Origin of the sequence: Burkholderia pseudomultivorans, from assembly GCF_001718415.1 — a bacterium.
Taxonomy (GTDB): domain Bacteria; phylum Pseudomonadota; class Gammaproteobacteria; order Burkholderiales; family Burkholderiaceae; genus Burkholderia; species Burkholderia pseudomultivorans_A.
Genome location: NZ_CP013378.1, coordinates 401,322 through 458,992, shown reverse-complemented (window position 1 = coordinate 458,992; position 57,671 = coordinate 401,322). Strand labels below are relative to the sequence as shown.

At 61.8% G+C, this 57,671-nt stretch carries 45 protein-coding genes (2 of these 45 cut by a window edge); 7 read left to right on the top strand and 38 right to left on the bottom strand.

Translation table 11 applies throughout. The features are described 5' to 3' along the window. The 14 genes from WS57_RS14910 to WS57_RS14845 form a co-directional block, all read right to left on the bottom strand. On the bottom strand, positions 1–514 hold the start of the coding sequence (locus WS57_RS14910; protein WP_059604581.1) for a fimbrial protein. It extends 551 nt beyond the left edge of the window; the window shows 514 of its 1,065 coding nt (coding positions 1–514); its start codon is at positions 512–514; its stop codon lies beyond the left edge, outside the window. A 100-nt stretch (positions 515–614) separates the two neighbouring features. Beyond that, positions 615–3,248, bottom strand: a complete 2,634-nt coding sequence (locus WS57_RS14905) for a fimbria/pilus outer membrane usher protein (RefSeq protein ID WP_059514851.1) — start codon at positions 3,246–3,248, stop codon at positions 615–617. Positions 3,249–3,337: 89 nt separating this feature from the next. Continuing rightward, positions 3,338–4,078 (bottom strand): fimbria/pilus periplasmic chaperone, encoded by a 741-nt coding sequence (locus WS57_RS14900; protein ID WP_059514853.1) that lies wholly within the window; start codon positions 4,076–4,078, stop codon positions 3,338–3,340. Positions 4,079–4,191: 113 nt separating this feature from the next. Continuing rightward, positions 4,192–4,779 carry a fimbrial protein gene (locus WS57_RS14895; RefSeq protein WP_059514881.1) on the bottom strand — a complete coding sequence of 196 codons (588 nt, stop codon included), beginning with the start codon at positions 4,777–4,779 and terminating at the stop codon, positions 4,192–4,194. A gap of 1,346 nt (positions 4,780–6,125) precedes the next feature. Further along, complete coding sequence (locus WS57_RS14890; protein WP_069244471.1) at positions 6,126–6,878, bottom strand: FadR/GntR family transcriptional regulator; 753 nt, start codon at positions 6,876–6,878, stop codon at positions 6,126–6,128. Between the two features lie 91 nt (positions 6,879–6,969). Then, on the bottom strand, positions 6,970–7,842 hold the full coding sequence (locus WS57_RS14885) for an amidohydrolase family protein (RefSeq protein ID WP_009692016.1): 873 nt from the start codon (positions 7,840–7,842) through the stop codon (positions 6,970–6,972). Between the two features lie 61 nt (positions 7,843–7,903). Beyond that, a complete protein-coding gene (locus WS57_RS14880; RefSeq protein ID WP_069244470.1) occupies positions 7,904–8,845 on the bottom strand; it encodes an ABC transporter substrate-binding protein in 942 nt (313 codons plus the stop codon). Positions 8,846–8,915: 70 nt separating this feature from the next. Beyond that, positions 8,916–9,953 (bottom strand): ABC transporter permease, encoded by a 1,038-nt coding sequence (locus WS57_RS14875; RefSeq protein WP_009692014.1) that lies wholly within the window; start codon positions 9,951–9,953, stop codon positions 8,916–8,918. 18 nt (positions 9,954–9,971) lie between these two features. Next, positions 9,972–11,522 carry a sugar ABC transporter ATP-binding protein gene (locus WS57_RS14870; protein WP_038455556.1) on the bottom strand — a complete coding sequence of 517 codons (1,551 nt, stop codon included), beginning with the start codon at positions 11,520–11,522 and terminating at the stop codon, positions 9,972–9,974. 19 nt (positions 11,523–11,541) lie between these two features. After that, positions 11,542–12,318 (bottom strand): SDR family oxidoreductase, encoded by a 777-nt coding sequence (locus WS57_RS14865; protein ID WP_009692012.1) that lies wholly within the window; start codon positions 12,316–12,318, stop codon positions 11,542–11,544. A 43-nt stretch (positions 12,319–12,361) separates the two neighbouring features. Continuing rightward, a complete protein-coding gene (locus WS57_RS14860; RefSeq protein ID WP_069244469.1) occupies positions 12,362–13,639 on the bottom strand; it encodes an L-fuconate dehydratase in 1,278 nt (425 codons plus the stop codon). Positions 13,640–13,662: 23 nt separating this feature from the next. Further along, positions 13,663–14,505 (bottom strand): ureidoglycolate lyase, encoded by an 843-nt coding sequence (locus WS57_RS14855; RefSeq protein WP_059604568.1) that lies wholly within the window; start codon positions 14,503–14,505, stop codon positions 13,663–13,665. Positions 14,506–14,562: 57 nt separating this feature from the next. Beyond that, positions 14,563–15,327, bottom strand: coding sequence for an SDR family oxidoreductase (locus WS57_RS14850; RefSeq protein WP_069244468.1), 765 nt, complete (start codon positions 15,325–15,327; stop codon positions 14,563–14,565). A gap of 314 nt (positions 15,328–15,641) precedes the next feature. Further along, entirely contained in the window at positions 15,642–16,403 is a 762-nt protein-coding gene (locus WS57_RS14845) for a FadR/GntR family transcriptional regulator (RefSeq protein ID WP_009692008.1), read from the bottom strand. A 373-nt stretch (positions 16,404–16,776) separates the two neighbouring features. On the opposite strand from WS57_RS14845, the gene WS57_RS14840 reads away from it, so the two are divergent. From WS57_RS14840 to WS57_RS14830, 3 genes are all read left to right on the top strand, one after another. Then, positions 16,777–17,610: an EAL domain-containing protein gene (locus WS57_RS14840; RefSeq protein ID WP_059514869.1), complete on the top strand. Its 834-nt coding sequence runs from the start codon at positions 16,777–16,779 to the stop codon at positions 17,608–17,610. 500 nt (positions 17,611–18,110) lie between these two features. After that, entirely contained in the window at positions 18,111–18,929 is an 819-nt protein-coding gene (locus WS57_RS14835; RefSeq protein WP_167361729.1) for a peptidylprolyl isomerase, read from the top strand. A 348-nt stretch (positions 18,930–19,277) separates the two neighbouring features. Further along, positions 19,278–19,796 (top strand): DUF2968 domain-containing protein, encoded by a 519-nt coding sequence (locus WS57_RS14830; protein WP_009692005.1) that lies wholly within the window; start codon positions 19,278–19,280, stop codon positions 19,794–19,796. 993 nt (positions 19,797–20,789) lie between these two features. Here the strand turns inward: WS57_RS14830 and WS57_RS37080 are convergent. The 3 genes from WS57_RS37080 to WS57_RS37075 all read right to left on the bottom strand — a co-directional run bounded on the left by WS57_RS37080 (position 20,790) and on the right by WS57_RS37075 (position 22,445). Further along, a complete protein-coding gene (locus WS57_RS37080; protein ID WP_009692004.1) occupies positions 20,790–20,936 on the bottom strand; it encodes a hypothetical protein in 147 nt (48 codons plus the stop codon). Between the two features lie 304 nt (positions 20,937–21,240). Beyond that, positions 21,241–21,558 carry a hypothetical protein gene (locus WS57_RS14825; RefSeq protein WP_009692003.1) on the bottom strand — a complete coding sequence of 106 codons (318 nt, stop codon included), beginning with the start codon at positions 21,556–21,558 and terminating at the stop codon, positions 21,241–21,243. A gap of 92 nt (positions 21,559–21,650) precedes the next feature. Next, complete coding sequence (locus WS57_RS37075) at positions 21,651–22,445, bottom strand: hypothetical protein (protein WP_155755081.1); 795 nt, start codon at positions 22,443–22,445, stop codon at positions 21,651–21,653. A 652-nt stretch (positions 22,446–23,097) separates the two neighbouring features. Between WS57_RS37075 and WS57_RS14820 the strand changes: the two genes are divergently transcribed. After that, positions 23,098–25,131, top strand: coding sequence for a tetratricopeptide repeat protein (locus WS57_RS14820; protein ID WP_059604565.1), 2,034 nt, complete (start codon positions 23,098–23,100; stop codon positions 25,129–25,131). A 10-nt stretch (positions 25,132–25,141) separates the two neighbouring features. Here the strand turns inward: WS57_RS14820 and WS57_RS37070 are convergent, their stop codons facing one another. The 5 genes from WS57_RS37070 to WS57_RS14800 all read right to left on the bottom strand — a co-directional run bounded on the left by WS57_RS37070 (position 25,142) and on the right by WS57_RS14800 (position 31,223). After that, positions 25,142–25,381: a hypothetical protein gene (locus WS57_RS37070; RefSeq protein WP_155741138.1), complete on the bottom strand. Its 240-nt coding sequence runs from the start codon at positions 25,379–25,381 to the stop codon at positions 25,142–25,144. Positions 25,382–25,524: 143 nt separating this feature from the next. After that, positions 25,525–26,382 carry an EAL domain-containing protein gene (locus WS57_RS14815; protein ID WP_009692001.1) on the bottom strand — a complete coding sequence of 286 codons (858 nt, stop codon included), beginning with the start codon at positions 26,380–26,382 and terminating at the stop codon, positions 25,525–25,527. Between the two features lie 184 nt (positions 26,383–26,566). Beyond that, positions 26,567–29,806, bottom strand: coding sequence for a hybrid sensor histidine kinase/response regulator (locus WS57_RS14810; protein ID WP_069244466.1), 3,240 nt, complete (start codon positions 29,804–29,806; stop codon positions 26,567–26,569). After that, positions 29,806–30,468: a response regulator transcription factor gene (locus tag WS57_RS14805; RefSeq protein WP_009691998.1), complete on the bottom strand. Its 663-nt coding sequence runs from the start codon at positions 30,466–30,468 to the stop codon at positions 29,806–29,808. The genes WS57_RS14810 and WS57_RS14805 overlap by 1 nt, the downstream gene beginning before the upstream one ends. A gap of 323 nt (positions 30,469–30,791) precedes the next feature. Beyond that, positions 30,792–31,223, bottom strand: coding sequence for a hypothetical protein (locus WS57_RS14800; protein WP_155755080.1), 432 nt, complete (start codon positions 31,221–31,223; stop codon positions 30,792–30,794). A gap of 401 nt (positions 31,224–31,624) precedes the next feature. Between WS57_RS14800 and WS57_RS38375 the strand changes: the two genes are divergently transcribed. Next, positions 31,625–32,023, top strand: a complete 399-nt coding sequence (locus WS57_RS38375; protein ID WP_081074466.1) for a transposase — start codon at positions 31,625–31,627, stop codon at positions 32,021–32,023. 1,248 nt (positions 32,024–33,271) lie between these two features. Here the strand turns inward: WS57_RS38375 and tssJ (WS57_RS14795) are convergent. From tssJ (WS57_RS14795) to tssB, 16 genes are all read right to left on the bottom strand, one after another. Next, positions 33,272–33,781, bottom strand: coding sequence for a type VI secretion system lipoprotein TssJ (tssJ, locus tag WS57_RS14795; protein WP_009691995.1), 510 nt, complete (start codon positions 33,779–33,781; stop codon positions 33,272–33,274). Positions 33,782–33,798: 17 nt separating this feature from the next. Next, a complete protein-coding gene (tssF, locus tag WS57_RS14790; protein ID WP_069245422.1) occupies positions 33,799–35,550 on the bottom strand; it encodes a type VI secretion system baseplate subunit TssF in 1,752 nt (583 codons plus the stop codon). A gap of 152 nt (positions 35,551–35,702) precedes the next feature. Continuing rightward, on the bottom strand, positions 35,703–39,257 hold the full coding sequence (locus WS57_RS14785) for an ImcF-related family protein (protein WP_069244465.1): 3,555 nt from the start codon (positions 39,255–39,257) through the stop codon (positions 35,703–35,705). Further along, positions 39,254–40,567, bottom strand: a complete 1,314-nt coding sequence (locus tag WS57_RS14780; RefSeq protein WP_009691992.1) for a hypothetical protein — start codon at positions 40,565–40,567, stop codon at positions 39,254–39,256. Before WS57_RS14780 ends, WS57_RS14785 begins: the two co-directional genes overlap by 4 nt. Continuing rightward, positions 40,567–40,827 carry a PAAR domain-containing protein gene (locus WS57_RS14775; RefSeq protein WP_059601118.1) on the bottom strand — a complete coding sequence of 87 codons (261 nt, stop codon included), beginning with the start codon at positions 40,825–40,827 and terminating at the stop codon, positions 40,567–40,569. The genes WS57_RS14780 and WS57_RS14775 overlap by 1 nt, the downstream gene beginning before the upstream one ends. Positions 40,828–40,843: 16 nt before the next feature. Continuing rightward, entirely contained in the window at positions 40,844–41,380 is a 537-nt protein-coding gene (locus WS57_RS37065; RefSeq protein WP_155755002.1) for a hypothetical protein, read from the bottom strand. A gap of 214 nt (positions 41,381–41,594) precedes the next feature. Continuing rightward, positions 41,595–42,068 carry a hypothetical protein gene (locus WS57_RS37060; protein WP_155755001.1) on the bottom strand — a complete coding sequence of 158 codons (474 nt, stop codon included), beginning with the start codon at positions 42,066–42,068 and terminating at the stop codon, positions 41,595–41,597. Positions 42,069–42,575: 507 nt separating this feature from the next. Then, the gene (locus WS57_RS35835) at positions 42,576–43,184 is read right to left on the bottom strand and encodes a hypothetical protein (protein ID WP_236871937.1); all 609 of its coding nucleotides are present in this window, start codon (positions 43,182–43,184) and stop codon (positions 42,576–42,578) included. Positions 43,185–43,319: 135 nt separating this feature from the next. Next, entirely contained in the window at positions 43,320–45,632 is a 2,313-nt protein-coding gene (locus WS57_RS38025; protein ID WP_236871936.1) for a M23 family metallopeptidase, read from the bottom strand. Between the two features lie 6 nt (positions 45,633–45,638). Then, positions 45,639–47,987: a type VI secretion system Vgr family protein gene (locus tag WS57_RS14765; RefSeq protein ID WP_069244464.1), complete on the bottom strand. Its 2,349-nt coding sequence runs from the start codon at positions 47,985–47,987 to the stop codon at positions 45,639–45,641. A gap of 199 nt (positions 47,988–48,186) precedes the next feature. Continuing rightward, positions 48,187–48,729 (bottom strand): type VI secretion system lipoprotein TssJ, encoded by a 543-nt coding sequence (tssJ, locus tag WS57_RS14760; protein ID WP_069244463.1) that lies wholly within the window; start codon positions 48,727–48,729, stop codon positions 48,187–48,189. After that, positions 48,726–49,880 carry a type VI secretion system baseplate subunit TssG gene (gene tssG, locus WS57_RS14755; RefSeq protein WP_069244462.1) on the bottom strand — a complete coding sequence of 385 codons (1,155 nt, stop codon included), beginning with the start codon at positions 49,878–49,880 and terminating at the stop codon, positions 48,726–48,728. Before tssG ends, tssJ (WS57_RS14760) begins: the two co-directional genes overlap by 4 nt. Beyond that, positions 49,847–51,652, bottom strand: coding sequence for a type VI secretion system baseplate subunit TssF (gene tssF / locus WS57_RS14750; protein WP_069244461.1), 1,806 nt, complete (start codon positions 51,650–51,652; stop codon positions 49,847–49,849). Before tssF (WS57_RS14750) ends, tssG begins: the two co-directional genes overlap by 34 nt. 11 nt (positions 51,653–51,663) lie before the next feature. Beyond that, positions 51,664–53,238, bottom strand: coding sequence for a type VI secretion system protein TssA (gene tssA, locus WS57_RS14745; RefSeq protein WP_059601124.1), 1,575 nt, complete (start codon positions 53,236–53,238; stop codon positions 51,664–51,666). 161 nt (positions 53,239–53,399) lie between these two features. Next, positions 53,400–54,932: a type VI secretion system contractile sheath large subunit gene (gene tssC, locus WS57_RS14740; RefSeq protein WP_069244460.1), complete on the bottom strand. Its 1,533-nt coding sequence runs from the start codon at positions 54,930–54,932 to the stop codon at positions 53,400–53,402. 73 nt (positions 54,933–55,005) lie between these two features. Continuing rightward, positions 55,006–55,518: a type VI secretion system contractile sheath small subunit gene (gene tssB, locus WS57_RS14735; protein WP_038455520.1), complete on the bottom strand. Its 513-nt coding sequence runs from the start codon at positions 55,516–55,518 to the stop codon at positions 55,006–55,008. A gap of 573 nt (positions 55,519–56,091) precedes the next feature. Between tssB and tssK the strand changes: the two genes are divergently transcribed. After that, the gene (tssK, locus tag WS57_RS14730) at positions 56,092–57,456 is read left to right on the top strand and encodes a type VI secretion system baseplate subunit TssK (RefSeq protein ID WP_069244459.1); all 1,365 of its coding nucleotides are present in this window, start codon (positions 56,092–56,094) and stop codon (positions 57,454–57,456) included. After that, positions 57,453–57,671: the beginning of a DotU family type IV/VI secretion system protein gene (locus WS57_RS14725; protein WP_059601109.1), read on the top strand. Its footprint extends 513 nt past the window's final position; 219 of the gene's 732 nt are visible here — the first part of the coding sequence; its start codon is at positions 57,453–57,455; its stop codon lies beyond the right edge, outside the window. Before tssK ends, WS57_RS14725 begins: the two co-directional genes overlap by 4 nt.

The window sequence follows — 57,671 nt, the reverse complement described above, 5'->3', positions numbered from 1 at the left end:
TTCCGCTGGCCAGACGCCCCGTTGCCACCAGCGCGACCACCACGGCGATCGACGTGCTGGACGATCTCACGGGCTCCTTGTCGTAGATGACGTCGATTCCGCCCTCCTTCACGCCGATCTCCGGACCGAATTCGCTTCTCATCACGAGTGCATAGCCGATGCCCGGTACGCCGGACTCCCATACGTCCGATACCTGCCCATTCGACACGTACCGGATGCCCGGCACGACGGTCCCGAGCGACTCGAACCGGCCTTTCAATTTCAGGCAGTCCGCCATTTGCGTCGGTTCACTGAAGAAGTAACGCCATCCACTCACCCTTGCCGTGGCACCCGGCTTGATCAACGTTCCATGCTGGACCGCATCCGCCGGACCGGCCAGCGTAATCGGCGAAAAGCCGACGACACCGGACGCCGCGGTCCAGTCTCCCTGACACGCGGCCACCGCCGGCCGGAACCCGGCCAGCACGACAACCAGCGACAGATATCCCAGCGTCTGTACCAAATTTTTTCGCATATCGCCCCTCGGCTTATCCAGATTGAGACCATGCGACTGCCTTGCGTCGCAACGGACCGGTGCCTGCCGTCCACTCACGGCCGACACGCACCGGCGCACCTCATACACGCGGTGCCGCGCGGCTCGACAGCTTCGGCGCATAGTCGACACCCGGTGCAGCGACGCATGGCAGGTCGAGACTCTGCGGCGGCTGATAGCCGGCGGAACGCTTGCGCACCGGCAACGCATACGACAGATGGCAGGCCGACGCCGCATCGGCGGCGCCCCACGTGACACTGAGTTCGCCGTGGTCGGCAAGGCCGCGAGCGAAGATCTTCCCGCCCTGCCCCACCATGCCGACGTCCGCGCCGTTACGATCCTTGACCATCGCACCGAACGGCAACGGTGACCCGTCCGGCTGACGCGCGCGAATCACTGCCGAGCGGCCATATACGGTCCTGAATCTGAGCATCGGCACGGCACCCGCCAGTGGCGCAACACGTTGACGGGTCTCCAGCAACTCGATGTCCGTCGACAGGCCCTTCGGGTCGAGCGTGATGTCGTTGAGCGCGAACGGCGACAGATAGGGCACCACCGCGTAACCGTTGCGATCGAGCCGCACGCCGGTCGCGTTGGTCACGTGCGCGCCTGCCGCGTGTGGTGCTGCGACGATCGCAAACGTCTCGCCGACCGGCTGCGACAGCGTGACACCGCCCGGATGCGCGACGACCGCGCCGCGCAACGCGACCGAATACTGTTGATACTCGTTGCTCACCCCGACGCTGCCACTCAGCTCGGTCCGGGCACCGCGATACGTGAGGTTCGCGCTGCCGCTCGTCTGCGCACTGCCCGAACCCGTGCCGCGCATAAGGTTGACGCCATACGCGAGATTGCCGTCGGCGCCGACCGAGCCGGACAGGTTGGTCTGCCATTGCGTCGAACCGCGCGAATCGTGATTGACGTTGGTCGACAACAGCGCGGGTCGCGCACGGCCGAGCGGAATCGACAGCCCGGCGTAGACGGTCGTGCTCGATCCCGCCAACGCGTTGCGCTGCCGTGCCGCCGAGATCCCGTACGAGACTGTCCGAAACGTATTGTTGTAGCCGACCGTGTAATCGAGGTCCGACCCGCCCCTGTTCCAGTACGTTGCCGCCGACGCGGTCGCGCTCACGCTGCCCCATTTGTTGCCGAACTGCTGGCTCAGCGTCAGCGACGCACGGTTGCGCTGGCGATACAGACGCGCCGAATCGATGTGCACCGCCGCCTGGTCGCGAGCGCGCATCGCGTCGGTCAGGCCGAAGAAGCCGTTCGTCGAATAACGGTATGCCGCGATCGCGATATTGGTACCGGTCGCCGCGATGGTCTTCGCGTAGCTCACCCGAAAGCTTTGCCCCGAGTAACGTCGCTCGCCCGGAACCTGCGTCGTCGCCTGCGTAACGTCCGCGCCGAACGCGCCCAGCGACGTGTTGAGCACGCCACCCAGCATCGCGGACAGATAGCCCTGCGCAACCGTCACGCCGCCGTAGCCGGTCAGCGTATTCGTGAAGCCGTGCTGCCACGTCGCCTGCATGAACGGCGGCGACGTGTTGTCGAGGTTGCGCACCACCCCGGCCGTGAAGCTGTAGCGGTTCTGCCCCGGACGCAGCGACAGCGGGATCGCCGCGAACGGCACCGAGAACGAGTGAACGGAACCGTCCGCCTCCGTCACGGTGACGTGCAGATCGCCGCCATATCCGGTTGGATACAGATCGTCGATGATGAAGGCACCGGGCGCGACGGTGGTTTCGTACAGCCTCATGCCGTTCTGCGTGATCGTGACCTTCGCGTTCGAATTCGCGACACCGCGCACCACCGGCGCATAGCCGCGCTGCGATTCCGGCAGCATCCGGTCGTCGGTATAGAGTCGCACACCGCGGAACGACGTCGAATCGAACAGATCGCCGGACGTATACGTATCGCCGACCACGAGCTGCGACGACCACGCGGCGACATCCCGCTGCACGTATGTCGCAGTGTTCTGATAGCGTCGCTCGCCGCGATCGTCCCAGCCGAACGAACCGCTGTGACGAAAGTGCCAGCGCTGCACGTTGAAGCCGGCGTCGAGACCGACGTAGCCTTGCGTCGAGCCATATCCGCCACGCGCCTGCGAGTGGTACGTGTTGACGTTGTAGCCGAGCATCGCAACCGGTACGCCCGCCGTCCATTGGTCCGGGCTCACGTAGCCGCGCGGGCTGCGCAGCATCGCGATCTGCGGAATGCTCAGGTCGAGCCGCTGGTCGCCGAATTCGAAACTGACCGATGCTTCCGGGATGATCTGCCCGATCCGCATGCACGCGCCTTCCGGCTCCAGGCTCGCGCGAATGTCTTGCGGCAGGCGTACACGATCGACGCCGATCCGGTCCAGCAGCGTACGGTCGAAACATGGCTGCGCATCCGGCGTACCGGGCGCCGCCTCGAATGTGACCTCGACGCGCCCGACCCAGCGGCCGTCCACGTAGATGTCGGGCGTATAGGTGCCCGGACGGACGACGTTGCCTCGCTCGTAGCGCGATACATCGATCGCAGCGCCGCCGCTCAGAAATCCGCTCTCGAATTCGACTTGTGCAAATTCCGTTTGCGCGACCTGGAACACCTCATCTGACCTGCCGGCACGCGCCTCCGCCTGCCACCCCGCGATAATGGTGAGAAGCAGTGCGCAGATAGGCTTCAGACGCGGCTGATGACGCAACCCCCAATCCCTCACTTGCCTCTCCATTATTCAACACGCCTTCATTTCGATCCGGTTATATCGACCGGGCAGACCTGTTCAGGCCGGATCGCTCAATAACGAATGCCATTGCGATGTCACTTCGCGACGTCCGACTGATGGGCGTGGCTGGCTCCCCAGTCGTCCATGCTGCTGTAGACGACCTTGCCGCCCACGACATCGGTATTCAACGAACCCTTGACCGGAAACGACGCAGTCTCGCCCGGCCGCACGAAGCCGACGCCAGCGTCGAACGTCTTGCCGTTCGCGACCAGCGCGATTCCGGACAGGTTGACGACATAAGGCGTCGGGTTGATTGCCTCGAGCACTGCTTGCTGATCGGCCCGCGCCAACAGCCGCCACTTCAGTTGCGAGGGCGCATCGAGCGCTTCGCCAGGAAGACCGCTCGGCCGATACATCAGCTTCACGCGGGTCCGAAATGCGAGCTGAAGCCGATTGGCATCCGGATCGACGGTCGCTTTCGGCGGTACGTCCAGCACGTTCAACCAGAAAAGCGACTCCTTGTCGGTCGGCAACGGTTCTCCCGTATGCATGATCCGCAACGTCTGGCCCTTGCCGGCCTCGATCCGGAAGATGGACGGCGCGATCACGAACGGAACGTCGAGGCTTTCCGGCGAAGCACGCTCGTCGCCGGTATCGATCCACGTCTGAACCAGTGCCGGCCGCTTCCCGTCATTGCTCATCTGGAGCGTGACTTCCTTCTCGCGCGCATCGAATACGATGCGTGTACCGGACAACGTCACGCTCGCATGAGCGAATGAAGCGCCGAGCGCGAATGCCATCAGAACCAGCCAGCGACGCGTGAAACGTGCCATCATCTTTTCTCTCCTTTTGATTTGCATTGCGAATTAAATGACGATCGCGTATTTCAACAATCGAGAGATCGCCGACCGTCCGAGACGGTCGGCAACGTCAGTTAACGTGTCGCTTTTTAGGGGTAAGTCAGCGAGTAAGTGACGAACGAATTGGCCGGGCCTGCCGTCACGGGCCCAACCGCCACGTACTGCGCCGAGAACTGCAGCGTCGCGGTGCCGGATCCGTCGAGCGCCGTATCGATATCGGCGACCTGCACGCCCTGGGTGGAGCTTTCCGCACCGATCTTGACCGGCTGGTACTTGTCATTCAGGATGCCGATTTCGACGCCGGTCGCGGCGTCGGCGCCGGTCAGCTTGAGCCGGCCGCTCTCGAGATTGACGTTCGGCCCCGGCTCGAAGGCGACGGACACCTTCTTCACCGGTGCCGGAATGACGGTGGTACCGTCATCGTCCTTCTTGTCGGTCGTACAACCCGACAACGCGAGCGTGAACGGCGTCCTCCCGGACGTTGCGCCGACCGACGACAGCTGATTGGTTGCCGCACGCGGAAGCGGCACGGTCAGGTCGTTCGTACCGCCATTGATCTTGCAGGTCGATGCGACCACGGACCCGGTGAAGGTAATCGTGCCGTCCGACGCGTGCGCGGCATTCATCGCGAAAAATGCGAGACCGGCTGCCGACATCAAAAGTGAATATTTATTCATTTCCATTTTCCACTTATCATGGATTAAGATAAAACGACGAAATAAATCGCCGACCAAATGTAGCAATGCGCATTTCCCCAACACCAAGCCCAGCCAATGATTACGCCATTTCTCGCCCTCCTGCACCAATCACGATACCAACCGAACTCCATTGAATTAAATTTTTTTACTGACGCACCCAGGCCACTCAAAAACCTTGCCTGGCCACAGACCAAATAATCAGCAAGCCGAATGAAATACACCGACAATTCAAAAGGCTTCGAACATAGGTTATCCGTGCACCGGCAGGTTTGCTTCTCTTCTTCAACCGCCAGGCAGCGTCATTGGCTGACATGCCTGAAGATAGAGCCTCGCGATCTCGATTTCTCGAAACGAAGCGTCATCATCCAACCGCGTCAATAGCGTGACGAACTCAGTGCCGAGCGAATTCCGAGCGACAAGTAACGGCCACTTTCATAATTCGTTTGAATTGTGACGACGATAGATCTTATTTCGTCAGATCCCCGAACAACGTCCCCGCCCGGCCAGAAATGGCGTGCCGGAAAACGACTCCGCGCGCAATAGCATTACAATTTCCACATCGAAACCGCGCAATCCGCGTACCGAACGACTCCAGCTCCTTTGGCTGCCCGGCACTGCAAAAAAATTGAATCGCATGATTTTTATTGCACTGGCGGACGCAGTCTATCAAGACCGCTTACAGAAAGGATATAGGACAAAAGATGATATTCTTCGCAAACAAATAGTACGTGTACGATATCCGTCACGAGCGACGACCGAAGCGCTGCCCAACGTCAGACAAGCCTTAATGGCGCGCGGACGGCGGGCATCAATACCTGGAGCGAGCGAAACGTCATGTCGGTTGACTGTCGATGCGTGGCCAGCCACCCGCGAACGTGGAAGAAACAAGCGTCCGCATCCTGGAACGGAGATGTGGCGTGCGCGACGGTACCCGAACGCAAAGCGATCCGGGAAGAATCGAGGTTGCGTCTGCCATCTCGCGATGGTCCGCATGCCACCTCGGATCGGGAAGTGGCCTCTCAATCGCGCACCTCGGCCGAAACAAGCGTCACAATGCATCGTTTCGAATAACGCCGGCTCGAATGAAAGCCGGCTGTCCATTTGCGAGGGCCGATATGACCGGAAGCGGACTTTTGTGGCTGGTGAGGCATCGAGCCTGACGTCGATATTGTCTGAATTCAGCCAGACCCGGCGAAGCGGGTCGGCGTAGGCACTTGTTTTTTGTCAGACCGGCAATTCAAGCCGACTTTCCGGTATTGAAAAACAACCCGTCTCGCTACCCGCTCGCCTTCCACGGTCCCTCTACTCCACCCTTCCCGGTTCCCTCAATCGAGCGCCCGCCCGAAAATCCGGATCACCTCGTCCAGATGGCTCGCCATCGCGCGGCGCGCCGCCTCCGGGTCGTGCGCACGGATCGCATCGAGGATCGCGCGGTGTTCGAGTTCCGACCGGTGCGGCATGTCGTTCGGCATGTACAGCGACTGAAGTCGCTGGAACATCCGGTCGTACTTGTGCGCGAGCAACTGCTTGATCATCAGCGCATACGCAGGGTTGTCGCTGGCTTCCGCGATGCGGATATGGAACAGCCGGTCGCCCGGATGCGTGCGCGAGCCGCTGCGGTTGTCTTCCTGGTTGCGCAGGAACGCTTCGCGGATCGCTTCGATCTGCGCATCCGAGCCATGCTGCGCGGCCAGCGACGCGGCTTCCGGCTCGATCAGCCGGCGCGCCTGCAACAGCGCAAACGGCGGGATTTCGGTGTCGAGATCGAGCGCGAGGCCGATCTCCGGATCGATCTCGAGGGTCGAGAACGGCACGGTTTTCACCGCGGCCGGCGCCGGATCGGCCGCGCGCTGCCGCACCTTCACGCCGTCGCCGACGCGCACGCTGACGAGCCCGCTCACCTCGAGCGCAATCAGCGCCTCGCGCACCGACGTGCGCGACACGCCGAACTGCTCGGCCAGCTCGCGCTCCGGCGGCAGATAACTGCCCGGCGGAAAATCGCCGGACTCGATCAACGCACCGAGCTTGTCGGCAATCTGCTGGTAGAGGCGACGGTTCTGAATCGGATGGATGGACATAGGCTGACGTACACGATCGGTTCCGGTCCGGTGAATCGCGCGGACCCTTCACGCCTGTTGGATGTCTCGACGTCGATTCGCCGTCGCGCGCTCATGTCGACAGTCCGTAGCACCGCGCGGCAGTGCCGCCCCACAAGGCCTTGCGCTCGGCCGTCGACAGCCGCGACTCCGCCCAGCGTTCGACCAGCGATGCCACCTCGTCATACGACGCCGCGAGCAGGCACACCGGCCAGTCCGAGCCGAACATCAATCGCTGCGGGCCGAACGCATCGAGCGCGGCGTCGAGACATTGCTCGATATGGCGGATGTCCTGTGCGCGCAGGCCGCGCTTCCAGTCGGTTTCGGTCACGAGCCCCGACAGCTTGCATGCGACGTGCGGCATCGCGCCCAGTTCGCGCAGCGACGCACGCCAGCGTACCTGCGCGGTCTCGTCGCGCTCGAATTCGGCGAGCGCGGGCTTGCCGACATGATCGAGCACGAGCCAGTGCGCATCGTGCCGCGCGCAGAACGCCCGCACGTCCGGCAACTGGCGCTCGAATACGAGCACGTCGTAGACGTAGCCGTTCGCCTGCAGCCACGCAACGCCGCGATTGAATCCCGAATCGGCAACGAACGCACCCGCGTCGGCTTCGTCCTGCACCTGATGCCGAAAGCCGCGCAGCTTCGGGCTGCGCCATTCGGCGACCCGATCGGCAAGCGCCGGCGCGGCGAGATCCTCCCAGCCGACCACTGCGGCGATGCGCGCGTCATCGCGGGCGAGATCGAGCAGGAACGCCGTCTCGTCGCGTCCGGCGCGCGCCTGCACCGCGATCGATGCGTCGAGCGCCTGCGCATGCATCTGCGGCCACAGTGCATCGGGCAGGTAGTCGCGTGCGAGCACGCGCATGCTCGGGCCGATCCACGGATAGTCGGCCGCGCGATAACGCCAGAAGTGCTGATGGGAATCGATACGCATTGCGCCCATGGTGCCCTCGTGTTCGATCACGGCAGCGGCGGCGTGCGTGGCCGCCGCGCGTACGTCATGCTCAGTCGTACAGCACCGCCGCGATCTTCGGATCGTCGATATTGGTCTTGTCGTACCAGTAGAAACCGGTATCGATGATCTTCGGCAGCTTCTCGCCCTTGATCGCCTTCACGGCCGCCTCGACCGTCTTGTAGCCGATCCCGACCGGGTTCTGCGTGATCGCGCCGGCCATCAGCCCGCTGCGGATCGCTTCCTTCTGCTGCTTGCCCGAATCGAAACCGACGATCACGACCTTGCGCTTCATCTCGCGCACGCCGTTGACCACGCCGATCGCCGAGCCTTCGTTGGTGCCGAACACGCCCTTCAGCTTCGGATACGCCTGCAGGATCGACTTCGTCACTTCGGTCGACTTCAGCTGGTCGCCGTCGCCGTACTCCACGGTGACGACCTGCACCTTCGGGTGCGCCGACTTCATGCGTTCGAGGAAACCGTCGCGGCGATCGATGCCGGTCCGGCTCGTCTGGTCGTGCGCGACGACGGCCACCTGGCCTTCGTCGCCGATCAGCGCGGCGAGCTTGTCCGCGGCGAGCGACGCGGCGGCCTTGTTGTTGGTCGCGGCCGTCGTCACCGGGATATCGCTGTCCACGCCGGAGTCGAATGCGATCACCGGGATCTTCTCGTTCTGCGCCTTCTTCAGGAGCGGCAGCGCGGCCTTGCTGTCGAGCGCCGCGAAGCCGACCGCGGCCGGCTTCTTCGCGATCGCGGCCGACAGCATGTCGATCTGCTTGTCGACCATCGCCTCGGTTTCGGGGCCGTCGAACGTCACCTTCACCTTGTAGTCCTTCCCGGCCTGCATCGCACCCGATTTCACGGCCTGCCAGAACTGATGCTGGAAACCTTTCGAGATCAGCGGGATGTAGGTTTCCTGCGCCTGTGCGCCGGCCATGACGCCGACGGCGAACGTCAAGCCGACGATCGCGTTCAACAGCTTGCTCCTGATCACTTCGCGTCTCCTTGGTTGGTATCGAATCGAATGCCGGCCCGGCCGGCGTCAAAGCCCTCGCGTACCGGCGTCAGCGGCGCCGCCGGCGCAGGATGTCGACGTACACGGCGAGGATGATGATCACGCCGGTCACGACGGTCTGCCATTCCTGCGCGACCGACATGATGCGCAGGCCGTTGGTCAGCACGCTCATGATGAACGCGCCGATGATGGTGCCGACGATGCTGCCCGCGCCGCCCGACAGCGACGTGCCGCCGATCACGACGGCCGCGATCGCGTCGAGTTCGTAGCCTTGCCCGAGCGCCGGCTGGGCGGAGTTCAGCCGCGACGCGATCAGCAGGCCGGCGATGCCGCATACCGTGCCGCTGAACGTGTAGACCGCGATCTTCCAAGCGTCGACGTTCACGCCGGACAGCCGCAGCGCTTCCTCGTTGCTGCCGAGTGCGAACGTGTATCGACCGAAGATCGTCCGGTTCAGCACGATCGACGCGCCGATCGCGACGAGGAACAGGATCAGCACCGCGTTCGGAATCGGCAAGGCGGGAATCAGATTGCCGATCAGCGAGTCCTGCGCGATCGACGTGAAGCCCGGCGTGTCGTTGAAGTAGATCGGCCGCGTGCCCGAGATCACGAGCGACAGGCCCTTCAGCAGCATCATCATGCCGAGCGTCGCAATGAACGGCGGCACCTTCATCTTCGCGATCACGAAGCCCGACACGCAGCCCGATAGCGCGCCGAACAACAACGCGGCCAGGATTCCGAGCGGCAGCGGCATGCCCCAGTTGGTCAGCACGACGCCGGCCATCACCGCGCAGAACGTCATCAGCGTGCCGACCGACAGGTCGATGCCCGAGGTGATGATCACGTACGTGCAGGCGACGGCCAGCACGCCGTTCACGGCGGTGGCCTGCAGGATCGCCACGAGGTTGTCGACTTCGAGGAAGTTCGACGATGCGAAGCTGAAAAACACGATCAGCAGCATGAGGCTCGCGAACGCGAGCAGCTTCTGTCGCGCGGCCGGATTGAAGAAGCGCGACTTCAGGCCCGGCACGCCGGCGGGCTTGTCGCCGGAAGCGATCGGCGGGACGGGTTGCGTATCGTTGGACATGGTCGGGGTTCGTCTGGATCAGGACAATACGGTCGACTCGCGCTGCGTCGCGAGCTGCATGATCTTTTCCTGCGTGGCGTCGGCCGCGCGCAGCTCGCCCGTCACGCGGCCCTCGCACATCACGAGGATGCGGTGGCTCATGCGCAGCACTTCGGGCAGCTCCGACGAGATCATCACGATCGCCTTGCCGTCGGCGGCGAGCGCATCGAGCAGCTTGTAGATCTCGCTTTTCGCGCCGACGTCGATCCCGCGCGTCGGCTCGTCGAAGAACAGGATGTCGCAGTCGCGCAGCAGCCATTTCGCGATCACGATCTTCTGCTGGTTGCCGCCCGACAGCAGCCGCGCGGGCTGCGCGATCGACGGCGTGCGAATCGCGAGCTGCCGCACGTACGACTGCGCGGTATCGCGCATCTTTCGTGCATCGAGGAATGCGCCGCGGTGCACGAAGCGGCGCATGCTCGCCAGCGCGATGTTGTTCTGCACGTCCATGCCGACCGCGAGCCCGAAATGCTTGCGATCCTCGGACAGGTAGCCGATGCCGTGCTTTACCGCGTCGGCGGGCGTGCGGATCGTCACGGTCTTGCCGTGCACGCGGATTTCGCCGGCGTCGACCGGGTCGGCGCCGAACACCGCGCGCGCGACCTCGGTACGGCCCGCGCCCATCAGCCCTGCGAAGCCGAGAATCTCGCCGCGCCGCAGCGTGAAGCCGACGTCGCGGATCGTGCGGCCGCGCGACAGCCCGCGCACTTCGAGCGCGACGTCGTTGGCGGACGTATCGGGCGGCGTGCGGAATTCCACAGCGAGCTGGCGGCCGACCATCATCGCGATGATCGCGTCCATCGAGGTCTCCGCCATCGGCACGGTCGCGACATACTTGCCGTCGCGCATCACGGTCACGCGATCGGCGATCTGGCGCAATTCGTCCATCTTGTGCGAGATATAGACGATGCCGACGCCGTGCGCGCGCAGGTCGCGGATGATGCGAAACAGCTCGGCGATCTCCGCGTTGTTCAACGCGGCGGTCGGCTCGTCCATGATCAGCACGCGCGAGTCGAACGACAGTGCCTTCGCGATCTCGACCATCTGCTGCTTCGCGACCGTCAGGCGGCCGACCGGCGTGCGCGGATCGAGATCGAGCCGCATCCGCGCGAAGATCGCGGCCGCATCGCGGTTGAGCTTGTCCTCGTCGACGAACACGCCGAAGCGCCCGCGCGGCTCGCGGCCGATAAAGATGTTCTGCGCGACGCTCAGGTGGTTCATCAGGTTCAGCTCCTGATGGATGATGCCGATCCCGAGCGCCTGCGCGGCACGCGGATCGTCGATCTCCACCGCGCGGCCGTCCATCCGGATCTCGCCTTCGTCGCGCGGGTAGACGCCCGCGACGATCTTCATCAGCGTCGACTTGCCGGCGCCGTTCTCGCCCATCAGCGCATGCACCTCGCCCGCGCGCAGGTCGAAGCGGCAGTCGTCGAGCGCGAGTACGCCAGGGAAGCGCTTGCTGATGCCGGTCAACGCGATCAGCGGCTCGCGTCGTTCATGCGCGGTGACCGGATTCGAATCAGGTTGCATGGTGTCGGCACTCCACGGCTCAGTCGATTGCGCGGTCGAGATGGGTATAGCCGCCGTCGACGAACAACCACTGGCCGGTGGTATGCGACGCGCGTTCCGACAGCAGGAACACGGCCGTATCGGCGATTTCTTCGGCCGTCGTGAAGCGTTTGCCCAGCGGCACCTTGCTTGCGATCCCGGCGAGCTTCGCATCGGGATCGTCGAAGCAGTCGAGCCATTTCCGGTAGAGCGGCGTCATCACCTCGGCCGGAATCACCGCGTTCACGCGCACGCCGTCGTCGCGCAAGGCGACGGCCCACTCGCGCGTCAACGCGAGTTGTGCGCCCTTCGATGCGCAATAGCCGCTCGTGTTGCCCTGGCCGGTCACGGCCGTCTTCGACGACACGTTGACGATCGCACCGCGCGTCGCCTTCAGATGCGGCACGCAGTAATGCGCCATCACGTAGTAGTGGACGAGGTTGCGTTCGAGTGAGGCGACGAACGCGTCGCGCCCGGCGTCGAGCCCGACGTTGTCGTTGATGCCCGCATTGTTGACGAGCCCGTCGATGCGGCCGAATTGCGCAACGGTCCGGGCGACCGCGTCGCGGCACTGCGCCTCGTCCTGCAGCTCGACCGACAGACATGCGGCGCGCGGCTGGATGCGGGTCAACTCGCGCCAGAACGCGTCGTCCGGCGTGTGGCGTGCGAATACCACCGGAATCGCGCCCTCGCCGGCGACACGCATCGAGATCGCGGCGCCGATACCCGACGCGCCGCCGGTCACGATCACGACCTTGTCTTGCAGATTCAGATCCACTTCGCGTCTCCGTCGTTCATGTTGTCGGCACGCGCGGCGCGCGTCAGCCGCGGAACCGGTATTGCTCCAGCGATTCGGGCTTCATCTCGATCGAGAAGCCGGGCGCCGTCGGCGGCAGGTACGCCGCATTCCGGATCACGCACGGATCGACGAAGTGCTCGTGCAGATGATCCACATACTCGATGACGCGCCCTTCCCTCGTGCCGGCTATGCACACGTAGTCGATCATCGACAGGTGCTGCACGTATTCGCACAGCCCGACGCCGCCCGCATGCGGGCACACCGGCAAGCCGTACTTCGCGGCCAGCAGCATCACCGCGAGAATCTCGTTTACGCCGCCGAGCCGGCACGCGTCGATCTGTACGACGTCGATCGCGCCGCGCGCGATGAACTGCTTGAACAGCACGCGGTTCTGGCACATTTCCCCGGTCGCGACCTGCACGGGACCGATCGCCTCGCGGATCCTGCGATGCCCTTCGACGTCGTCGGGACTCGTCGGCTCCTCGATGAACCACGGCTGCGCGAACGCCAGCTCGCGCACCCAGTCGATCGCCTCGTCGACCTCCCACACCTGGTTCGCGTCGATCATCAGCTTGCGATCGGGGCCGATCACCTCGCGCGCAATCGTCACGCGGCGAATGTCGTCCTCGAGGTTCGCGCCGACTTTCAGCTTCACATAGTCGAAACCGGCGTCCACCGCCTCGCGGCACAGCCGGCGCAGCTTGTCGTCGCTGTAGCCGAGCCAGCCCGCCGAGGTCGTGTAGCACGGGTAGCCTTCGCGCTCCAGCGTGGCGATCCGCTCGGCCTTGCCGGGTGCCTGCCGGCGCAGTTGCTCGAGCGCTTCGTCCGGCGTCAGGCAGTCGGTCAGGTAGCGGAAGTCGATCGTGCGCACCAGTTCCTCGGGGCTCATGTCGGCGACGAGCCGCCACAGCGGCTTGCCCGCCGCCTTCGCCCACAAGTCCCACACCGCGTTGACGACGGCGCCCGTCGCGAGGTGGATCGCGCCCTTGTCGGGGCCGATCCAGCGCAGCTGGCTGTCCGACGTCACGTGCCGCCAGAAGCGCCCCATGTCCTCGCGAATCCAGTCCAGGTCGAGACCGACGACGAGGTGGCGCATCGCGGCGATGGCCGCGCAGCAGATTTCGTTGCCGCGGCCGATCGTAAACGTGAGTCCGTGACCCTCGAGGCCGTCGTGGTCGGTTTCGAGCACGACATAGGCTGCCGAATAATCGGGGTCCGGATTCATCGCGTCGGAGCCGTCCAGCTTCTGCGACGTCGGGAAGCGCACGTCGAGCACACGCATCGATCGAATGATAGGCATCACGAATCGTCCTGGAAATGAATTCAAGCCTGAACGGTGCGCTGGCGCTGCTCGCCGAGCCCGTCGATGCCGAGCGTGATCACTTGCCCGGCGCGCAGGTAGACGGGCGGTTGCTGCCCGAGGCCGACGCCCGGCGGCGTGCCGGTCGAAATCACGTCGCCCGGCTGCAGGCTCATGAAACGGCTCAGGTAGCTGATCAGATGCGGCACGCGGAACACCATCGTCGCGGTCGTGCCGTTCTGGTAGCGGTGGCCGTCGACGTCGAGCCACAGCCGCAGCGCGTGCGGATCGGGCACCTCGTCGGCCGTCACGAGCCACGGGCCGAGCGGGCCGAACGTGTCGTTGCCCTTGCCCTTGTCCCACGTGCCGCCGCGCTCCAGCTGGAATTCGCGCTCCGACACGTCGTTCACGACGCAGTAGCCGGCGACGTGCGACAGTGCGTCGGCTTCGTCGATATAGCGGCCGCCCTGGCCGATCACGACGCCGAGCTCGACTTCCCAGTCGGTCTTCTCCGAGCCGCGCGGAATTTCAACGTCGTCGTTCGGCCCCGAGATCGCGCTCGTCCACTTGCCGAACACGACCGGCTCCTTCGGTACCTCCATTCCCGATTCGGCGGCGTGATCCGAGTAGTTGAGCCCGATGCAGATGAACTTGCCGACGCGGCCGACGCATGCGCCGATGCGCGGCGTGCCTTCGACGAGCGGCAGCGAGGAGGCGGGGATGTCGCGCAGCCGCGCGAGCGAGGCAGGCGTCAGCACGTCGCCGGCGATGTCGTCGATCACGCCCGACAGGTCGCGGATGCGGCCCTGCTCATCGAGCAGGCCCGGCTTTTCATGGTGTTTGTCGCCGAATCTCAGCAGTTTCATGGGGTCGTCGTCTGGTCGAGGATATTCGGGGAGGCGGAGCGGGTCAGTTCGACACGGTCAGTTTGACCAGCCGCCATCGATCAAGTGGATCGCGCCGGTCGTGAACGCGGATTCGTCGGACGCGAGGTACAGCGCGAGCGCCGCGACTTCGTCGGCGGTGCCGACCCGCCCCAACGGCTGACGCGCGACGAACGCCTGCCGCACGACGTCGACCGACACCTGGCCCTTGCGCGCCTGCTCGGCGATGCGCTGCTCCAGCGACGGCGACTCGATCGTGCCGGGGCAAATCGCGTTGCAACGGATGCCCCGCTGGACGAAGTCGGCAGCCACCGCCTTGGTCAGCCCGATCACGGCCGCCTTGGTCGTGCCGTAGACGAAGCGGTTCGGCACGCCCTTCACGCTCGACGCGGCCGACGCCATGTTGATGATCGACGCGCCGCCGGCGTCGAGCATCGCGGGCAGCAGCGCGCGGATCAGCCGGTACATCGACGCGACGTTCAGGTTCAGCGAGAACGTCCACGCGTCCTCGTCGCAGTCGAGGATCGTGCCGTGATGCACGTAACCTGCGCAGTTGAACAGCACGTCGAATGCGGGTTCGTTCGCGGCGAGCGCCTCGACCTCCTGTTTGCCGGTGACGTCGAGCCGCCGCGTGGTCAGCCGGCCGCCCGCGCGTTCGGCGTCGGCCTCGAGTTGCGCCAGTGCGGCTTCGTTGATGTCGGTCGCCAGCACCTCGGCGCCCTCGTTCGCGAACCGCAGCGCGGTCGCGCGGCCGATGCCCTGTCCGGCCGCCGTGACGAGCGCGCGCTTGCCCTGCAGTCTCATGAACCCCTCCCTGTAGAAGGCCGATCCGTGACCGGCCGATTGGCACAAAGGATCAAAGGTCCAACCAATATAGTGCGCTCATCCGGGTTTGTCACGAAATCGGCGTCGGTGTTTTCCCGGGCATCGTCGGGGACGGAATGACGGGTTCTACGCGCGGGGTCCCCTCCATTGTTCGGTCCAATGGATCCAGACAAGGGGGCGGCGTGCCTCACGACGAATTCCGTTCCGTCCGGAACGGGCCGTTTTCGAATCATCGGTCAGCGCGGTCCCGGCGCCTTCGCCGGCCACGGGCAAACCGACCCTGCCACAGGGCCTTACTGCGCAGAGCGAGAAAAAATCCGGATAACGGAATTGAGGTGGGCCAGCATGGCCCGGCGAGCGGCTTTCGGATCGCGCGCCTCGATCGCAGCGAGAATCGCGCGATGCTCGCTCTCCGAGCGATGCGGCATGTCGCGCGGTGTATAGAGCGTCTGCAGACGCTGAAACATCGGATCGTACTTGTGCGCCAGCAACTGCTTGATCATCAGCGCATACGCGTCGTTGCCGCTCGCCTCCGCGATGCGGATGTGAAACAGGCGATCGCCGGGATGAGTCGTGGAGCCGTTCCGATTGTCCTGCTGATTGCGCAGGAACGCGTCGCGAATACCGGCACGCTGCTCGTCCGTCGCATGCTCTGCCGCAAGCGCGGCGGCCTCCGGCTCGATCAGCTTGCGCGCCTGCAACAACGAGAACGGCGGAATCGTCACATCGAGGTCGAGTTCGATGCCGAGTTCGGGATCCACTTCGAGCATGCCCTGCCGACGGCCGGTCATCACGTCGGCGTCTTGCACGGATGCCGGCTTCGATTGCGACAGCACCGATACGCCATCGCCGACCCGTACGTTGACGAGACCGATGACCTCGAGCGCAATCAGCGCTTCGCGAACCGACGTGCGCGACACACCGAATCGTGCGGCAAGCTCTCGTTCAGGCGGCAAATAGCTGCCGACGGGAAAGGCTCCGCTCTCGATCAGCGATCGAAGCTGATCGGCAATCTGCTGGTAAAGACGGCGGTTCTGAATCGGTTGGATCGGCATACGATCGGCGGCTCGGTATCAAGACTGTTCGGATGCGGCGCACCGGGCGCCGGAACAATTCCGATTGTATCTCTGCAATGGGCGGCAATCGGTTCGTTACGCGCCGCACGACAATCGTTCGGCCAGGGCGGTCCACGCCGAGAAAGCGGCCTCGGCTCACGTCCGCAAAAATCGAAGTTATTCGACGTGGCTTCGAACGGCCTGACGGTAGTATCAAACTTAGGCGCATCTTCGGATGCCGGGCGGACAAGAACACCTCGCAGTTTTCGAACGCCGATGTGCGGAGCACGCGCGACTATTCGGCGCGACATACCGGGCGCCCACCTCCAGCCCCCTCCGGCCGTCCCCATTCAATCGTCAAAGGAGCGACGCTATGTCCGTCGAGATGAGGCGCGATCCTGCATCGCTGGCGCCAGACATCGATCGTGCCATCGCACGAGAGGAATTCGAGCCCTGGCTACAACCGATCGTCAACGCCGACGACGGCCGGTGGATCGGCGCAGAGGTACTGGCGCGCTGGCGGCATCCGGAGGCGGGCCTCATCGGGGCGGATCGCTTCATTGCATGCGCCGAGGCATCCGGCCGGATCGTGCCGATCACATCGAGCCTGATGCGTCAGCTTTGTCGCGCCTTGCGCGGCCGTCTGCCGGTGTCTGGAACGGCGTTTCGTCTCGGCGTCAATGTTTCTGCGGCTCAGTTTGTCGACCGCACCCTCGTCGCAGATTGCCGGGCGCTGCTCGATGGTCTCTCGCACGACCGTGTGGCGCTGCAGCTCGAATTGACCGAGCGCATGCCGATCTCGCCGACACCTGCCACGCTGCGCATGCTCGACGAATTGCGTGACATCGGCGCCTCGCTCGCGATCGACGACTTCGGCACCGGCCACGCGAGCTTCGAATGGCTACAGACGTTTCCCGTCAACGCGCTCAAGCTGGATAAACGCTTCGTTTCCCGAATCGAATCCGACGAGGTGACGGCACACATCGTGGACGCCATCGTGACACTCGCCGATAAACTGGGCGTCGAGATCATCGCCGAAGGCGTCGAGCGAACCGGCCAGCAAGGCGCCCTACTCGCACGGGGCGTCATTCACCAGCAAGGCTACCTGTTCGGCCGGCCAATGCCGCTCGACGAATTTGTCGAACGGCTTGGCACGTCGGCATCGAGCACACCGTTGCCGATTACATGCTGCGAAAGCTGTTCCTGAACGCAGCTTTCGCGCGCTTCGCGCGGCACAACACTGCCCGCCTCGTCTTTCGAATTTGTTCTATGGGGCCGACGCAGTCCTGTCCGTATGATCCCTGTTGCGAGCTCCGTTGACCGGCTTCAGCGAGCGATTGCAAGTCGAACCGCCTGCCGGTGCTTCGTACGCTTGCGAGACCCGCGCCGCGAGGCAAACAGCCGGTTGCGCGGCATCTCTTGCCCTCGCCGGCTCGCACCCGCGTTTTCGGCGCGTTTCCAGCGGCAAAACGACACTCATCACGATCGTTCACGACATGTGATCGCATCGGTACGACGGACGTACGACGGCGCCCGATCCGGCTGCCACGAGCCATGGAACCTGGCTGCACTGTCGGGTCCAGGCGGGTAGTCACGCGCGGAACGCCGCGTAATCATCAACGTTAGAGAGGTAACCGAATGTTCCGGCTGAACAACATCATACGCGCGGGGTGTATCGCCGCTTTCCTGTCAGTCGCCACGAGCTCGATGCTGACGCCGATCGCCCATGCCGATCCGGCGCCTGCCACCGCCGAGGAGAAGCTCCCTGCCGGTACGGTGGCCGTCGTCAACGGCGTCGCCATCACGCAGAGCGCGCTCGACGATGCGGTCAAAAGCCTCGCCGCCCGAACGGGCAGGGCAGATACACCGCAGCTGCGTGACGCGATCAAGCGGCAGCTCATCGCGCGGGAAGTTCTGCGCCAGAACGCAATGAAGGCTCACTTCAACGACATGCCGGCCGTTCTTCAGGCTGCTGCGGCGGCGAAGGAGTCGGTCATGATCGCCGCATACCTCGAGGCCAATGTTCACCCTGCCGCCATAACGGACGAGCAGGTCCGGGCCCGCTACGACGAGCTTGTCGCATCGCTCGGAAAGAAGGAGTACAAGCCACGGGTCATCGCCACGAAAGATGCCGCCGATGCATGGAAGGCCCTCGCTGCACTGAAACACGGCCAGTCCTTCGACGCTGTAGCCCAGCAATACAGCGTCATACCGAGCAAAACCGCAGGCGGCGCGATGCCGTGGGTAAGCTTCAAGCTGCCGGTCGCCGAAGGCCATACGCAAGGGCTGCCATTTCGCCTTGCGCAGGCGATTTCGCGGCTGAAGCCGGGGGGCGTCACGCCGCAGCCGGTCCTTGCCGATAACATGCACCTTATCGTGAAACTCGATGCCGTACGGCCGACGAAGGCACTGTCATTCGACGAAGCGAAAGAAGCGTTGCGCAAGACACTACAGGTCGGCGAGCAACGGGCGGCGTCGACCAGATTCGTGGCCAGCCAGGTCCAGGCTGCGACGATTCAGGAATAGCGACGACCCTGCCTGACGGGTGGGGTGCTGACATTCGCGCATCGCTGCGGCGGGTTTCTCGCCGCGAACTTTCTCCCTGTTTCAGCATCGGCGAGCACCTGCCGAGCGATCTCTTTATGGACGCCTGCGTTTCTGATCGACCGGACGCGCGAGGTGGCAGCCCCCGCCTCGTTCGATGTGAGCGTCGTGCGTCGTGTCGTTACCGTTCATTGGTCTCGCCGCGCCGCGACAGCGAAGCCCGAGCGATCCTCGATGACGTGATCGGGAGTCGCATCCGGCAAGCGGATCGGCAAGGCTGTAACAACGGCATCCGTATCGGGATGCAGTACATGAATAGGCACCTTGAATATGAAATCTATCTTCGACATGTTGTCTCGCAGAAAGGGGATTTTGCTGGCGATTGCCGTGGGAGCAGCCAGCCTTGCCGGGTGTTCGACGCAGCCGGCCAGTTGGGAAGCAGACGACTGGGGGTATCGGCCGCAGTCGGACGCGCGCACGTCCATTGACACCGCGGCAACCGGCAGCACCGCTCGTCAGCCGGCAACCGGCATGTCGGTGCTCTCCGCCGAGGAAGCGAAGGGCGACGACAAGGCAAATGTCGCCGAACTCCGGCGACTGCTCTACAACCCGCGTATTGAGGAGCTCCGGACCGCCTACAACGGAAGATATGGTGCGAGCCTGCTGTTTTACGGAAAGACAAGGATTTATTACGTCGCGTTCTTCCACGACAAGAAATTCTCTCGCGTCGTGAAAACCGGCGATGCGTCACGCGCGAGCACGATATATCAGAATTTTGTTCAGGAATCGCTCCGACTATCAGGCTATGGTGCGGACAGTTCGGCCTCGTCGACGCAAGCCGGCGGCTAGGCACGTTCGATCCTGGCCGGAGCTACGCCGAGCGTTGCGCCGGCCTTTGTGCCGCCGGCGCCTGAAGCCCGTCTGTTGCGCGGGCAACGAATGTGACCTGACCGCACGATCGACGATAGAGTGATTCGGTGCGAATACTTCGGTTTGGGCCGCCGCGAAGCCAAACTGCATCAGCTGCTTCGCCCGAAGCTTCACGACTCTCCGTACACCCTGTACGCCTGTAACAGGCGCCACCGTTCCCACGCGCCATACACGACCAAATGCGCGACGATTCCGTAGCGCTGACACCGGCGCCACGCCCATTTCCTCCGCATCCGCCACGAGCATCTTGCTGCACCTTCGCGCGTCGCCCGCCGCCGCCAAACGCCGATGCCACACCGAAAGCGTGCGTGCTCATCGGCTGCCCGAACACACGAGCGCCCTTCCAGAGAGCCATTGCGATGTGATGTGAAAGAGGCTGCGGAATGTTCCATGCGCAGCCGGGTAACAGCGAAGCTGACTGCGACGATGCCGCGCTTCGCGGCACGCTGGAGCACGATCCGTTGTTGGCGGGCCAGCGGATCGGCGTGGTGCCGATAGCCGTCGGGCCCTCTGATGCGGTGGATCCGGGAGGCCGGAGCCCCCCGCGGTATTGCCACACGGGGCTCGGCTGAAGAACAGGGGCTGTTACGGCAGCCACCCGGCACGTTACGGGTTCGTGCGTCCGCCCTATCTTGCGGCCGGTTTCGATGTCGGAGCACAGATACTCTAAGCCCGTCACGACGCGGTTTGTATCGAAAAAATTCGAAACAAGAAGGTATTTGACCGGCGATCGAAATACGTCTGGACTCGAGCAATCACGGCAAGAAATGCCGCGATATAGATTCGCGCGCATTATGCAGGCTTCGGGAAGCCCTATGACAGCAAACCGATGCCGGCGCGCGTCGGCATGGCAGCGATTTTTCTCTCAGGTTAAGGCACGGATGTGCTGCGCCGTCCGTCCATGGACGGACGTCAGACCGGCGGCAGCAGCATCTGGATCGCGAGCAACGCGCCCAAGGACAGGATCACGGCGAGCAGCGACGCCGCCGTCAAAGCAAATACGGCATGCCGTTGCCGGACGAACTCGCGGAACGCCTCGTCGGTCCCGGGGATATGCATCTAGGGGCCGGATAGCCTGAACAACTGCTGCCGCCGGACTCCCAATCTCGAAGGATCGGTCCGGAAAATAGGTTTCATATGCACATGCTCCACTCGATAACTGCAGACGGAGATAGTAGGTAGACCGCGGACATGCAGAAAATCGAAGGAATTCGATAAATACTGAAAAAACGCGCTCTGCGACGCTCATGTACTCAACGATTGTCTGACACGGAAAAAATACTCGGATGACGAATAGCATTTCTTCCCGGCTTCTACGCAACAGCGCGGCAAGCACCCCGACTCGGCAGACACCGCGCCATATCTAGAGCAGCTCTGCCGCCAACGTGATACCGAACAAGAGACCGCCGATCATTCCGACAACACGGCCCAGCAGCAGCATGTTCATGTCTTCGTCCAATAGCAGCGGATCACGACGTTCGCGCAGGACCGTTCGCAGCAGGAGCGGCCTCGGCAGCAAGGCGCAGGAGGCGATCAGCATCGATATCGCTACCCGGCTGACCGCGCCGGAGAATTGCTCCGGCGCAATATTGATATAAGCCATGATCAGGATAATGACAGCCGTAACGACAGTGCCGACTATGGCACCGCTGATCAGTCTGTCCGTAGGATAACTATTCATTTGACTACTCGCTCATTTCGGCAATGCTTGCCCCTTTCGTTCCGTTACGCCCCGGCCGCGCCATCCCCTGCTTTGCGCTCGATATGTGACCGTCACCCCTGGAATTTCCCGGGCGCTTCGGTCAACCGGCGTTGCCTGAGCAGGCCGACTGCTCCCGATACAGGCGCCTTCGTCCGGGCGCCAGGCCGCCTTTCGCCGTGCTTTTCATCTCCCTTCGCTGCAATACGCGGCTCCGCGGGGAGTGCTCCTTTCCCAAGCGCCTGCCGCTCTTTCCGGGATCTGACGACCCGCGCGTCTTCGTCCGCTTCGCGCCGCGAAGTCGCCGCAGCATCGCTGCGTCCGTTGCCACGCAGCAGCTTCGCCGCACTGCCCGATTGAACGCTTTCGGCCCCCGCGACAAGGCCACGCGGAACAGTTCCACCCGAAGCGGGCAAGCGCGCGGGCGACGCACTCCGGCTCGGCGCTGGCGCCAACAGGGCGTTACCACGCTCCGCAGCACGCCGCCCGCCCAGCGGATCGACTCCCGAATGAAAGATCCGACTGCCGCCCAGTCCCGCCAGCAGCGCCAATACCGCAACCGCCGCCATACCGAACAGCGCACCGAGATGTTTCCGTGGCAGCGGCACGGCTTCGCCCCGCTGCGCAACATCCGCCCTGAAGCGCTTTTCGATAGAATCGTTTCGCGCGCCGGGGAAGTTGCGCGATTGCCAGTCTCCCGCCCAGACGAGAAAACGAGACACGCCGCAGAACGCCCGATAGCCGTTCGCAACAGACGCTGTTCCCGGAGGGCAAAGCGACCAAGCCTTTGCGTCCAGCAACGACAAGGCCGATACTGCCGGCACGGCGAGCATGCCGCTTACACCGACAAAGTTCTCTGAAGCATCCATCACTCACTCCCAAAACGTGAACACGGTGATTTGCGCGCTTTTCCGCAAACTGCCACGGAATGGCTGCACCCGATCCGGCAGGTAAGCCGCGCAATAAGCGCTCGATCCAACGCGCACTGCACGCATGCGAGCGAAAGTCGGCCGGCGCTCGCGCGCCGCCCGAATACGGTTGATGACTAGCTTACGAACGCGACCGCGTGGACTGAATCGCAATTGTTCGATTCTTGCCACCGGTCTATCGGCCCCGCGTGATCTGGACGAGTCGTCTGGTGACCGAGTCAGAACGCCGGCGCCCCGGGAGCGCCGCGCCGAATACAGCCGGATACTCGGACCGACCCCACTTCTCGCAGCCGCTTTGGCGATCTGGCTGCTTTCGCGTGCGCTGCTTCCCCGCCTACCGCGTTTTCTCCGGCAGCAGGTCGCCCCTGACGATGAAACGGATGGGGTTATCTAAGATTTGCGATTTTCGAGATTGCCGCGATCAGCGACCCTTGTGGTATCGGATTACACGGTCGGGCTCGGGCAACGCCTGGTGCGCCTGACACCCGCTTTGGCCTGCTTTTTCCCATAAGCCGCTTTCGGCGACCAAGCGCGGAAGCCCGTCGGACCGCATAGTCATTCGGCCAACCTGCAACCTCAGGAGCACTCGCATATGAATCTCGACACCGTCAAGCAATCCATGGCCGGGCTTGTCAGGACCTCCCTTGGCGCAGGTCTGGCAGCCCAGATTTCGCCTTTCCTTACCGAGGATATGCTCGATACCGTTGCCGACCCCGACCTCTACTATCTGGCCGGCAACCTTCGCCTTCGGGAACAGGCATACGACCGCGCACGCACCCTGTATCAAAAGGCGTCCCGACTCGCGCCCGCGTGGGGCTCGCCGTTGAACAACATCGGCGTCTCTCTCGAGCGGGAGGGCAAGCGCGACGACGCCTATCCGTTTTACGAACTGGCCGCCGAACGCGCGCCCGCGGACCGCCTTATCGGGCGCAACGCGGCGTACGCTGCGTTCCATCACAAGGACAGGCGTTTTCGCGCGAAGGCAGCGAAGCATTTGCGCACGCTGCTGCAGCATCACGCTCAAGACGCGGAGCTTCACTCGAAGCTCGCGTATGTCTACTTCTACCTCGGCGAGAACGACAAGGCGCTCGAGCATGCAAAAAGGTCCGTTCAGCTGAACCCGCGATGCGTCACGGGCATTGTGCAGAAGGTGTCCCTCCGGCTGCCGATCGTCTACCGCACCGAGACCGAAATCGACGAGGTGCGCAGCGAGATTGCGCGGGCCCTGGACGAAATGTCCGAAGACGTGGACCGCGCCCTGCGCGATGGCGTGCCCGCCGTCGACGAGCTTCGCGACGTCTGGTGCGATGCGCTCTTCTATCTGACCTACAACGGCCGGGCCAACGTCGATCTCCTGAGCCGCTTCAACGATCAGGTAGGCCGTCTGACGGAAGCCATGTTCGCAGACGCCCAACAGAAGGCTGCCGAAAACCGGCTCGCGCGCCATACGGCCAGCAGCAAGCCTCGCATCCGTATCGCTTTCGTTTCCGCGTTCTTCAATGGGCATTCGATCTGGAAGATTCCCACGATCGGCTACTACGAGAACCTTGATCGCTCGCAGTTCGAAGTCTGTACCTATCACATGGGTGCATCTCACGATCGCTTCACGGAAGACGCCCGCAGGATGTCGGACATGTTCTTCGAAAGCACGTTTGTCGGCGATATCGTCAACAGGCTCGCCGTCGACGCACCGGATGTCATCGTATTTCCAGACGTCGGGATGAACTTCAGTTCCTATTGCCTGACGACACTGCGCATGGCGCCGCTGCAGATGCAGATGCTGGGACATCCCGATACGTCCGGATCCCGACATGTCGACTATGTCGTCACGGCGGACCTCATGGAGAGTGCCGAAGCACAAGAGAACTACCGCGAAAAGCTCGTTCGCCTGCCCGGGCTCGGCTGCACATACTCGTTCAGCTATCCCGCCGCCGCCCCGGTTGGCCGCGCGTTCTTCGGGCTTTCGGAAGACGATATTGTTTTCGTCTCGCCGCAGTCGACGTTTAAATACACTCCCGCCGACGATGACCTGTATCCGCGCATCGCGGCACGTGTAGGCAAGCGCTGCAAGATCGTCTTCTTCCCGCGCTCGGACGAAGCCAGCGTGCGCATCTTCGTCGAGCGTATGAAGCGGGCGTTCGAGCGGCACGGGCTTTCCCATGACGAGTATGTCCGTTACGTCAAGGGGCCGCTCAGCCAGCCGGAATTCGTCGCACTCTGCGGCATGAGCGACGTGTTCCTCGACAACCCGTCCTGGTCGGGCCACAACACGACGCTCGACGCGTTGCACGGCGGCGCAGTCGTAGTCTGCACCCGCGGTCGATTCATGCGACAAATGCATGCGGCAGCGCTCATGCAATTTCTGGGGTTCCCCGAATTGGTGGCGCAAGATATCGACGGCATGGTCGACCTCTGCGCGCAGTTCGCATCAGACGAGGCTTTCCGATCGGACTTCCGCGCGCGCCTTGCAAGCCGACTGCCGATGCTTGCGGACAAATCCTGCATTCAGGTGTTCGAGGAATTCGTGACGCGTGAGTGTGCGCAGCTTGTTCCCCAGCCCGCCGGGCGGAAACGGAGCGCACCGCGTCGGAAACCCAAGGCTGAAACGCCTGCCCTGGAGAAGTAAGCACCGCAGTTTATGTTGGCCGCTCATCAGAGGCGGCCGACAACGGCATCTTGCGCAACGGCTTCACCCGCCAGCAGAACTTCACGCGGCGATGTAACAGATCCGGCATCGTGAGGTTCTTCTGGCGGATATCTCGAACGCCGCTGCCCATGCAAGAGGCGAGCGTGGCACGATGTATCGAGCGGCACTTTTCCCGCAGCGCGGCGTGGCCGTACCCTGCTTGCCACAAAGTCTTCAGCGGCTTAGCCAACTCGGGTTCTCAATCAGAGTAGACGCGACGCCAGCTCGAACGGGACAGTCGCCCCAAGACGTCAGTCCGTCACGCGCCATGGACGATTCGACAGCGCCGGGCAGTCGCGTTGCGGACAGTGCTGAAGCGGAGCGGTCGGGGGTCTATTTGTCCACGCCCGCGCACTGTGATCGAAACCGCTGGGAAAAGGAGGATTCAAGGCGCTTCGCCAGTGCCTCAGCCGGCAAGGGTGGACAAAGAAGCGCACCCTGCCAGTAGAGATCGAGATAGTCGCGCAGCACATCGAATTCCCGCTGCCGGTCGATACCGGCAACCGTCACGGATAGACCGAGATCTCTTGCGAGGTGCGTGACGCTGGTCAGAATGGCGCGTGACGTTGCGGAGTCGGCGAGCGTTGCGGTAAACGACGTCCCGAACTTCACACCCGTCAACGGCAGTTCCATCAATTTCGAAATGGATGCGTGGCCGGGCCCGAAGTTGGCGAGCGCCACGCGATATCCCGTTTTTCGCAACAGCTTCAGTTCCGCTCCCAAACGGGCGGTATCGGTCGAAAGAAACTGCGCGGAGATTTCAAGCGTAATCTGCGAACTCGACAATCGGTGTTGCCGCACCGCCTCGCCAAGCAATCCGACGCCATCGGAACGGCTGTCCTGCTGCAATGGAAGAGCCAGCGACACGAACGCCGGCTTGTTGCCTTGTGCGTTCCATCTCTCCAGTTGCGCGCATACTTCGGCGACAAGCAGAGGAAACGGCGGCGCCGTCTCCCGATCCGCTGCGGACAAACCGGCCGATGGGCGATGCCATCGAGGCACCGCATCGAATCCGGTGACCAGTCCTGTCCTCAACGAGGCGACGGGTTGGTATTCCACACTGATCTCCGGCTGTCTCGATGCATGCATTCGTTCATCTTTGTCTGACTCGCTCACATCGCTCTCCAGGGAGACCGGCGACATCATTCCATCAGGCTTGCTGCCCATGCCGATGCCACTGACCTCGATCAATTCCTTTGGCCACTAACGCCGCGTCACCCAATAAATCGTCCATGCCGCACCGCGGGCCCTATGGCCACGCAACGGTGCCGCATTGTTGATAAATGTTAAACGGATCGAGCCAGCGTTGATATCCTAGATCTTCGAATGATCGACCGGCTCGTCGCCGGCCGCGAGTGCAGCAGAACAAGCCACGTCAGTGCCGCAGGGCGGATACCATCCCCTCGAGCGTGTCGCGAATCGCCTGGGCCTGTGCTTCCATTTCCTCATCCCAACCTTCCGACTCGCGGACGTAACTTCTCAGCTCCTGACATTGCTCGTAAAGCTCCGATGGGCCCAGAACGGAAAGGCCGCCCGCCACGCCATGCAGCCAGCGTCTGAGTCGGGAGACATCTCGTTCACGGATGAGCGTCGCGAATTCATCGATGTCCTTGCGCGCCTGTTCCAGGAAACCCGGGACGTATTTGTCGGGAACCGACGGCACCCCGGGAACCGTCTCATCTCGGTCCTGGTCGGCCTCTGTCCGCGAAGGTGCCGACAAGTCGCCTACGACTTTCTCGAGCACGTCGAGCGGCACCGGCTTCGCCAGATAGTCCGTGAAGCCGCGAGCCAGTCCTTGCGCGATGTCTTCCGGCCTTGCGCTCGCGCTGACCGCGTAGACCGGGATGCGATACCCGAGCCGTCGCATCTCGCTGAGTAGCTGGAAGCCGTCCATGACAGGCATATCGATATCCGTCATCACCGCCTTGACCGGCTCTTTTGCCAACAATGCAAGCGCCTCCTCGCCATTCGTGGCCTCTATCGCGAGGACGCCGAATGTGCCGAGCTGATCGACGAGAAGATGGCGGTTCAGCACGTTGTCTTCGACGACAAGGACGGAAAGTTTGCCTTCAGACGTCCTTCTGTCTGTTCCGGATTCAAGCGCTTGTTGAGGTGACGTGCCCAGCAGCGCGGCCGCCGACCTCATACCGGCTAGGCTGTATATCGAAACGCCCACGCCGCCGTCTTCGCGCCGCGCAGGAATGATCGGCCCGCTGCGGCTGAGCCACAGAATCGCTCCCGGCCGGCGCCACCATTCGAGCACCTCGCTCTCCGTGTACTCGTCGGTGACGAGCAGGACATCGTGCACGGACGCGTCTATGGGCTCTCCGGGATTGGCCACTGCCGTAATGACGGCCACTGCGGGGTCGAACAGGCTGCTGAGCCACTCGAGGTTCTCCTGCGCCCGGCACAGTATCACCGGCCGACGATAAGGCAGCGCACGTTCCGATTCCTGACCGGCTTCCGAGGTCTTGAGGGGCAGTTCCACCGTAATGCGCGTACCGACTCCCACTGCGCTGTCCAGCCTGATGCGCCCCTTCATCAGCTCGCACAGCCTCGCGCAGATCGAGAGTCCGAGCCCGGTTCCGCGCGCCTGAGCGAGCCGGTTGCTGTCGCCCTGGCTGAACGGCACGAAAAGCCGCTGTTTCAGTTCCTCGGGAATGCCGATCCCCGAATCCGTGACGCTCAGGACCAGCACACCGCCTCCCCAGCTCGCACGCAGGACGATCTTCCCCGAGGGAGTGAACTTCAAGGCATTGCTCAGCAAATTATTGACGATCTGCGAGACGCGAATCGGATCGAAAAGCAGGCGCGACGGAATATCCCGGTCAAACACGGTATAGAACATCAGGCCCTGCTGCACCGCGAGTGGCGCATGGGACTGCGCAAGCTTTTCCAGCAGCTCGACGACGCTGCACCACTCCTCCATCAAGCTGAGTTCGCCAACGTCGATCTTGGAGAAGTCGAGCACGTCGTTCACGATCTGCAGCAGCCCGCGCGCCGAGGTTTGCATCGCTTGAACGCGCGCCTGCTGCTCGGGCGCGAGGGGGCCGCGCGCGACGAGTTCGATATTGCCGACGAGCGACGACAGCGGCGTTCGGATCTCGTGGCTCATCGAGGCAAAGAAGGCCACCTTCGCCTTGGCGGCCGCATCGCTGGTCAGCTTCGCCTCGCGCAACAGGATCTCGGCTTGATGATGCGACGTCATGTCGATGACTGCGCAGAAGAACACATCCTGCTTGTTCAGTTTTGCCGGCGCGTAGGTAATTTCGATATGCAGCGGCGGCCTCTTGGGTCGCGAAAGTGTGAACGGGAACTGGAAGATGCGCGAGCCGTCCGCATCGGACTGCACCCCTTGCAGGGACTTCTCGAATGCCCCGATAAGCTCGCCGGGGAGCTGGTTCTCGGTGATGCGCAGCCCCATCACGGTACGCGCAATCGGATTCGCGACGATGATTTCCAGATTTTCCCGGCGCACGATGCAGAGGCCGACCGGGGTGGCATGAACGAGCAGGTGATTGAGCATCTCGGTATCAAGCGCCCGAGAGGCTTCCGCGTAGATGCGCGACAGGAACCGGTAATTCCAGTAACGGTACGCCACGCAAAGCAACACGATAACGACCAGCGCTGCGCCGCAGATCAGCATCAGCTCATAGCGCAGGGCCCTCAGCTGCACCTCGAGGGGCAGCAGGTAAATCATATGGCCGAAACCCGCAATGAGCGGCGGCCGCCGCAGCGCCCAGCCGAACCCTGCGATCCAGTGGTAGAGCCCGTCCTGGCGCAGTTCGAGTCGTTCGTCGATACGATGCACGAGCCCGGAATCGGCCGCCTCGATCAGGGGAACGCCTTCGGCGTCGATAATCACCGGTTCCTGCACCTGCCCGGAGCGCTCCAGCGGTGTGACCAGGTTGCGTGCGTCGACGCTCGTGAGAACCAGCGCATATAGCTGGTCGTCTTTCGCAATGAGCGACGCGCCGATCAGGTGAGGCGTTGCGTCGCCACCACCGCCGGCAACGAACCAGATTATCTGCTTGCTTTGCGCCGCCTCGAGCGGGTTGATCCCCCTACGGTTAAGCCGCGCGACGATGGCGTTGACCATCGAGGCAGGAGAACCCGAATGCAAGGACATGAAGTCATTCGGAGCGAAAAGATGCCCGTAAGCGGCCGTCCCGTCGGCAAGTATCATCGCTATGCTTGTCGCCTGGCCCGAACTCGCGAGCAGCTGCATCGCATCGTCGCAACTCTCGCGCAAAACCTTGCTCTGCGTCACCACGCCGGGCATTTCGGTACAACTATGCAACGCTTCGGGACGGGATACGCCATTTTGCTCCTCGCCCATCCGCAACTGCAGCACGAGAGTCGCGGTGGTCAGCACGACACGACGTTGCAACAACTCGTCGACAACGTCCTTTTCATGGATACGGGCGGCCTGCTCCTCGTGCCTGAACGACGTTTCGAACAGACCGGCGATCGAGGCCGCCGCAACAGAGGCTGCCGCTGCGATAAGCAGTACGATCACGATCGCGAATACGCTGCGTTCGCGTCGGAGGTTGGTTTCGAGTGAATGAAATTTTTCCAGCGGCGACTCGCCGAGCTCATGTAGAAGGCGCTGCATCAAACGAGCCCCTGTTCACGCGCGCAACTCACCAGGTCAACGTTGGTCTCGACGTGGAGCTTGCGCATCGCGGAGCGTTTCTGCGTTGCGACTGTTCCCAGCGAGCGGTTGAGCATCCGTGCGATATCGGTCAGCGACATTCCGGTCGCGAACAACCGCACCACCTCCAGTTCCTTCTGCGTGAGAGACTGGAAATCCGCCTGCCCGGGCCTGACCGTGCCGGCAGCCGCAAGCCGATGCTCCATTCCGGATGAAAGACACTGTTTGCCGCCGCGGACGACCCGCAGGCAGACTTGCCCCAGTTCGGTCAATTCCTCGTCCTTGCCGACCAGGCCTGCAACGCCCATGCGGCAAAGCTGTGTAAGCACGCCGGGGTTCGTCAGCATGGTGAATACCACGACCGGCGTCCCCTCGTGCACGCGCAGGAGGTGAGATACCAGACGCAGACCGTCCTTGTCCTCCTCCCCTTGCTGCATGTTGTAATCGGTGACGATGAGGTCGACTTCGTGGTGGGTCAGTTCGGTGAGCAAACTACCGCCGGACGTCGCGGTGGCAACAACCTGGAATCCAGGCAGCGCATTGAGGCACTCGGCTACAGCGCGTTGCACGATCGGGTGGTCGTCTGCGACCGCAACTCTTGTCAGGTTCGGTATTTTCGACATTGCTTCTCCCGAGTTGGCGTAGTGTGGGGGAAATACGCTGACCCTAACCGGCGGCTGGCGAAGCGAACGCCCCTATCGCAAGGGACCATGCGCCTGCGCCGCCCGGTTCTGGCTCTGGCCGCGCCCTGCTGCAATGCAACCATGCACCAAATAGGCATTTTATACTTTACGCCGTTACCGCACGGCAATTAATGCAGCGAAATGGGCTCCGGCTCCCTTCCGGCCATATACTCCGGAATAGAGACCGGATAATCGGCGCAGTCCGTTCCGGGAGTTTCGGCGCGCCGCACAAATTACCGGGCAAGATTTTCTACGAGGACCACTTAGTATTTTTTGCCGGGAATAGTCGTGGTTTCAACCGAGCACTCGCCAACGAAGCGCGGGCAGCTCGTGTTGTAGCAGCGTACCTGAAATCCACCGACCATGTCCGACTGGAACGTGCAGTCGACCGTACGCGCCCCGGAATTATCGGGGTTCGTCCACAGTTCGTCCGAGGCATCCTCGCCGCTTTGAGCGACCGCACTTACATCCCCGATGCACCGGGCTCGCCGGCGCCGCAAGTCGAATGCCATGCCGAGCACCACGATAATGAGCACGACCATCATCAAGTCGATCACTGCGGCGAAAATCGCAAAACCCCATTCGCTGACGGCGTTGACATAAAGCACGTGAAAGGCGAGCCCCAGAAATCCCATGAAGAGACATGGCAAGACAACGGTCAGGGCTCTCTGCAGATTGCAGGCACGAATTGCCACACCACCTCCGCGACACGTGTCGGCGTCTGGCCTGGACACGTGCAAAGCGCGACCGAACGTCGTCGAACCACCCATGCCGACTCCTTGGAACTTGTTGGAAACGCACGATGCAGACGGCCCCGGCGCCCGAGAGATACGCGATGACGCAAAAATCAGCGTGGCGGCACGCGCCGACACACTCGGGACAGCACAACTTCAGCGTCATCACCCGATATCAAACGATACGGAGAGTCACCATTCAGACATATCGCAAAGCTTCGAAAAAACGGGCCGTCGCGCTATAAATATGGGGGCCGGTAAGGCACGGGTGGCATGAATCGGCCGCTCAAATTCGAAAATCTAAGATTTCCCGGTGGGTGCGACGCTCATATCCTGATCCGAATTCCAAGGACAGAGCGATTATGTCGAGCACACCTTCACCCGAGGTGCAATCTCACCGCCCACCTCTCCCGTGTGGGCGGGGCCTGACAGACTGCGAGTGGCAACAGATCGCGGACCTGTTCGCGGGGTTTCATCGGCGCAACGATCCGCGAGGCCGGCCCGCAAGAAGCCACCGCGCAGTGTTCGACGCAATCCTGTGGAAAATCTCGACGCGCCGTCCGTGGTCTGACATCCCGGAACACTTTCCCGTATACCAGACGTGCCATCGGTATTTCATTACGTGGATTCACTCCGGGATCCTGAGCGCTGCGTTTTGCCGGCTGTATGGCAAAGATGCCAAGGTGATGATGCAGTGTGCGGAAAGTCAGTTACGCAGGAAATCGCCTTCGACTGGCGCAGCAAGTGGAGAAAATCGATAATGGCGCTTCAACGGACGGCAGGTACACCCTGCACGATGGACTTCGGCACTCGCGACGCCGCGATCCAGTCCGCCATTCCGCAACGAAATGGTTCTCCTGCCGAGGTGCAATGCCCGCTCGAGTTGGCTCATGCGGCTGTCGCGAAGATGTGGTGCCTGCAACGGCAGTCGGGCGCGTGCCCGTTACCGGTCTTCCACTCTTCTGAATAGCTGCCATCTCGTCGCGTCGGTTCGCAAGGGTATGCGGCTCGGGGGGCTGGCAGGTTTGGTAGAGGGCTGGGCGCGCGCCGTGGCCGAATGCGCGGCCTGACTCGGAGGGTTGGGTGCCGCTTCACATGGCTTGGCGCTGTGTGCATGGCTCGCGGGTTCAGGAAGGTGGGGTTGTGACTGCGATTGTGCTCGTCCGCACTACCTGGATAGACGTTTAATTCCGACCGCCACTCAGAACTTTCCGCAGCTTCGTTGCATTTTCCGCGTCGCCCTCTCTCTGTAACTGGATAAGCAGTTTCGAGTAGACGCTTCTGTTCTCCGAGTTTGGTGGGTCGCACGCAAGCAAATTGTCAAATGTAGTTCCTTCCGCAAGATAGGCTAGGATCGCGGGCTGAGAAACCCGGTACCCACTTTTGTGTTTCGATGAGTAACCTGAATAGACGTGGGCTGCATTAGGTGGATTATCGAAGATCGGCTCAATGTTGATCGACCACCGATGGGGTGGATGCCACTCTCCGCCACAGGTTGCATCTTGCGCAACATGTATGACACAACCGTCCTTCAGACGCACGAAGGCACATAGATACTCGGTCTGTACAGACGTACCACTGGATTCACCGAGATCTCCCTGGACAGAGAAATTCACGATCGAATATTGCCTGTCTGGAGACAGACTGTTTGCAGCAGGCTTGTAAAAACTCAGCCCCTCATCGAAAGGGGTAAACATCGTGCCATCGTTGCGTCTAAAGCGTAAGGATCGGTAGACATCGCCGCTACCACTGACATATTCTAAAGCGCTCGACTCGCCCGGAACGCTTACCTCACCCCGAACATACGTGGACAGAATTAGCAATAATATAAATATTGATTTGTGAACCATGTAAATCTCTACAGCAGATCACGAAACAACTTCGTATGATGGTATTTTCTCGCGGCCTGACTCCCCGAAAATTTCGCTTTCACCGAGGTCGCGTGTAGAAGCGACGTAAAGGAAGGAAAGAATCGATGTGCAGCTACCTGTAACCACTAACCTTTCCATTCACTGCACCAGTTCCACCCTGTTGCCCGTCACGATGAGCTTGACCGGGTCGGTTTTCTTCCACTGCGATTTCGGAATCGTCAACTGCCACTCCGCCCCACCCGGGTCGAGGAAGAAGCCCGCGATCCCCACGAACTGCGCGCCATCCTTCATCGGCTCCGACAGCTTGATCGTCGTCCCAGGTGCGAGCGTTTTCGTCGTGCCGTCCAGCAAATCGGCCTTGAGCAGCGTCTGGTCGTCGTTGAGCAGCCGCGTGTACCCGGTCTTTTCGAACGTGTTCGAGTCCTTTAGCTGATAGATTCTCAGCTCGACTGGAAGCGACTGCCCCCGCCCGTCCGTGTTGAGTTCCGCCCGGCTCTCGATCACCAGATTCATCTGCTTGACCTTTGCGACGAACACGGCACTCGTCGCGTTAGCGGTCATCTCTTTGGTTGCCTGCCATGCGCCGCAACCCGACATCAATACGGTCGTCATCGCGAATGCGGCGGTCATGTGGAGCCGTTGCACCATCCGGGGTCTCGTTTTTTTCACAGCCATCCCTCCATCTTGACGGAAGGCGGATAGCGCCGGATGGGACCACCCGCGCCCTCCTGAAGCGCCAGCCTGACCGCATAATGAAAACATGCGTAGCGGCCAACGAATCGGCTCAGGACATCGCCAAACAAAGCGATGTCGCCCGGGCCAGCGAATCCGGCTGGGTCGATTTCCACGTTCACGTTGACGATGCGGTTCACACTTGCACCCAAAATTTCCGATTCTTCGCCCAGCGTCACGACACGAATTGCTTCAATCCGGCGCCGGTTATCGTCGTGCTGCGTCCAGTCGTAGAGCGACAGCGCGCCACGCAGCACGTCGGCGTTCATCATGTTGAGTTCGTTCGGCCCGAAATGCGATGCGACCTTCCATGCATAGCGGTTATCGCGCGGCGGATACAGCGGCATGGTGGGAGCCGTGAGGTTGCACACCCGCTCGACTCCCGTAAAGGCCGACGCCGGATTGTTGATCGCCGACTCGCGCAGCGCCATACGCGGTAGCCTTCCATTGTTCGCCAGCACCCTGACCGTCACGTGCGAGTCCGGCCTGCTGCCCGGCTCATCCCACAGATGTCCGCCCAGTGTCACCCACATTTCGCGGCGGCCCGTGACGCCATGCCGGATCGACGTGTGGAAATAGCGATCGGGGGACGCGTAGCGCATTGTGCCGCCGCGGTGGCGAAACTCCCTGAACGACTGGTATTCGTGCTTTTTCGCGCTTCGTTGATCGCTCGCAGACACGCGAAGCGCTTCGTAGGGCTCGACGTGATCGCCGGCAGCTGCCGGCGCGAGCACCGGATAGTCGCGCGTGTGCTTGTCCGGACGGATCGCTTCGGCATCCAGCTCGAACAAGTTGATCACGGGCGTGCAGAAGAGGCGAATGTTGTCCGCATCGAAGATCACATCGCCCGCGATACGCCCCTCGATCAGGATCTCGAACTCGATGCGAGTTTCGCCCGGCAACACGTTCGCCCGGTCGAAACCGCAGAGGTCGACGAAGTGAAATTTCTCCGGGAAAGCAAAGTATTCGAGCATTGTCTGTTCGCGCTCGAGGTCAGCATCACGCGCGTCATGGTCGACCGGCCAGAGTCGCGTCGCGGGTCCACAACCGGCGGCTTCGAAATGCATGTGCGTCTGGGGCAGCAATTGACCATCCCTCGCCAGGGGCATGCGCACACCAATCGATTCGACCTGGCGGGTCAATGCCGCATAGAGCGCCGAGGCAGTAGGGCGATCACCATGAAGATAAAGACGGATGCGCGAAAGATCGTCCAGCAGGCGCTGCTCGCGATGCGTCAGGTTGAATGCGAGTCGCATCACCGTGCGGCCATCCTCCCGCGTGCGTACGCCCGCCTCATGAATGTCAAGCGGCAGCAAGCGCACGGGCTGGGTGGTACGGTAGAAACACACGGTACGATCCGGGCCGACTGGCGTCGAGCGAACCTGCAGGCCTGCGGGCAACGTATCGAGGATTCGTGCCTCGCCCGCACGTGGCACACACTCCAGAATGGCGAGCGAGGGAATCGTGCGACCTGCATGGGGCCACAGATGATCGATCAGGGGATCGGTAATTTCGGGCAGCGTGTCGTCCAGCGCCATCCGGAATCGGGAGGCGAGAAACGCAAAGGCCTCGTTGACGGCTTCGACGCGTTCGTCGCGCGCGCCCGGCGTCGACATGCCGAGCCGGCGTCCTACCCGAGGCTGGGCGCGCGCGAACTCCTTTCCAGCCTCGCGGAGGTAGCGCATTTCCGCGTCGAAATACTGCAGGAAAGGATCGTCATCGTGCAAACCGCCCGCCAACCACGAGGGCACGTCGTCACCCGTCACCGGGACCGGACCTTCGCTACCGGGAAAATTCTCGTGCGAAGTGTGGTCGTAATCGTTCTTTTGTCGATCCGTCATGGCTGCAATTCCGGTGGCAACGGCGGCAGCATGGGGGGGATACCGCCCTTGCCCACCACGAAAATTCGTTCTGGCATCCTGAACCCGCGCAGCTTTAGTAGTTCCAGCGGTCCCGCGCCAATCTGCGAGCGCAGCACGTATCGCAGCGGATCACCATTCTTCTCGTTCCACGTAAGCTGATAACGGGTGCTGTCGAGCTGTTTTACATCCGCCTTGTCCAGCAGTCGTAGAAATGCCCAGTCGCCCGTCGAGTCGAATGCCTGATTCGCACCCGCAGTAACCGTCTCCCACGTCAGTCCCGCATGACCATTTAGGCCGTCGCCGGGCCACGCGAGCGGCGTCCAGCTTGCCTGCTGATTGAAGTAGACAATCTGCGTGCCGTCGACTGAAAGCTGGGATCGCGTCACATTTGGTGTTGGCAGGGCCATGATCTCGAAACGCTCGCGGGCATTGCCCTGTGCGTAGAGCTGCGCCCCCACCGTAGAGAGCTGTCGTATACCATCCAGGAACTTCGGGTCGAACTGCAGCGGCTGCGGCGCCAGCTCGTTTGGCACCCAGTTGTCACCCTCGAGCTTGAGTACGCCAGCCAACTGCGTGGTGATGAAGCGCGCGACCAGGCCGGTATCGAGTCTGGCATAGCGGCCGAGTTCGGCAAAGGACGCGTCAGCCTGTGCATCGAAGAAAGGATAGCGTCCGCTCATCGCCGCGTTGAACGGCGCCGCCACACTTGCACGCCATGCCTCGTTCAGGCTTGCCGCGGCAGGCTGCAGGATGGTCCGCCATGCTGTCTCCAGTGGCTGCGCAAAAACGGCGTCACCGAACCCGCCCCAGGCTGTTCCGACGCTTGCCGACGTGAGCGCCGCATCGTCGCGCGCCTGGGAGAGCTCCGAGAGCTTGCCCTGGAAAACTGCCTGCGCGAGTGAACGAGCCTTGGCCTGAGCATCGGCGCTTCCGGCAATCTGCTGCAGTTTCAGCCGCATCGTCGTCACCGCGGTGAGAAAGCGTGACAGGCTTACACCGTTGAGTGCGACGTTCGCCGCGTTGCCAGGTGTGCCTCTGGTCCCGGCCGCACTGACGTCCCCCATAAGCGCAAGGAGCGGACCGAAAGGTTTGTCGAGCGGATTGACGAGCAGCATATCCGCTTCCTTACCCTTATCTTCGCCAATCAGGCTTTGCGCCTTGCGTACGAGTGTGTCGCTCAGAGCCTGCGAGGGGCGTCCTGCCTGTGCCTGATACTGCACCGACTTCATCAGTGCGATGAGCGGTGAGGTCTGCGCGTCGGCAAGGCGTGTAAGCTGATCAATCGCTCCACTGAGGTTGGATGCGGGTTGCCACCGGATGCTGTTAAGCATGCCCTGCCATGCCGCAGTGTAGTCAGCGAAATAGCGCTCCGTCAGCCGCTGCTTCAGTTCTTCGGCAGCGCGCTTCTCGCTCATCGCAGCGCCGGTCCCGATGGTGCCTTGCGCCAGCGCATTGCCGATCGTGTACGACGGTTGCGTGCCAGTCAGGACCCAGTCGCCGCTTACGCGCCTCTCCCTCGATGCCTTGTCGATCGCCGCCGCGATCATCCCGTCCCACGCTGCCCGGGTATAAACGCCCGGCACGGTCTGCGACGTGACGAACAGGCCGTGCGCGTCGGCCCCGTTGAGCAGCGATTCCAGTGACGCATCCGCGTACTTGCCTTTGACCTCCTCGAGGATGCTCTGGTACACCGTGTCATCCGCCGATGCGAGCGCCGTCTGCGTGACCAGCATGTTGCGCGTCGCGCCAACCAAGCCAGCGTCGGGCATAATCCGCCACTCGGGATGAGCCTTCAGATGATCGGCATAGAAAGCGGCAAGCCGCTGGCCCGTGTCTTCCCGCTCGCCTGCCGGCATGTCAACCGGACGTCGCCAAAGGGCCGCGAGCGATCGGCGTAGAAACGACGCATCGGTCCGCGCTGGGTCGGCGAGCATCAGGTAAGTCTTGAGTGCGTTGTAGGTACTGCGCCGGGCGTCCGATGACTGCAGGGCGTCGGCACGCGCCTCTCCCGCCGCATTGAGCAGGTCCGTGACTGTCCGCACGACAGGCTCTTGAAGATTGCGAGTCGCGGCAAGCCGGTATGGCTCCCAGAGCATCGCAAGAATGGCGTCGTTGCGCGAAAGACCGGCGCGCAAGTACCACGGCGCGCCATGCCGCTGCCGGTACTCGAGTTTTTCAATCAGTTCCTGAAGCGCGAGCTGCGCGCGCAGCGCAGACGCAGTTTGAGGGCGAGCACTTGCTGCCGCCTCTGCCGTCACACGCGCTTCGCGCATGAGTTGCTGATTGCCCAGGAACGAAACGGTCAACCATACGCACCATGCGATTGCCGTCGCCGTCGCCAGCATGGCGAGAGCATTCGGCCAGAAAAAACCGATCCGGCGCCCAACGCCCCGGCAACTTCCGATCATGTGCCACGCGGGAAGCAGCGAGGCTGGCTGACGCGGGCAAGTGACCGATTCGGGTGACATCGTATGCCGGACGGGTTGCGCGAACCACTCTGCAGAAGCCGGCTCTGGAATGGGAGCGGTGGTCGCAGCCGATGTCGGAAAAACGGGCGTGAACATGACTCCGGCCAGCGGTGCCCGCGCCCAGTGCGAGGCCATCAGCGCTTCTACGCCTGAGACGATGCGATCACGCTGCTCGCCAATATAAGCGGATATCCGGATAAGGTATGACAGCCGCCCCGGCCCAGCGTAGAGGCGCACGCCTTCGTCAGCGGTGCGCCCCTCGATCGCCGCAAGCTGATCACGCAAGAGCGCCACCTGCCCACGCCGGTTGCGCGTGGTACCAGCGAACGCGCCGACAGCCCCGAAGGCCTCCGGTTGATTCCCGTCGGCAGGCACCGGGTGCAGGAACGTGACGGGAGCCGCCCAACCGAGTGCGGTAGCGATCATGGAGAGCGCGCGGGGCAGGCCCGCATTAGCATCGTCAACGTGCGTGACATGGATCAGGTTGTCGACCGGGCGTCGACGGTGCAGTTGCCGAATCTCACCAAGCCACTTCGCCGCCTCGATTCCGTCCGGGCATGCGTGGACCAAGACGGTCTCGCCGACCTGCATGACACCCGCCTGCTTGAGACCCGGTGCAACCAGATCGACCCGTTCGTCCGTGCCGCTTATCATCAGCCAGCGCTGGCGGCGACGCCAGAGCCAGCCGTGGGTGGCTCGAAGTTCCTCGTACATGCGTTGCAGACGGGCGTCGCGTTTTAGCGGCTTTTGCGGCTTCGTCTGGTCGCCGGTCTCCCTGCGAAACAACCGGCCCGCGACGGCGTAGGCACCGATGAAAAACAGGAGGAAGTGGACGACGATGACGACTATCATGACGATGAGGACGGTGATCACCACCCTCATGCGCGCCTCGCCGGGCGCGAGATCGAAGAGGTCGCCGCGGAACCACACCAGACCCAGCGCAATGGCAGCAGCAATCAGGGCCGCGACTGGTAGCCCCCAGAGCCCAAGTCGTCCGGAAGGAGCAGACTCTGCAACGGGAGCCGGATCAATCGGTCGCAGGTTAAGTTTCGGATCGGTCATGCGAAGTGTTCAGGCAACGAAGAATCCTTCCCGGGTGCACCAGGCAGGACATGAAGAATGGCGGACTGCACGCCATCGATGATGAGTTGTGGTCCATCGGCAGAGCCACATTCAACGGCGGCCGCAATGGACAGCCAGCCGCTAGCGCTGCCGAAATCGCCGACGATGCGGGTCGGCTCGCATTGAGCTTCGCTTGTCGCGATGGCATCCAGGTTCGCAATACGCAGCCCCCGGTTGCATCGGTCGACGGCGCGTGTGATCCACGCACGCGTCACCGCAGCGAACACCGTCCGGCCCCATATCACGGCATTCGCGAAGCAGTACTCAATCTCGTCAGCGTTGCCCTCGACAGGCCGGTGCATCGTGGCCATCGCGGATACACCTTCTGGCAGACGGAGAAAGCCCCCATCGAGCAGCACGGCGATGCAGCCTTCGGTGCTACCCACCGGCGGCTGTTGCTCGTGCCACGCCGTGGCAATCACAAGCAGTGGCCGCGCCTCGCAGGCGTCGAGCCAGGCGTCGACCACAAGCAGGCCGTGTGACGCCGGCACCGCCTGGACGGTGAGGGGCGGCAAACCGGCCAGACGCAGCGCGTCGCGCACCTGCTGCTCGCGCAAGGTTTCCTCGCCGGGTTCAGCTAAAACGCGTACCTGCGGCCTGTGAGTGGATTCGTACTGCGTGAGCGCGTGCAGCGTCGCGACGAGCGGTTTGAGCGCATCCGCCATCTTGAGCGAGAGCAGCGCAACGACCTCGGCCGGGAACCGCTCTGCAGCTTCCGTATCTACGGTTTCCATATCATCCGCAACATGCGCGAGTAAATCCACCGCCCCTGGCTCCTCGACCGTCAGCGCCTCCTCTTCGAAGCGGCAATGCTCGATGACGGCGGCGCCAGACCGGGGGACTTGCGGCCGCGGCAGACGCACGCCGGCGGTAATCGCTTCGGCAAGCGTCTGGCCATACAGGGGCAGACAGCAGCCAACCCCCAGTACTCGCAGCGGCTTCTGCGCGAAGCGGATGCGCTCCGCTAGCCATCGGTCGCGATGGCCGTTGCGGTGGTACGCGCGGCACCACATGGCCTCATATCCGATGCGCTCGATCGCAAACAGCAGCACGAAGACCCCATTGGGGATGCCGACGACCCAGAACCAGAATTCCGCGCCACCAGCAGGCCGGCCCTTCGGCCACAGCAGCAGCGCAACAGCGGCTCCGGACACGGCGCAGGCCAGCCAGATGCAGCACCACCATGGCCAGAAGCGCGGACGGCGCGGAAAGGCGCTCGGGCGTCCCGCCGCAGACAGGTCGACGGGCATTACGCGAAATTCATGTTGGACAGCGACGACAGGAGGCGGCAGCCGCATGCGCAGCGATGGTGATGCATTGCGAACAGCTTGCCGTCGCGGTCAGGAAACTTGGCCGCTCCCTCGTCAATGATGGTCGGGCCGTGCAGGTCGCAGACTGCCTCGTCGCCCTTACGGGCCTGCGGTCTGCCCATGAATACCGTCCACGGGGAGCCACCGGTGACTTCGCCACCATGTTCGAGTCTGTCGCCTTTGCGAATAGGAGAGTTCATTTCGACGGGTTCACTTCTATTTGAAGAGTGCCGCACAGGCGTCGTCCGTCGCCACGACACGTCGGTTGTTTTGGACATCCCACACTCCCGGATAAGCGCCTTGCGAACAGTCAATTTGCCCAGTTGGCGCGACATAGCGCCCGTCGGGCGAAATGATCGCGGTCCCCGCCTCTCCGCTACCACTGAAAGCGGACTTCCTCAGCTCACTGAGCTTCCGGCCCGCAACATACGCGCCGCTCACCGAAACAAGGTTTCGCGACGTTCCGATATGGGCAACGGTTGCCAGATATGTGAATGGCTGCGCACTAACAAAATCAAGGGCGACATAAATACCCTTGGAAAGATTTATGTCGGACAGTACGCCAACATTCGAAGGAATCGAGAGAACGTGCACTGCTCGTCCGTCCTTGCAATTAACCAGTTCCTGTTTCGCAACATAGCCATTTTCAGAGACCATAACTGCCGATTTATCAAAGCTCTCGACTGCATAAAGTGGAGATTTGTCGAGCAAGCACGTTCTGGAGTTGTCGATTTTCAGCGAGGAGCCAGTCACCTGGTAGGTATCATCTGCGAATGAGGGTCCCGCGACAAATACTGATGCAAACACAGTCAAAATCCATCCGATTCCAGGCATGTTCGAACTCTCACGAAATGACGTCTTTTGCGGAACGCGGATAAATAACAACACACTCGTCCCCGTACAGCACTGAAGATGCTTGACTCCACCGCGCCTTATCCCAAGAAAGGCTACCGCTTAAGATAGAAGCTCAGTCTTTACATCGCTGCCTTGAAAACTCCGGCTCCGAGATTGGATCGAATGACTTAGTCTCCCTGCTTTTTATATTCACGACATCAAACCCAAAACGGTTAGAAATAAATACCAAATTTTGATCGGAACCAATTGCGACGTCATATATTGCCCCACCATACGTCATTTTCATGATCCTGTGCAGCCGAGGTCTCAAACGGTATATCGAAAGAAATTCGGCCTGTGGGCTGCGAAGATCAATCTTTTTTGACAAACCGTAGACAACCAGACTTTTTCCGTCCACGGAAAATACACCTGCGTCAATACCATGATCGATTTCGACCATTCCGATTTTTTCCCCGTTTCGCTCAACGAGCATTCCGGTTCGACCAGCACCCTTTGCGGAATACATTCCATCACAAGATCTGACGGTCTGCGCGCGAACATCCGCGAGCAAAAACGACGACAGAAAAAAGATAAGATACGTCTTCACACTTTATCCCCAATACCCGCCGTCCATCGAAATGGCTGGTGCCGTCGCCAACCGCGTGCTGACAGACCCGGTACGCAACGACCTCGCCATCAGAAATTGCATGTACCCTGCACCTTGTATCGGGTTGGAGATGCACGCCACAGTGCCAACGCCGGTCAAATGCGATCGGAGATAAATGCCGTGCGCGCATTCGAACTTGTCAATCGCGTCCGTCATCGGATCGAGGTGCGTCCCGGACGGAGCTGCGAGACCCGCCTCAGGCAAAAACGGTCGGCTAATGATCACAATCGTTTACCTTGTGTGACTATATCTGGCGTTGGGCTGGGAGTTGCTCAAGCGTCTGGCGAACAGTCCATTTGGTCAATCGGCGCGACATAGCGCCCGTCCAGCGAAAAGGTCTCGCTCCCCGACCTATCTGCCACCACCGAAAGCGGATTTGCTCGGCTCACTTCCGCCGGCGAGCAGGCGAAATCAAGAGTTCGAAACCAGTCGATATATCCACTATTATCATTTGGGAACACCGGGATGCATTTTTGCAAGCTCTTTTCGGATCGATTCTGCATCTTTATACCGTGCATGCGTAACCCGTCCATCGCGAAAACTACATTCGCATTGATCCAAAAAAGGCGCGCTAGCATCGCTCTGCAGCCCAGCGAAAACAGCTCCGTTTCTAGCACTACCGGTCAACTTGTATACGTGCCCGTCATAATATTCGCCACCGTAATCATAATGGTTGAGCGGGGTTCTCACTAGAATAACGACCTCCTTGTCCTTTAGATCGTGATCCGCGTTTACAAAAAAAACACTTGCGACTTCCGGAATACCGTCATCTTTCACGTAACGATCGAATAGTTCATCGTGCCAAAGATGGTTTTCATCAGCGTACAGTAAGCGTGCGTCTAACATGTATGGTCGATTGTCCTTTGTATAACCCGGTTCATCGGATGTGTTTGCGACAAAGTAGATGTACACCCCTTGCATCGCGGGTCCTGCATCGATGATCGGCGGCTGCAACTTGTGGTCCGCATCAGTGCGAGAATGCACTGCGGCCTGAACTGCAGCCGGCACTTCGGTAGCGTGAACGTGCGACACGAAGGTCACAAAAAGCGATGCCAACAAAAATCGAAATACCAGTAAATATCGAGCGCCCATAGCAACTAGATCCCATTAATTAAAATGCAATATTCGCAATTCAAACGCAAAGTGGATTTACACATCTCCCGGATCGTCATTCTTGGTTCACAAATATAATTATTCATCTTCCTGCCTCTTTAATGAACCATCCACCGGCATATCCCGTGCATCTCCAAGAATGAAATAGCTATAATGAAAGAATTGCTGCCGCGCAGATAATCCACCTGCACCGCCTACCAAGCGAAAACAAGCCTTGACATCATCGTCGCTCGACCCATGATCGGCTTTCTTGTCAATACGGGCCTTGACCCAGAAATAGCCGGCAGAATCCGCAGCTGTTTCTGCATCATTTTGTAGAAGCTGGGGTTTCGGATCCGTCGTGAAGTCCTGTCCACGATATTCGCTATATTCACGATAACCCTTTCGCCACGTTAAGTGAATCAAACCGCGACCGCAAAAACGAGCACCGTCCCCCGGTTTCGTGTTCTCGCCCGCGACGGCTTTCCTATGGACCTCACCCGGGCGTTGAGCTATATATGTTGCACGATCTCGATTTTTTAGGAACCCGAGTTTATTAAGCCACTGGCGCCTATTATCGAAATCATAGGCAGCGTCACTGGCGGTATAGCTCTCATACATTTTTCGAAAATAGTCAGCACCCCCATTTTCTTTCGTTGAACACAAAGCCCCAGTTTCCTTGAAAATCTGCCCAAAAAAGTGCGCTTTCCGCAGATCACTGTTGAATCCATATTTGCGAAACATATGATTGAGAGCGAGCCATAGACCTCGAGGTGATTGCCCTCTAGCATCGTCATTGCCCTCGGAAAATCGTTTCCTGCTCTCGGCCCAAGATATGACCCCCCCGGCATCAGGCATTGAATGGCGAGGTAGCAGTTGAATCTGCTCGTGCAAGCTCAACCACCCACACTTCCTGAAGTGTCGAATAAACGCAAGCGGATGGAAGAACCATAGCTTCTGCCCAGCAGGCAAGCCCGTTTTGTCCCAGAACTGGACCTCCTTCAGATATTTCAGGAAGTCGTTGTAGCCCTTGTCGTTACCCTCGTAGAACCCGCCCTCGTCGAGCAGCTTCGCGTAACGCTCTTCATTGTGCGCGCTGTCCCACTCACTCGGCGCGTTGCAAACAAATCCGCGTAGCTGCTGACGCACCTGATCGTTGCATTTCACATAGTTCGAAAGCGCATCTGCTTTTTCAGCCTCGCTTTTTGCTGGCGCGGCTGTCGTCTGGTCGTTACCAACAACGGTCTTGACGATCCTTTTCAACGCCTCCACGTCGCATACCCCGTCGCTACCGAATGGGGTGTTGCCGTCGCTAACCTTCTGCCAACCCATCAGGAACAGGAAATCCGCGTCCGAGAACTTGTGGATCTTCGAATCGTTGATATCGATATAACCGACCTGACCCGCAGCCCAAGCGACCTTCATCCACGTCGCACGCTGTTCAGCCGTAAGCGTCTGGTGCGCGGACAAGATGCGGCCAAAGCGCAGCAGTTCGTAACCGTCGCTTGGACAGGTTGAGTAAAGCGCGGTGGCACGTTTGTACAGATCGTACTCGTAGTCCTTTTCCTCGACGGGCTGCGACGTGAGCAGCGTCCGTGTGCCATCCTGCGCGATGCTCCGGACATTGGTGTATTTCGAACCTTGGCTGAACCAGGTCTCGACCAGCAGCGGCTGTGCATTCTGGCCCGCCTCGCCTGGTGGGAATTTGATTCCGCGCAGCTTGCCATCCGCACCGGCTCCCGGCGGTAATCGATAAAAGCTGCTGCCGGCCGGAATGACAAAGTACCCGTGTCCCCACCAATCGGTCTCATCGGACGGCACGGGCGCCGTTTTACCGAGCTGCGTCTGCCCGAAATAGGCATCGAAGTCCGGCTGCGTCATAAAGATCTCGAAATGCAGGTGCGGCATGCCCTCGTACTGCCCGAGCCATCCGAGCACGTCCTTTCGCCGCACCTTCTTGCCGGCTCCCGGAATGGCTGGCGTGACCTGCCCCTTGCTCACCGGGCCCGTAGGCTTGCGCAGGAACTCCGCCATTTCGTCGGCATTCGCGCTGTGTTGCTGATATTCCGCTAACGGAAGCAAATGCATGTAGAGCGAATAGAACGTCAGCGCGCGGCCATCGCCGGTCTCCGTCGTATGCTTGAGCAATACAAAGCCAGTATGGCTCGCGCCGTCGTCAACCGCGTGCTGACAGACCCGGTATGCAACGACCTCGCCATCAGCAATCGCATGTACCCTGCACTTTGTATCGGGCTGGAGATGCACGCCACAGTGCCAACGCCGGTCAACTGCGATCGGATAAATGCCGTGCGCGCATTCGAACTTGTCAACCGCGTCCATCATCGGATCGGGGTACGTCCCGGACGGAGCTGCGAGACCCGCCTCAGGCAAAAACGGTGGGCTGATGATCACAATCGTTTACCTTGTGTGACTATATCTGGCGTTGGGTTGGTAGTTGCTCACGGGCAGTTGCGGCAGGGTGAGCGCCGTATTGCCCGGCCCCTCGAACGTGAACGACGCCGCCCTGATGCGGAACTCGCCCGGGCAAGTAAAGACGACACTGCCGTTCTCGATGGTCATTGACGCGCCCCCGCTTGCCATCATCGCTTTGGTTTTGGCGTCCACGAGCACATCACCGCTCGCGCTTGACACGTGCAGCGTCCGATCCGCGAAAAGATCCATCGCGGCACCCTGGGCCTGCATCTCGATTTTCCCCTTCGAGAAAATTTTGATGCCAAGCTTGTGTGCGCACAGCGAGAACAGGTCACCCGCCACCATGCGCAGGCGCTTGACGACACTGATGTCCATGTCCTGGCCCGCGGTGACAATCACGTTCTCGCCCGCCGAATGCTGTGCCGATTTCGGCGTGACGAATGCCATGCCGCCTGGCGCGCTGGCGAGCAGCCCCGCATCGCGAAGCTGGTTCAGCCCGTCGAGAAGCGCTGCCTGCGTGGCATGGTCGGCTGGCTCGGCCCGGGCCTGTGTAGTCGCGGCCGCCAGGTCCGTCACGCGCTGCAGCGCAGCCTTCAACTGGGCGACCGCAGCGGGCATATCCAGATGAGGAGCGTTCGGCGTCCACGGATCGGCTGAAAGAAATACCCCCTTCGGTCCGTGCAACGACGCCCATGCCTGGGTCCCAATTTCGACCCCTTCTCCTCTTTTCTTCTTCTCGCCGTCAACGAGATAACCAAGCGAAACCGACGACTTCGCAAAGACCGTCCCGATCTTGATGCCCTCGTGCTCTTTCAGATCTTCGAAACGGATCTTGTTGCCACGCAGGGGAGAGCGCCAGACGGCACGGCTGTACCAGCCTTCCTTGCCATGTACCGGGTCGGTCCTCGCATAGTCATGGAGCGCTCCGGCTATATAGAGTCGATCAATATCTGCGTTGGTCGCCTCTATGCGGACCTCGGTCTGGGGGAGGAGCGGCGAATGCAGACCGCCCTGGTACGATGCCGACGTACGCAAAAGCCGCAATGGCATGCTGTTCAGGCCGCGCTTGCCGGTGCGACGCGCGAACTGGAACTTCACTCGGTAGCGGCCGTACTCGTCCAGCCACGCGTACGGCTCGTCGTCGCCCGATTCGATCGTGCCGATCAGCGTGCCACTGACCCACCTCCAGTGCTTCGCCGGAACATAATCTGGACGGAACGTGAGGTGAGCCGGAATCGCCTCGAAGATATTGGTCACCGAGTCCCTGCGGCTGCCCTTCGACACGAGCTTCGTGATCACGAATCCATGCGGTGCCTCAGGGATCGTGTCGTTGGTCAGATGCACCACCATGCCCGGCATCATGCCCAGCACGTTGCTCGTACCCCTGATCTGCGTCTGTCGCGCAATCAGTTCGTCACGCCGCACATCGGCGAGCGCCTGCCCTTCCTTGACGGAGTGGAAGTGCTCGTTGCTGCGGTTCACGCTTCCGTACACCGAGCGGTCGTCCTCGGCTACAGAGGACTCGACCTGCAGCGGATCATCCGGAACCCGATAGTTATGGTCCCATTCACGCACGACCTGCGGCACGAGATTGCGCTCGACCTCGAGTTCGAGAATCGCCTCGTGCCAGCTGACGAGCCCTGAGTTCGGCAGCAAAGGAATCTCCAGCGCACGCCTGTAGGCGCTGGGCGTATTGCCCACGACGAGCGTCTCGCGCTGCGGCCCCTCCCGCCTGTCTGCCTGCGTGAAGTAGTAAAACGCGCCCTTGCGGCGGCAGTGGCGATCGATGCAGTTCGCCACCGTCTCTTCGTACATGACGGTCTGCTCGACCTTGTCGTCAAGACCCTCGAGCTGGAGGTCGAGATCGTAGGATTCGAATAGGTCGCGGTCGACGATCAGATCCGTAAGCAGCTCAGGCAGCGAACGGTCCAGGAACACACCCGAATCGTGGACTTCCTCGAGCAGCGCCAAGCGCGGCCGCAGGTGCGCCTGGTACATCGCTTCATCGCGACTGATCTTGACACGCGTCCACTGCGTCACGATGCCGTGCAAGGTGCGCGCCGTCACCTGCGCCGGTTCGACCAGTCCCTGCAACGATGGCACCGAGGCGTGTTCGTCGATCGTGAAGACAGCCGGTCGTCCTACACACGCCGCGCCGTCGATATGCTTGTCCGTTGACGTCACCGTGATCTTGACCAGATACGGCTTGTTCATCTCCTCGGTGGATTCAAAGTCGAAGACGGACAGCGGCGAGTCGACCGTTGCAATCTCGAGGTGAAAAGGTTGCGTGACGATCGCGCCGGGAAGCTTGACGATATCCTGAATAGTCCGCATGGCCACCGTTGCATGAAGAGGTTGTACACGGGCGCGATAGCGCTCGCCCGATCCGCGAGCACATCCGAGCCACAAAGAATTTAATTAGTCTCGCAAAGCATTAAATCAATGTCCGTAATCCGGGTTCTCCCTCTCACATTCCTGACAAATGCCGACCGGCCGATAGCTCGCGCCGAGGTCGGCTCCTTTCGCTGGCTGTTCATCGCGATGCGCTCCCGCGCCCGGACACATCGTCCGGCAGACTGATACGGTTTTCATCAAGCTTCACGCCAAGTACTGCATCGGCGTGGAGTTGCTTCGTTGCGATAACCCGCTTCCACGCGTCACCGGTGTCCGCGTTGCGGTACAGCGCGACGATAGCGACGTACTTCGTACCCGGTTGCATGCGTTGTGACAGGCTTGCCGACGCTCCGGGGTTCAGCACCGCAGACAGCTCGGCCTGGAGGTCCTGCCGTAGCAGGGCGCGATCGTTCGTCAGGAGATCCGCGAGCGAAGCGCTATCGAACGCCTTGCGGTCGCGAAGTTGATAGATGCGCACCACGACCGGCGCCGGACGACCGCTTTCGTCGGAATTTATCGAAGCGCTGGCTGACACATCGACGTTGAGTGTGGTCACGTTACTTCCGAACACCGCGCGATACGCATTAGCCGAAGCGTCCGTTGCGGCCTGCAATGCTCCACAAGCTGCAAGCACGATACAGGCCCCACTGATCGCGGCAAGCAAGCGCAAACGCGAGATCATGCGGCGCCTCCGGTTGAAGCATTCCCCGAGGCCGCATGGGTGCCCATCGGGATCGTAAGAGTGCGCTCTGCATCGGACGGCAGGATGGTGGTCCACCCCAGGCGCGGTGACGGATCGGCAAGGGCTTGACCGATGGCCGGTTTCGGCATGAGACGGGACGATATCTCCATGCGCAGTTGTACGTCGACCTTCATGCCGACATACAACTGTATGAAGGCCATCAGTTCGCGGTGCAGCCGGGCGCCAGGGAGCAGGTCGTGCGCCTGCTGGGCGTTCGCTGGCCACAGCGTCACGCACACTGCACGCGCGCGCAACGAAAGGCGCTTTCCAAGCACGTACCCCCCGCCAAGCCCGCGGCGTACCCGTGCTTCGCCTGCCGGCCGGGTCGCCGAAAGGGGTTGAGGACGGCCATTGATCGCCGTCGTCGCCCGGAATTCGTCGACACGCACGCCGACACCAGGCACGGTCAGCGCGACGACCCGGGCGAGTCCGCGCGGTGTGCGGGTTTTCTGAATCAGCACACCGAGGAATGCGAGCAGGCGCGAGTCGGGCAAGCCGACACGGCGTGGCCGCTCGCCCCAGCCGAAGCCGGCCAGGCTCAGCAAGTTGCGCGAATAAGCGTCGCGAGCGCCGGACAGAAAGCTCTCGGGATATCGGTACTTTTTCCACGCCCTGTACAACAACGTCACGAAGCGATGATTGAACTGGTCGAGAAACGCTTCGACAACTTCGTGGCCTTCCTCCCGCAACACGATCTCGTCGATCGTATGCGAGGGCATCGCGGCGTCCACGCCATACAACCCCATGAACGTGGTACGCACCGTCGGCGGCAATACAGCGGTCCTGCCCCGCGCGACCGGGAAGCTTCCAGGTGCAGGGTAAGCCGTAGGCACGTCGTCCGGCATTTCCACGCTGGCGATTTCACCCGCCGGAAAGCCCAACCTGGGGCGCGGTCGAAAACGCACCGGCTCATGTTCCGGCGTGTCACACGTGCCCAGACCCGGCGCGTCAGGCGTACGCAATTCAAGCAACCTGCACAGCTGCATGAAGCTCATATGCGGCGCGCGTACGAGGAGCGAGGCGACCAGCGGCTCCACTTCAGGAAGGTCGGCGCGCTTCACGATAACTCCCGCGCCTTGCTGCGCGGCCATTCGGTGCGCGTCTGGGACGGTAGACTCACGATCGCGAGTTTCGTGAACTGGTTGATTTCGGCGTATAGCGCAAAAAGCTGGTGCAGTACCTCGCCGAAGAGCATCATGTCCCCGTCTCCAGTGAACGCATGGGCGTCGAGCGTCACTTCGATCAGCACCCCGCGTTCGACCGAACCCATGACGACGTCCTCGAGTGGCTGCTGCCTGACGCGCAGGATGCCGGCAAGGCGCCGCCCGTTCAGTTCATCGTCGGTCCAGTCGTAAAGCGCCAGCGTGCTGCGCAGCACCTGAGGGTCCGTCAGGGAGAGGAACGAAGGAGCCAGATGCGAGAGTGCTCGCCACTGGAAACGTTCGCTCGTCGGCGGATAACGCATGGGGGTCGGCGCGACGAGATTGCGTACGCCCGCGATCTCGGGGCCGCCCTCTTCGATCCGGTCGATGCCCGCTTCGCGCAGCGCGCTTCGTGGCAACTGGCCATTCGCGCAGGTCAGCCGCAGCGACAGGGTCTCCTGCGGCAGATCGTCCAGCGCGTCCCACGCGTGGCCGCCGAGCGTGATCCACGTTTCCCGGAGGCCCGACGCGCCCCGGCGCACACGCGCATGGAAATAGCGCTCGGGCGCCTCGCTCCAGAGCATGCCCCCGCGGTGACCGAATGTCGCGAAAGGTACGTAGTCGTGGCGCGCGCCTGCGTGGTCGTCAAACGCGTGAACCGCATCAACAGAGTACGTTTCGACGTAGCCACCGGCGTCGCCCGAGGGCACAACCCGGTATTCGGCGTCCAGGTGACGGGCGACGATCGGCTCAGCGTCGAGCTCGAAGAGGTTGATCACCGGGGTACAGAAAAGTCTCACGTTTTCAGCCGTAAATGGCTGGTCCGCCGGATAAGCGTGCTTGAGCACAAGCTCGAGCTCGAAACGCGTTGCCTGAGCCGGAAGCTTCGCGATGTCGAGCCCGCAGAGGTCGACGAACAGGAATTGCTCCTTGAACGCGAAATACTCGAGCAGCAACTCGTACCCGCCGAAACCATCCTCTGCGAAAGGCCGCAGCCGGTCGTGCCGGTCAAAACCGGCCGCCCTGACGGTTACGCCTTCGAGAGCTGCGGCTTCGCCGTTACGCACATCAGGAACGCGCCATGCAATCGATTCGATCTGACGTGTCAGCGCGAGGTGCATCGCGAGCGCCGTGGGCCGTTCGGCGTTGAGGTACAACCGCAGGCGCGAGAGATCAAGACACGCACGATCTGCTGACGGGCCGAATTCAAGGCCAAGCCGGATCACCGACCGGCCGTCGGGCCGAACGGCCGGCCCGGCATGCGTGACGAACAGCGGCTGCAAGGTGACGGCCTGTGTGGTGCGATACCGGCATTCAACAGTCGTCGGGCCGTCTACGTCGGAACCCACCCGCGACGCAACGGAGACAGGCGTCGCGCGCAAGCGTAGGCCCGGGGGCACGACAGTGGTCTGCGCAAGTGTGCTCGGCACCAGTTCCACGATCGACAGCGACGGCATCGCACGCAAGTAATGCGGCCAAAGCAGACTCACCAGACCTTCCGTGAGTTCCGGTCGCTCGTTGTCGAGCGTATGCTGCAGCCGGCCGGCGAGGAATGCGAACCCCTCCTTGAGCCTCTCGACCCAGGGGTCGCGCTCGGTCATGCGGTCGGGATCGAGCGTGCGCGCGCGGTCCGGATGCACCGTCGCGAATTCCCTTCCCGCTTCGTCGAGATAACGCATCCCGATAGCAAAGTAGCGCTGGAGCGGATCGTCGCTATCCATCGATACTCCCTTCAGGACAGGGTCAGCGCACGCGCTGGATCGAGCACGGCGAGTTCGGCCTGCAGTTCGGCGATGCGACGCGCCAGCGCCGGCCTGTCCGCGTCCTTGCGGGTACTCGCGGCCTTCAGCACGCGAACCAGTTGCTGACGGATTTCGAAGATGAGGGCGGGCTCCCAGCGGGTCACCGGCAGCGTGCGCGCCTGCGAATCCAATTCGCCAAGCAAGGCAAGTGACGTGTCCGCACGTCCCGCGTGATCGGCAAGGCGCGCCATCACAAGCCGCTGCAGAAAGCGGTGGCGCTCCGTTCTCAGTCCGGGCAGTGCCTCTAGCCAAGCGAACGCGGCTTCCAGCCCGTCGCGGCATACCAGATCTCGGGCCTGCGCCTCGATCTCCGGCCAGTCTCCTGCGGCGTCGTCATCGCTGCCCGCCGACACCGGCAGGGGCGCGATGGCTTCGCCCGCTTCCAGATCGCATACGACAGCGTGCCGCGCAATCCATTCGAGCGTTACGTCATCGGCAAACGGCGTGCCGTCGTTGAATGTCAGCCGTTCGATGCCGGGCAAACGTTCGAGGAATAACGCGAAATCGGCGCGCAGCAGTTCACGCCACGCGCTGTAGGGGGCGCCCACGTGATCGAGGGCGACATGCTGGAAATACTGCAGGTCGAACCACAGGTGGTTGACGCCCTCCATGAACGCACCTTCAACGCGTTCGAGCAACTCGTGCCACTGTTTTTGCAGCACGAGCCGCTTGAGGTGCTGCCGCAACTCACCGCGCGGTGGCGCCAAACGCGTGTGCGAGGCGCTGTCCGCCGGCGGCACGTCGTGCAGGGTGTCCCACCGCACGCACCGTGCCAGCCGCACGGACGGCAAGTAGCCGCTGTCCTGATCACGCAACCAGAACGCCATGCTGCGTACCTGATCGAGCAGATCACGCGTCGAACCGATGGTGCTGGTGGAGGATCCTGTCACCATGGACGAGGGCGTCCCCGGAGCAGCCGCCGTGCTGGCAACCGGCTGCGCCTGATGCTCGAACCGCGTAACGAGTGGCTTGAGATTCGGGCGGGCCGCTTCCGGCCACGTCGCCGTGCACGACACCACTACGTCGAGCGCAGCGATCGCCCGTTCGAGATCGGCGGAAACAAACTCGCCGCTATCGAGCAGTTCAATCGTACGCGCGGTGGCCAGCAACTCGAGCGCCCCTTTCTTTGCCTCGGCGCGCGCCGGAAGCACTGCCTCGCCGAACCGGTCGACCAGTGCCGCCACCAGTTCGAGCCCGTCAGCAAAGCCGGCCGGCCCATCCTGCCTCAGTCTTGCGCCCGCGTAATAACCGGCGACGCGCAAGTCCTTGCCGGTCTCCTTGAGCAACTGCTCGCACGAACGGACGATCAGAGCGTCGTCAATGCCGGACAGGCGCGACGCCTCATCCTGGAGCCCGAAGAATGCGTCTTCATAGCCCGGATCGCGCCCGATACCTTGATCGCCATCCAGCGGCTGCAGCCACGCGCTCCAAGCTGCGAGACGCGAGCGCGTCAACTGCTCCGCGTCGCGCGAGGGAAACAGTGCCTTGAGCAAACCGGAGAGCATCAGCGCCACGTCCCGTACGTATTGAGCCGACTGGGCGTCTGAACCAGCGACGGCAAGACCACCGACATGAAAATCATCCTCGAGATGCTGTATCAGAAGCAGGATCGCCGGGCCGGTCCCCGCCCCGGCGACTCAGATGAATAACCCCGGATCAACCCGACCTAACTTTTAGCCTTCGGCATCTGCGACACCAGCGACAGCCCGATGTCCATCCCCTCCACCTGGAAGTGCGGGATGATGAAGAGCTTGATCCGGAAGAATCCCGGGTTGTCCTCGATGTCCTCGACCGTGACCTTAGCGTCGCGCAGCGGGTGCGAGGCCTGCAGTTCGTCGCCCGGATCCTTCATCTCGGTCACGAGCCCCTTGATCCAGTTGTTCAGCTCGAGTTCGAGCAGACGCCGGTCCTTGGTCGTACCGATGTTTTCGCGCTGGATCAGCTTCAGGTAGTGCGCAATGCGCGAGAGCAGGAAGATGTACGGCAGGCGCGCATTGATGCGGCTGTTCGCCGTCGCCTCCTTCGTCTCGTACAGTGCCGGCCGCTGTGTCGAGTTGGCCGAGAAAAAGCATGCGAAGTCGTGGTTCTTGTAGAACGACAGCGGAATGAAGCCCAGGTTTGCGAACTCGAATTCGCGCGTCTCCGGGATCAGTACTTCGGTCGGGATCTTCGGCTGCACGCCTGTGCCCAGGTCGTACAGGTGAACCGGCAGGTCCTCCACCTTGCCTCCCGCCTGGGGGCCGCGAATCTGCACGCACCAGCCGTTATTGACGAAGCTGCGGACCATATTGGCCGCGAACGCAAACGACGCATTGACCCACAGATACTTGTCGTGGTCCGGGCCCTTGACCGCTTCGTCGTAATTGAATGCGCGCACGGGCGTCGTATCCTTCCCGTACGGAAGACGACCCAGCACACGCGGCATCGTGAGGCCCACATAGCGCGCGTCATCGGTGTCGCGGAAGCTCTTCCACTTGATGTACTCGGCGCGATCGAAGTAGTTGCCAATATCCTGGATCGCCGCCACTTCCTCCATCGACTTCTTGCCGAAGAACGCCGCGCCCACCGAGCCGATGAACGGCATGTGCGCGGCCGCCGCAACCTTCGAGATGTTGCGCAGCAGCGCCACGTCCATCGGCGAGTTCATGAACTCGAAGTCGCTGATCATCGCGCTGATCGGCTGGCCGCCGGGCGTGTCGTATTCCTCGATGTATGTGAGCCGGTACAGACCGCTCTGAATCAGCTCGGGCGTATCCTCGAAGTCGCGCTGCAGTGCATCCTTCGAGACGTCAAGCACTTCGATCTTCGCATTCTTGCGGAAGTCCGTACGCGAGACCAGCATCTTGAGACCGCGCCAGCGACCCTCTAGCGCCTGGAATTCGGGCGCATGCATCACGACGTCAAGCTGCCGGCTGATCTTTCGGTCGAGCTGACCGATGTAGAAATCGAGCAGTGACTTGTCGAGCCGATCGACCGGTCTGCGTTCATTCGCAATCAGGTTGAGCAGCGCGTCCATGCCACGGGCGACGCGCTCGTCGGGCGACGCCTCGGACAATGCATCGTTGTCACGGAAGGCCTCGAGCGGGCGGGCTTCGGCGACAGGCTTGAGGTTGATCTTGTTGCACAGCGACGCATACACGCTGTCTGCTTCGAGCACAACGGTCTCGGTTGCACCCTGACGGGATTCATTCTGCTTCATGTCTTGTCCTGTCTGCTTTCGTATGGATACCTGATTCCGGGAAGCGGTGAAGGCCGCCTTGGGCCGTCCGCGCTCAGGCATGGCTTTCCGGCTGGGTCGCCACTGTGACGATCTGCGCCAATTCGCCGCGCAGCTTGTCAGACAAACGCTTGTCCTTGAGAATCTTCTCGAATTCACGGCGGAACGTGCCGTTATCGAGGAGGTTGCTTTTCAGATCGCGCAGCAGGTTGCGCATTGCCAGCAACGCCTGCATTTCCGGAATCTGGCGCGCGACCTGCTCCGGCTCGAAGTCCTTCATCGAGCGGAACGAGAGGTTCACCGGTAGCTCGGAACCGTCACCCGCGAGCGTGTTTTCCGCCGCGATCGTCAGATCCGGCGCGTAGTCGGCCAGAACAGCATCGAAGTTGTTCTTGTCGATATTGACCTTTTTTCGCTCGGCAAGCGGCGCCTGCTCGCGGCCCGCACTGAAGTCGCCCGCGACGAGCAGCTTGAGCGGCAGCTCGACCTTCTTCTGCGCTCCACCCGTATGCAGGTCCAACGTAATGGAGACGCGACTTTTCGGAATTTCCCTCTGAAAACTGTCCATGGAATTACTCAACTATTTCAGGTTATAGACATCCGCAGAACGCTCCCGTTGCGATGCGGCGACCTCCTTCGCGTGCATCCAGGCATCCGATGCGACTCACAAAGGAGTACTGACTGCACCTCATAGCGCGACCTCCATTCATGCGACGTTATTGCCACGTCGTATTAAACATGTTTACCCATGCGACGTCAAAGAATCTTCTATGTGGTGAAGAAGAGACAAATCATTAACAACCGTTACAAGAAGCAATTTTTCGTATTTGTTCGATTGCGCGGTGAATGCGCGATAGCGTATAAGCCCGCGCAAAGTCGGCGGAGCGCCGCTCGCAGCAACGCTTCGCGGCATTTGGCGACCCATTTGTCTCGGTCTTATTTTTGAGATTCCAATGTCTTAACCATCTCAAAAATTGCACTCCCATCGCAATTGGCATATAAGGCATATCAATATCGAATTCTTTGTTTTCCATTCCATAACGATTCGCACGCCAAACCAATGAAATAGTATACGAGTCACAGATGAGGCATATAGAATCTCCAGACCGAGATAATCAACAACAAGTCGTACACCACACCTATGCGGATCGACAAACCGCTCTGGCATGAGGGCTTGATCCTCACGCAGCAGCATTTCCAGCAGCAGGAACGATGGGCCGGGTTCGCGATGCAGCAGTTCGCGGCCGCCGCGCTCGCCGAGCCATGGGGCACCCTCGGCGTCGAGGTCGACGAGGAAGCATTGGCCACGGGACGTCTCAAGCTCACGCGGCTGAAGCTGCGCTTTCCCGACGGGACGCCAGTCGATACGACGATCGCCGACAACATTCCTCCCGCACGCGATCTGACGCAAGGTGTGCCAGCCGATCTTCAAAGCGTCGTGGTCCTGGCCGCGCTCGCGCTGCCGGATGCGAACGGCAATAACTGTCGCTTCGACGAAACCGCACTTGCACGCCCGCGCCGCTCGTACCGCGAATTCGTCAAGGTCACGGACCTGAACGGATCCGGCGAATCGGAGATCGCGGCGGAACGTCACGCGGTGCGGCTACTGTTCGACTTTGAGTCCCATGCGGACGACACGGTCTGCGCGATCGCGCGGCTGACCCGGGCCGGTAGCGGGTCTAGCGGCGCTCAGTTCAAGGTCGATCACGGATTCGTGCCGCCGTGCCTGGCGCTTGGCAGCCATTCTCTTCATCTGAAGCGCGTCAGGCGCTTGGCCGACATCCTGCACGCAAAAAGTCTTGCGCTCGGCGCGCGCCGCAGCGAGCGCATCGAGCGGGTAGCGGAATATGGCGTGGCCGACGTGCAGCTCTTCTGGCTACTGCATTGCATCCATGCAGCGTGGCCGCAACTGCGTCTCTTTGCCACGCACCCGGGCCGCCCGCCCGAGCAGCTGTACGCGACCCTCGCACAGCTGGCGAGTGCGTTGATGACCTTCTCGACCGGCGCACAACTCACCGACATTCCGGCGTACGACCATGCCCGCGCCGACGAGGTGCTCGCGCAACTGGAATCGCTCATCCGCGATCTGCTCGATGCCATCATTCCGTCGCGCGTGGTATCGATCGGGCTTACGCGAAAGACACCCACTACGTGGACCGGCCAATTCCTCGACGAACGCATCGTCGAGGATGCCGCCGACTGGTATCTGTCGGTCAATGCGCCGATGCCCGCGTTCGAACTCGTTGAGCAATTCCCGCGGCTCTGCAAGGTCGGCGCGCCGGATGACGTGGAACACATCATCAACGCCGCGCTGCTGGGTATTCCGTTGAAAGCCGTGCAGCGCGTGCCGGCAGCAATCCCGGTGCGCCTCGACAATCAATATTTTGCGCTCGATTCGTCCAGCGCCGCACATGCGAAGATGCTCGCGGCGCGCGCCTGTCAAATCTATCTTCCGGCGTCGATACCCGATGCCGCGCTTGAACTCTACGCGGTGCTGCGCTCATGAACGCCCTGACTTCCAGCCGCCCGGAACGTGCGCTGCCCGACTCGCTGACCGGTGCCGACAGCACACCGAGCCATGGCATGCGCGATCTGCTGCGTGACACGGCCTTGCTGGTGACGACGCTCGGCACCGGCGGAACGACGAAGGATGCCGACGAACTGCGCAATCGATGCCGTCAGTTGATCGAGCATTTTTCCGAAGCGCTGAAACGCCGTGGC

Coding starts and splice junctions, on each gene's coding strand:
- WS57_RS14905 (WP_059514851.1), bottom strand. CDS start 3,248: ATGGAGAGGCAAGTGAGGGATTGGGGGTTGCGTCATCAGCCGCGTCTG.
- WS57_RS14900 (WP_059514853.1), bottom strand. CDS start 4,078: ATGATGGCACGTTTCACGCGTCGCTGGCTGGTTCTGATGGCATTCGCG.
- WS57_RS14895 (WP_059514881.1), bottom strand. CDS start 4,779: ATGAATAAATATTCACTTTTGATGTCGGCAGCCGGTCTCGCATTTTTC.
- WS57_RS14890 (WP_069244471.1), bottom strand. CDS start 6,878: ATGTCCATCCATCCGATTCAGAACCGTCGCCTCTACCAGCAGATTGCC.
- WS57_RS14885 (WP_009692016.1), bottom strand. CDS start 7,842: ATGGGCGCAATGCGTATCGATTCCCATCAGCACTTCTGGCGTTATCGC.
- WS57_RS14875 (WP_009692014.1), bottom strand. CDS start 9,953: ATGTCCAACGATACGCAACCCGTCCCGCCGATCGCTTCCGGCGACAAG.
- WS57_RS14870 (WP_038455556.1), bottom strand. CDS start 11,522: ATGCAACCTGATTCGAATCCGGTCACCGCGCATGAACGACGCGAGCCG.
- WS57_RS14860 (WP_069244469.1), bottom strand. CDS start 13,639: ATGCCTATCATTCGATCGATGCGTGTGCTCGACGTGCGCTTCCCGACG.
- WS57_RS14855 (WP_059604568.1), bottom strand. CDS start 14,505: ATGAAACTGCTGAGATTCGGCGACAAACACCATGAAAAGCCGGGCCTG.
- WS57_RS14850 (WP_069244468.1), bottom strand. CDS start 15,327: ATGAGACTGCAGGGCAAGCGCGCGCTCGTCACGGCGGCCGGACAGGGC.
- WS57_RS14845 (WP_009692008.1), bottom strand. CDS start 16,403: ATGCCGATCCAACCGATTCAGAACCGCCGTCTTTACCAGCAGATTGCC.
- WS57_RS14840 (WP_059514869.1), top strand. CDS start 16,777: ATGTCCGTCGAGATGAGGCGCGATCCTGCATCGCTGGCGCCAGACATC.
- WS57_RS14835 (WP_167361729.1), top strand. CDS start 18,111: ATGCTGACGCCGATCGCCCATGCCGATCCGGCGCCTGCCACCGCCGAG.
- WS57_RS14830 (WP_009692005.1), top strand. CDS start 19,278: ATGAAATCTATCTTCGACATGTTGTCTCGCAGAAAGGGGATTTTGCTG.
- WS57_RS37080 (WP_009692004.1), bottom strand. CDS start 20,936: ATGCATATCCCCGGGACCGACGAGGCGTTCCGCGAGTTCGTCCGGCAA.
- WS57_RS14825 (WP_009692003.1), bottom strand. CDS start 21,558: ATGAATAGTTATCCTACGGACAGACTGATCAGCGGTGCCATAGTCGGC.
- WS57_RS37075 (WP_155755081.1), bottom strand. CDS start 22,445: ATGGATGCTTCAGAGAACTTTGTCGGTGTAAGCGGCATGCTCGCCGTG.
- WS57_RS14820 (WP_059604565.1), top strand. CDS start 23,098: ATGAATCTCGACACCGTCAAGCAATCCATGGCCGGGCTTGTCAGGACC.
- WS57_RS14810 (WP_069244466.1), bottom strand. CDS start 29,806: ATGCAGCGCCTTCTACATGAGCTCGGCGAGTCGCCGCTGGAAAAATTT.
- WS57_RS14805 (WP_009691998.1), bottom strand. CDS start 30,468: ATGTCGAAAATACCGAACCTGACAAGAGTTGCGGTCGCAGACGACCAC.
- WS57_RS38375 (WP_081074466.1), top strand. CDS start 31,625: ATGTCGAGCACACCTTCACCCGAGGTGCAATCTCACCGCCCACCTCTC.
- tssJ (WP_009691995.1), bottom strand. CDS start 33,781: ATGGTGCAACGGCTCCACATGACCGCCGCATTCGCGATGACGACCGTA.
- tssF (WP_069245422.1), bottom strand. CDS start 35,550: ATGCGCTACCTCCGCGAGGCTGGAAAGGAGTTCGCGCGCGCCCAGCCT.
- WS57_RS14785 (WP_069244465.1), bottom strand. CDS start 39,257: ATGACCGATCCGAAACTTAACCTGCGACCGATTGATCCGGCTCCCGTT.
- WS57_RS14780 (WP_009691992.1), bottom strand. CDS start 40,567: ATGCCCGTCGACCTGTCTGCGGCGGGACGCCCGAGCGCCTTTCCGCGC.
- WS57_RS14775 (WP_059601118.1), bottom strand. CDS start 40,827: ATGAACTCTCCTATTCGCAAAGGCGACAGACTCGAACATGGTGGCGAA.
- WS57_RS14765 (WP_069244464.1), bottom strand. CDS start 47,987: ATGCGGACTATTCAGGATATCGTCAAGCTTCCCGGCGCGATCGTCACG.
- tssJ (WP_069244463.1), bottom strand. CDS start 48,729: ATGATCTCGCGTTTGCGCTTGCTTGCCGCGATCAGTGGGGCCTGTATC.
- tssG (WP_069244462.1), bottom strand. CDS start 49,880: ATGGCCGCGCAGCAAGGCGCGGGAGTTATCGTGAAGCGCGCCGACCTT.
- tssF (WP_069244461.1), bottom strand. CDS start 51,652: ATGGATAGCGACGATCCGCTCCAGCGCTACTTTGCTATCGGGATGCGT.
- tssA (WP_059601124.1), bottom strand. CDS start 53,238: ATGCTCTCCGGTTTGCTCAAGGCACTGTTTCCCTCGCGCGACGCGGAG.
- tssC (WP_069244460.1), bottom strand. CDS start 54,932: ATGAAGCAGAATGAATCCCGTCAGGGTGCAACCGAGACCGTTGTGCTC.
- tssB (WP_038455520.1), bottom strand. CDS start 55,518: ATGGACAGTTTTCAGAGGGAAATTCCGAAAAGTCGCGTCTCCATTACG.
- tssK (WP_069244459.1), top strand. CDS start 56,092: ATGCGGATCGACAAACCGCTCTGGCATGAGGGCTTGATCCTCACGCAG.